The organism is Streptococcus viridans (assembly GCF_900636365.1).
Lineage (GTDB): Bacteria > Bacillota > Bacilli > Lactobacillales > Streptococcaceae > Streptococcus > Streptococcus viridans_A.
Genome location: NZ_LR134266.1, coordinates 137,501 through 195,171, shown reverse-complemented (window position 1 = coordinate 195,171; position 57,671 = coordinate 137,501). Strand labels below are relative to the sequence as shown.

50 protein-coding genes and 1 pseudogene (1 of these 51 cut by a window edge) are annotated in these 57,671 nt (G+C 42.4%); 9 read left to right on the top strand and 42 right to left on the bottom strand.

The genetic code is table 11. The features are described 5' to 3' along the window. Positions 1-80 precede the first annotated feature (80 nt). From folK to pbp1b, 23 genes and pseudogenes are all read right to left on the bottom strand, one after another. The gene (gene folK / locus EL081_RS01130; RefSeq protein WP_164555447.1) at positions 81-896 is read right to left on the bottom strand and encodes a 2-amino-4-hydroxy-6-hydroxymethyldihydropteridine diphosphokinase; all 816 of its coding nucleotides are present in this window, start codon (positions 894-896) and stop codon (positions 81-83) included. 26 nt (positions 897-922) lie between these two features. Beyond that, a complete protein-coding gene (gene folE, locus EL081_RS01125; protein WP_048717524.1) occupies positions 923-1,477 on the bottom strand; it encodes a GTP cyclohydrolase I FolE in 555 nt (184 codons plus the stop codon). Position 1,478: 1 nt separating this feature from the next. Continuing rightward, positions 1,479-2,783, bottom strand: a complete 1,305-nt coding sequence (locus tag EL081_RS01120; RefSeq protein WP_126403671.1) for a bifunctional folylpolyglutamate synthase/dihydrofolate synthase — start codon at positions 2,781-2,783, stop codon at positions 1,479-1,481. Between the two features lie 16 nt (positions 2,784-2,799). Beyond that, entirely contained in the window at positions 2,800-3,756 is a 957-nt protein-coding gene (gene folP / locus EL081_RS01115) for a dihydropteroate synthase (protein ID WP_164555425.1), read from the bottom strand. A 158-nt stretch (positions 3,757-3,914) separates the two neighbouring features. Continuing rightward, positions 3,915-4,589, bottom strand: coding sequence for a CPBP family intramembrane glutamic endopeptidase (locus tag EL081_RS01110; RefSeq protein ID WP_224781595.1), 675 nt, complete (start codon positions 4,587-4,589; stop codon positions 3,915-3,917). A 152-nt stretch (positions 4,590-4,741) separates the two neighbouring features. Then, the gene (locus EL081_RS01105; protein WP_126403669.1) at positions 4,742-5,938 is read right to left on the bottom strand and encodes an acetate kinase; all 1,197 of its coding nucleotides are present in this window, start codon (positions 5,936-5,938) and stop codon (positions 4,742-4,744) included. 48 nt (positions 5,939-5,986) lie between these two features. Beyond that, positions 5,987-6,940, bottom strand: a complete 954-nt coding sequence (locus tag EL081_RS01100; RefSeq protein ID WP_126403668.1) for a class I SAM-dependent methyltransferase — start codon at positions 6,938-6,940, stop codon at positions 5,987-5,989. A 31-nt stretch (positions 6,941-6,971) separates the two neighbouring features. Beyond that, on the bottom strand, positions 6,972-7,418 hold the full coding sequence (gene comGG / locus EL081_RS01095; RefSeq protein WP_126403667.1) for a competence type IV pilus minor pilin ComGG: 447 nt from the start codon (positions 7,416-7,418) through the stop codon (positions 6,972-6,974). Further along, positions 7,384-7,836 (bottom strand): competence type IV pilus minor pilin ComGF, encoded by a 453-nt coding sequence (gene comGF / locus EL081_RS01090; protein ID WP_048717662.1) that lies wholly within the window; start codon positions 7,834-7,836, stop codon positions 7,384-7,386. The genes comGG and comGF overlap by 35 nt, the downstream gene beginning before the upstream one ends. Next, a complete protein-coding gene (gene comGE, locus EL081_RS01085) occupies positions 7,820-8,113 on the bottom strand; it encodes a competence type IV pilus minor pilin ComGE (RefSeq protein ID WP_006595134.1) in 294 nt (97 codons plus the stop codon). Before comGE ends, comGF begins: the two co-directional genes overlap by 17 nt. Next, entirely contained in the window at positions 8,079-8,504 is a 426-nt protein-coding gene (gene comGD, locus EL081_RS01080; protein WP_042507426.1) for a competence type IV pilus minor pilin ComGD, read from the bottom strand. The genes comGE and comGD overlap by 35 nt, the downstream gene beginning before the upstream one ends. After that, complete coding sequence (gene comGC / locus EL081_RS01075) at positions 8,473-8,790, bottom strand: competence type IV pilus major pilin ComGC (protein ID WP_023022076.1); 318 nt, start codon at positions 8,788-8,790, stop codon at positions 8,473-8,475. Before comGC ends, comGD begins: the two co-directional genes overlap by 32 nt. Next, positions 8,787-9,809 carry a competence type IV pilus assembly protein ComGB gene (gene comGB / locus EL081_RS01070; protein WP_126403665.1) on the bottom strand — a complete coding sequence of 341 codons (1,023 nt, stop codon included), beginning with the start codon at positions 9,807-9,809 and terminating at the stop codon, positions 8,787-8,789. The genes comGC and comGB overlap by 4 nt, the downstream gene beginning before the upstream one ends. Further along, complete coding sequence (comGA, locus tag EL081_RS01065) at positions 9,751-10,692, bottom strand: competence type IV pilus ATPase ComGA (protein ID WP_126403664.1); 942 nt, start codon at positions 10,690-10,692, stop codon at positions 9,751-9,753. The genes comGB and comGA overlap by 59 nt, the downstream gene beginning before the upstream one ends. Before the next feature lie 106 nt (positions 10,693-10,798). Continuing rightward, positions 10,799-11,176, bottom strand: coding sequence for a DUF1033 family protein (locus EL081_RS01060; protein WP_048717460.1), 378 nt, complete (start codon positions 11,174-11,176; stop codon positions 10,799-10,801). A gap of 207 nt (positions 11,177-11,383) precedes the next feature. Continuing rightward, positions 11,384-12,487: a glycosyl hydrolase family 8 gene (locus EL081_RS01055; RefSeq protein ID WP_126403663.1), complete on the bottom strand. Its 1,104-nt coding sequence runs from the start codon at positions 12,485-12,487 to the stop codon at positions 11,384-11,386. An 8-nt stretch (positions 12,488-12,495) separates the two neighbouring features. Next, positions 12,496-13,806: pseudogene (locus tag EL081_RS01050) on the bottom strand (glycosyltransferase family 2 protein). Then, positions 13,799-13,939, bottom strand: a complete 141-nt coding sequence (locus tag EL081_RS01045; protein WP_006595142.1) for a hypothetical protein — start codon at positions 13,937-13,939, stop codon at positions 13,799-13,801. The pseudogene EL081_RS01050 and the gene EL081_RS01045 overlap by 8 nt, the downstream one beginning before the upstream one ends. A gap of 9 nt (positions 13,940-13,948) precedes the next feature. Further along, a complete protein-coding gene (locus EL081_RS01040) occupies positions 13,949-14,737 on the bottom strand; it encodes a hypothetical protein (protein WP_126403662.1) in 789 nt (262 codons plus the stop codon). A gap of 2 nt (positions 14,738-14,739) precedes the next feature. Further along, positions 14,740-15,891: a non-hydrolyzing UDP-N-acetylglucosamine 2-epimerase gene (gene wecB / locus EL081_RS01035; protein WP_185946477.1), complete on the bottom strand. Its 1,152-nt coding sequence runs from the start codon at positions 15,889-15,891 to the stop codon at positions 14,740-14,742. 388 nt (positions 15,892-16,279) lie between these two features. Further along, complete coding sequence (rpoC, locus tag EL081_RS01030) at positions 16,280-19,933, bottom strand: DNA-directed RNA polymerase subunit beta' (protein ID WP_126403660.1); 3,654 nt, start codon at positions 19,931-19,933, stop codon at positions 16,280-16,282. Between the two features lie 150 nt (positions 19,934-20,083). Further along, on the bottom strand, positions 20,084-23,653 hold the full coding sequence (rpoB, locus tag EL081_RS01025; RefSeq protein ID WP_126403659.1) for a DNA-directed RNA polymerase subunit beta: 3,570 nt from the start codon (positions 23,651-23,653) through the stop codon (positions 20,084-20,086). Positions 23,654-24,073: 420 nt separating this feature from the next. Further along, positions 24,074-26,470 (bottom strand): penicillin-binding protein PBP1B, encoded by a 2,397-nt coding sequence (pbp1b, locus tag EL081_RS01020; RefSeq protein WP_414485332.1) that lies wholly within the window; start codon positions 26,468-26,470, stop codon positions 24,074-24,076. A gap of 262 nt (positions 26,471-26,732) precedes the next feature. Here pbp1b and tyrS point away from each other — a divergent pair, with 262 nt between their 5' ends. Both tyrS and EL081_RS01010 read left to right on the top strand, forming a co-directional pair. Beyond that, complete coding sequence (tyrS, locus tag EL081_RS01015; RefSeq protein WP_126403657.1) at positions 26,733-27,989, top strand: tyrosine--tRNA ligase; 1,257 nt, start codon at positions 26,733-26,735, stop codon at positions 27,987-27,989. Positions 27,990-28,045: 56 nt separating this feature from the next. Continuing rightward, entirely contained in the window at positions 28,046-28,888 is an 843-nt protein-coding gene (locus EL081_RS01010) for a methyltransferase domain-containing protein (protein ID WP_126403656.1), read from the top strand. A gap of 50 nt (positions 28,889-28,938) precedes the next feature. Here EL081_RS01010 and EL081_RS01005 read toward each other — a convergent pair whose 3' ends face one another. From EL081_RS01005 to EL081_RS00960, 10 genes are all read right to left on the bottom strand, one after another. Continuing rightward, the gene (locus EL081_RS01005; protein ID WP_126403655.1) at positions 28,939-30,237 is read right to left on the bottom strand and encodes a response regulator transcription factor; all 1,299 of its coding nucleotides are present in this window, start codon (positions 30,235-30,237) and stop codon (positions 28,939-28,941) included. A gap of 12 nt (positions 30,238-30,249) precedes the next feature. After that, on the bottom strand, positions 30,250-31,896 hold the full coding sequence (locus EL081_RS01000) for a sensor histidine kinase (RefSeq protein ID WP_126403654.1): 1,647 nt from the start codon (positions 31,894-31,896) through the stop codon (positions 30,250-30,252). Positions 31,897-31,898: 2 nt separating this feature from the next. After that, the gene (locus EL081_RS00995; protein ID WP_126403653.1) at positions 31,899-32,510 is read right to left on the bottom strand and encodes a YesL family protein; all 612 of its coding nucleotides are present in this window, start codon (positions 32,508-32,510) and stop codon (positions 31,899-31,901) included. A gap of 197 nt (positions 32,511-32,707) precedes the next feature. After that, complete coding sequence (locus EL081_RS00990) at positions 32,708-34,189, bottom strand: ABC transporter substrate-binding protein (RefSeq protein WP_126403652.1); 1,482 nt, start codon at positions 34,187-34,189, stop codon at positions 32,708-32,710. A gap of 63 nt (positions 34,190-34,252) precedes the next feature. Continuing rightward, positions 34,253-35,185, bottom strand: coding sequence for a carbohydrate ABC transporter permease (locus EL081_RS00985; RefSeq protein ID WP_006597196.1), 933 nt, complete (start codon positions 35,183-35,185; stop codon positions 34,253-34,255). A gap of 13 nt (positions 35,186-35,198) precedes the next feature. Further along, positions 35,199-36,128, bottom strand: a complete 930-nt coding sequence (locus EL081_RS00980) for an ABC transporter permease (RefSeq protein WP_126403651.1) — start codon at positions 36,126-36,128, stop codon at positions 35,199-35,201. 211 nt (positions 36,129-36,339) lie between these two features. Further along, positions 36,340-38,220, bottom strand: coding sequence for a beta-N-acetylhexosaminidase (locus EL081_RS00975; protein WP_126403650.1), 1,881 nt, complete (start codon positions 38,218-38,220; stop codon positions 36,340-36,342). Next, on the bottom strand, positions 38,214-39,083 hold the full coding sequence (locus tag EL081_RS00970; protein ID WP_126403649.1) for an ROK family protein: 870 nt from the start codon (positions 39,081-39,083) through the stop codon (positions 38,214-38,216). Before EL081_RS00970 ends, EL081_RS00975 begins: the two co-directional genes overlap by 7 nt. Before the next feature lie 84 nt (positions 39,084-39,167). After that, the gene (locus EL081_RS00965; RefSeq protein WP_126403648.1) at positions 39,168-41,813 is read right to left on the bottom strand and encodes an alpha-mannosidase; all 2,646 of its coding nucleotides are present in this window, start codon (positions 41,811-41,813) and stop codon (positions 39,168-39,170) included. A gap of 76 nt (positions 41,814-41,889) precedes the next feature. Then, the gene (locus EL081_RS00960; protein ID WP_126403647.1) at positions 41,890-43,170 is read right to left on the bottom strand and encodes a glycoside hydrolase family 125 protein; all 1,281 of its coding nucleotides are present in this window, start codon (positions 43,168-43,170) and stop codon (positions 41,890-41,892) included. 193 nt (positions 43,171-43,363) lie between these two features. Between EL081_RS00960 and EL081_RS00955 the strand changes: the two genes are divergently transcribed. Beyond that, positions 43,364-45,442 (top strand): GH92 family glycosyl hydrolase, encoded by a 2,079-nt coding sequence (locus EL081_RS00955; protein WP_126403646.1) that lies wholly within the window; start codon positions 43,364-43,366, stop codon positions 45,440-45,442. Positions 45,443-45,495: 53 nt separating this feature from the next. Here the strand turns inward: EL081_RS00955 and EL081_RS00950 are convergent, their stop codons facing one another. The 5 genes from EL081_RS00950 to EL081_RS00930 form a co-directional block, all read right to left on the bottom strand. Continuing rightward, positions 45,496-46,041 (bottom strand): DUF6287 domain-containing protein, encoded by a 546-nt coding sequence (locus tag EL081_RS00950; protein WP_126403645.1) that lies wholly within the window; start codon positions 46,039-46,041, stop codon positions 45,496-45,498. A gap of 113 nt (positions 46,042-46,154) precedes the next feature. Then, positions 46,155-47,654, bottom strand: a complete 1,500-nt coding sequence (locus tag EL081_RS00945; RefSeq protein WP_126403644.1) for a zinc ABC transporter substrate-binding protein AdcA — start codon at positions 47,652-47,654, stop codon at positions 46,155-46,157. An 8-nt stretch (positions 47,655-47,662) separates the two neighbouring features. Next, positions 47,663-48,466, bottom strand: coding sequence for a metal ABC transporter permease (locus tag EL081_RS00940; protein ID WP_125374845.1), 804 nt, complete (start codon positions 48,464-48,466; stop codon positions 47,663-47,665). Then, on the bottom strand, positions 48,459-49,163 hold the full coding sequence (locus tag EL081_RS00935) for a metal ABC transporter ATP-binding protein (RefSeq protein ID WP_126403643.1): 705 nt from the start codon (positions 49,161-49,163) through the stop codon (positions 48,459-48,461). The genes EL081_RS00940 and EL081_RS00935 overlap by 8 nt, the downstream gene beginning before the upstream one ends. Next, positions 49,163-49,600, bottom strand: a complete 438-nt coding sequence (locus EL081_RS00930) for a zinc-dependent MarR family transcriptional regulator (protein WP_006595170.1) — start codon at positions 49,598-49,600, stop codon at positions 49,163-49,165. Before EL081_RS00930 ends, EL081_RS00935 begins: the two co-directional genes overlap by 1 nt. Before the next feature lie 853 nt (positions 49,601-50,453). Between EL081_RS00930 and EL081_RS00920 the strand changes: the two genes are divergently transcribed. Beyond that, positions 50,454-50,927, top strand: a complete 474-nt coding sequence (locus EL081_RS00920; protein WP_049522734.1) for an HXXEE domain-containing protein — start codon at positions 50,454-50,456, stop codon at positions 50,925-50,927. 363 nt (positions 50,928-51,290) lie between these two features. Here the strand turns inward: EL081_RS00920 and merA are convergent, their stop codons facing one another. The 4 genes from merA to EL081_RS00900 all read right to left on the bottom strand — a co-directional run bounded on the left by merA (position 51,291) and on the right by EL081_RS00900 (position 54,975). Further along, positions 51,291-53,186, bottom strand: coding sequence for a mercury(II) reductase (merA, locus tag EL081_RS00915; RefSeq protein ID WP_126403642.1), 1,896 nt, complete (start codon positions 53,184-53,186; stop codon positions 51,291-51,293). 28 nt (positions 53,187-53,214) lie between these two features. Next, positions 53,215-53,607 carry an Hg(II)-responsive transcriptional regulator gene (gene merR / locus EL081_RS00910; RefSeq protein WP_126403641.1) on the bottom strand — a complete coding sequence of 131 codons (393 nt, stop codon included), beginning with the start codon at positions 53,605-53,607 and terminating at the stop codon, positions 53,215-53,217. Positions 53,608-53,804: 197 nt separating this feature from the next. Beyond that, positions 53,805-54,425: a tetratricopeptide repeat protein gene (locus EL081_RS00905; RefSeq protein WP_003009660.1), complete on the bottom strand. Its 621-nt coding sequence runs from the start codon at positions 54,423-54,425 to the stop codon at positions 53,805-53,807. Between the two features lie 97 nt (positions 54,426-54,522). Beyond that, positions 54,523-54,975 carry a helix-turn-helix domain-containing protein gene (locus EL081_RS00900; protein ID WP_126403640.1) on the bottom strand — a complete coding sequence of 151 codons (453 nt, stop codon included), beginning with the start codon at positions 54,973-54,975 and terminating at the stop codon, positions 54,523-54,525. A 320-nt stretch (positions 54,976-55,295) separates the two neighbouring features. Here EL081_RS00900 and EL081_RS00895 point away from each other — a divergent pair, with 320 nt between their 5' ends. The 5 genes in view from EL081_RS00895 to EL081_RS00875 are tightly spaced (at most 59 nt apart) and all read left to right on the top strand, a layout consistent with a single transcriptional unit that may run on beyond the window. Continuing rightward, positions 55,296-55,769: a hypothetical protein gene (locus EL081_RS00895; protein ID WP_126403639.1), complete on the top strand. Its 474-nt coding sequence runs from the start codon at positions 55,296-55,298 to the stop codon at positions 55,767-55,769. Positions 55,770-55,809: 40 nt separating this feature from the next. Then, positions 55,810-57,006 (top strand): replication initiation factor domain-containing protein, encoded by a 1,197-nt coding sequence (locus EL081_RS00890; RefSeq protein ID WP_126403638.1) that lies wholly within the window; start codon positions 55,810-55,812, stop codon positions 57,004-57,006. Positions 57,007-57,008: 2 nt separating this feature from the next. After that, the gene (locus EL081_RS00885) at positions 57,009-57,395 is read left to right on the top strand and encodes a hypothetical protein (protein WP_126403637.1); all 387 of its coding nucleotides are present in this window, start codon (positions 57,009-57,011) and stop codon (positions 57,393-57,395) included. 59 nt (positions 57,396-57,454) lie between these two features. Next, positions 57,455-57,649, top strand: a complete 195-nt coding sequence (locus EL081_RS00880) for a DUF3173 domain-containing protein (protein WP_000598356.1) — start codon at positions 57,455-57,457, stop codon at positions 57,647-57,649. Between the two features lie 3 nt (positions 57,650-57,652). Then, positions 57,653-57,671, top strand: partial view of a tyrosine-type recombinase/integrase gene (locus EL081_RS00875; RefSeq protein ID WP_126403636.1) — the 5' portion only. The gene runs 1,115 nt beyond the window's last position; the window shows 19 of its 1,134 coding nt (coding positions 1-19); its start codon is at positions 57,653-57,655; its stop codon lies off the right edge, out of view.

Here is a 57,671-nt window from a genome sequence, read left to right as displayed (position 1 = left end):
TAATCTATTTATGCATAGTATACTCCTGCTCAATTAACCTGTCAAGGTAAAAAAGGTAGTTGACCTAAGGGTCAACTACCTTATGTTTCTTTCACAGCCTCCCACAGTTGTCGGATCTGTTTTCTTTGGACAGGATCCACAAAGTAAGGAGCAATTTCATTCAAGGATTCTAGGACAAATGCCCGTTCTGCCACATACGGATGAGGGAGAATCAAATCTGGACTATAGAGGATCAAATCCTCCATATAAAGGAGATCCAAATCGATGACCCGTGGTCCCCATTTGATCTCACGAATCCGGCCCATTTCTAGTTCGATTCCTAGCAAGGTCTCAATCAAGTCTTGGGGCGTAAACCAAGTTTCGACCTCTACGACTTGGTTGAGGAAGCTATCCTGCTCGACCCCTCCCCAAGGTGCTGTCTCAATCTGAGAAGAGGTTTGGAGAATCGTAAGCCCCTTTTCTTCTAGTCTAGATACAGCCGTCTCCAACTGTTGTCCCTTATCGCCCATATTGGTTCCCAGACCAATAAAGGCTCGTCTTTTTTCTCGTTCAATCGTGACCGAACAAGTATCCAAAGGTAGAGGAACTGGCGCCCAAGGTTTTTTCAGCTCAAGTCGAACCTTTTTGACAAAGTCATAGGTTGCAAAAATCTTCTCCACAAGCTGAAAAGCTACTGTCTCAATCAAATCAATTTTCTCAGCTTGAACCCAATTTGTCAGTTGCTCTGCTAAGATTCCATAATGGATTGAAGCCGTCAAATCGCCCGTCCGAGCAGACTTTGTCATCTCATAATCGACACAGACATCCAGGACAAAGCGTTGCCCCAATTCCTTTTCAGCGGAAAACACACCATGATAAGCATAAATTTCCAAATCTTTGATCCGTAATTGATCCACCATCGTCACCTCAGTTTATCTAGGGATTAGTGTCCCATCAGTTTATAGGCTTCGTTTTTCAAGTCTTTATCTGTCTCGAACAAGCCACGCGCTGCTGTCGTTACAGTAGCTGTCCCTGGTTTGCGTACCCCACGCATGTTCATGCACATGTGCTCTGCTTCCACCCAGACAAGGGCTCCCTGCGCTCCCAGATACTCCATCAAGGCATCCGCGATTTCCACTGTCAAGCGCTCCTGGATTTGAGGCTTTTTGGCGTACACTTCCACTGTCCGAGCTAGCTTAGAGAGGCCCGCTACGCGCCCATTTGGGATATAGGCAATGTGGACCTTGCCATAGAAGGGCAAGAAATGGTGTTCACACATCGAGTGGAAGAAGATATCCTTTTCTACCACCATATTGTTGTCCACAATCTCAAAAGATTTTGATAGGTGGACTTCCGCAGTTTGGTTGAGACCTGCAAAAATCTCTTGGTACATCTTGGCAATACGTTCTGGTGTTTCTTGCAAGCCCTCACGGCTTCCGTCTTCACCGACTGCGTCGATAATCATCTTCACGGCTTCTTGAATTTTCTTTGTATCCATGTCATCTCCTACTGATTTCTTCGATTAGAAAGGCTCTCACTTGAGCCAAAAAGTACAAGGATCCCGTCACTAAGAGGAGATCAGATTGTTGCGATTTTCTTTCTAGATATTGGGTTAAAAACACCTTCCATTCTTGATAAGGCAGGCCTTTTTGATGGGCTATTTCCTGCATGTCTCTCACGGAATAGGCGCGTGAATCCTCAAAGGTCGTCAAGGTTAATTGACTCTTTTCCAATCCGCTCCATAGTTCTAGCATCTCCTCAATCGCTTTAGTCTGGATACAGGTAAACAAGACTTGTTTGTCCAACTGTCCATACCGTTCTTTTATGGTGGCTACAAGAGGGGCTACTGCATGCGGATTATGGGCGCCATCTAGAATGATGAGGGGCTGGGTCGAAATAACCTCTAGGCGTCCCGGCCACTGGACCCCTTCCCAAGCTTGGAGGATTTCTTCTCGGCTTAAGAAAGAGAGCCCCTTTTCTTGACAGAAGGTATCGCAGAGAGCCAGGGCCAGTCCAGCATTGTCGACTTGATGAAGTCCCAAGAGCCCTGTCTTTAGTTGCATTTCTTCCCGATACTGGCTCTGATAGCCAAAAACTTCCCCGTCTGCCAGTGACTCTTGGTAGCTAACTAAAAAGTCCTGACCTAACAGCTCTACTGGTGCCGATAAGCAGTTCGCCCGCTGCACAATGACTTCTTGGGCTTCCAGTTCCATCCGGCCTAGCAAGACCGGAATCTTTTCCTTGATGATTCCCGCCTTCTCTCGAGCAATGGAGGCCAAATCCGGCCCTAAGAGAGCCACATGGTCCAAGCCAATCGTCGTGATGGCTGTCAAAATAGGCTGACAAACATTGGTACTATCGAGACGACCACCCATGCCCACTTCCAAAATGACCACATCCGGCTTTTCTGCTGCAAAATAATCAAAAGCCAGGACGGTCATCAACTCGAACTCGGTCAAGCCCAGCAAGGTCTGATTAGAACTGTTTTTTGCAAGCAAGTCCTGATAAAGGGACAGATAAGTTTCTAAATCCTGATCTGAGATGGGAAACCCATTAATACTGATTTGCTCATGAAAGGAAACTAGATAGGGAGAGGAGAAAACACCAACTCGCAACCCTTTTGCCTCTAGTAAAGACCGTAAATGGGCTAGGGTCGATCCTTTTCCATTGGTCCCAGCTAGATGGATTACAGGACAGGCTAAGTGTGGGTTCCCCCTCAAGGCCAGCAAGGCTTCCATTCGCTCCAAGCCAAAATGGGGCTCAGAAGAACGATAAGTGGCTAACCAACTGAGATCTACTGTCATATCTCTTCTCTTTTCTTTAGCGATATTGTTTCAAATGAAGGTCCTGCGCTTGATCGGCTTGGTAGACCGCACTACCGATAGCTACCGCCATCTTATGAAGAGGGATATCATGCACACGTACAATTTCCACCCCTTGGCTGGCAGCCACACTCGTCAAATGACTGGAGGCCAAATCCCGATTGTAGAATCCTTCTTTCGTTTCAGGGTCAGTCTCAAATCCCTCTTCTTCCAGAATATTAACCACAAAGCGCTTCCGAGAGACTCCTAAAAAGATTGGATACCCCTTAGCATGAATGGTTTTTAAGTCCTGCAAAAGTTGGAGGTTTTCCCGCTTGGTCAAGCCAAAACCAATCCCAGGATCTAAGAAGAGTTGATCCGGACTCAATCCCGCCTCCTCTGCTCGCTCAAGGCTCTTAGCAAAGAAGGTCCACATGCAGTCTTGAATAGAGAGACCTTCAAACTGCGCCAACTCCTCTGATGAAAAGGCCGGCTCAAAACCAAAGGTCGGAAAAATGACGGAACTCGGATGATGAGGACGAGCCATGACTGGATTAAACATAAGAATGGCTCCAGCATGAGCTTCTGCAATCACCCTCGCCATTTGTGGATCCCCTAACAAGCCTGTAATATCATTGACCAAGTCTGCACCAGCTGCTAGGGCGGCACGAGCAACCTCTGACTTCCAAGTATCAACCGAAATCAAGATATCACTCTCCGCTCGAATCGCTTCAATGACTGGCACGACTCGCTGGATTTCTTCCTGAATTTCCACAAAATGACTCCCTGGACGTGTGGACTCCCCACCAATATCCAGTATCCTTGCTCCTTCTGCTATTAACTTTCGAGCTTGCTCGAGAGCTCCTTCTACCGTTTGGTAACGCCCCCCATCTGAAAAGGAGTCGGGGGTGACATTGAGGATGCCACATAGAAGTGTCCGATCCTTGCCTAGTTGTCTCCATTCACTCTTTGACATATCTTCCTTCATCTTTCTAAGAAAAACCAACCAAGCATAGAAAAGAGGTTAGAATCTTTCCAACCTCCGAGTTTGTCTCTATCTGCGCCTAGATGCTTCTTTGGTAGCTTACCAAAGCTTCTGAATAAAACCCATTGGTCCTATCATTCTACCATATTTTAAGCGGGAAGAAAAGAAACCAGGATAGTTATCAGAAAGGCAAAAGCATTCATGGTAAAGTGCAATAAAATCGAATATTCTACTCGTTTGTAGCGGTAGGCAACCCAAGTCAAGATGAGGGACATGCCCCCATAGATGATCCAGGAACCAAGATTACTTGGTGTATGTAAATAGGCAAAAACAAGAGCCCCAACCAAATAACCAATTTTTTCGTGCCCCTTAAAGATCAAGCGGGGAATCACAGCACGACAGATAATTTCTTCTCCTAAAGGTGCCACTACAACAATGAGCAAACCCATTGCCAGCTGAGGGGCCAAGGAAGCCACCCCTTGGATGGTCTCTTGGTTAGCTGTCGTCGCCTCTCCCAACTGTCGAAGAAGGTTAACCCCAAGAGCATTATTGGCCAGCAACAGGAGAAAATAAAGGAAATTTCGCCCAATATCTCTGCCTTTGATTCGTGAAAAATCTAGTGAATCAAGTGGACTCCATTTCATAAACCACCAAAGCAAATAAACGAGGAGCATGGTAACCCCAAGGACTAGACTATTGATCGTCCAATTTGACCAAGCATTTTCAATCCCCAAGATCAAAGCGATCATGGGTAGTTGAGTCGCTATAAATAACGGTATTCCAATTAGTAACCACAGACCATTTGAAACCCATTTTTTCTCCATCCAATTTTCCATTATTTTACCTCGATTATCAAACTATTTTTCTAGTATAGCATAGATGAGCTACTGGGGCAAGCCCAAGTAGTAGTCACACAATAGAAAAAAGAGGCGCTTCAAGTCAGCCTCTTCTCTCTTGTTTTTTTAGAATAAAAGTCTTATCCCTTGTTTTTAAAGCGTTCAACATCACGGGCAATGACTAATTCTTCGTCCGTTGGGATGACCAAAACTCTCACTTTAGCATCCGCTGTTGAAATATCGCCTTCTGCACCAAAGACATTCTTTTCTGGATCAAGCTCACAACCAAACCAAGTCAAGCCGTCAATGACTTGTCCACGGATCGTCTTAGAATTTTCTCCAATTCCAGCTGTAAAGATGATGGCGTCTGCTCCATTCAAGACAGCAAAGTATTGACCGATGTATTTCTTAATACGATCAACAAAAATGTCGTTGGCCAAAAGTGCCTTGTCATTTCCACTGCGCATGGCTTCGTGAATATCACGCATATCGCTAGAAAGCTCAGACACCCCTAGAAGACCAGATTCACGGTTCAAGATACGACTGATATCTTCTGGACTGTTGAAGTCCTCTGTGTGCTCCATCAAGTAAGGAATAATGGCAGGGTCAATATCCCCTGTACGTGTTCCCATCATGATGCCACCAAGTGGTGTGAAGCCCATAGACGTATCGACAGAAATCCCTTTGTCTACCGCTGTAATAGAGGCTCCATTCCCAATGTGGCAGGTGATTAATTTCAACTCTTCGATTGGTTTTCCAAGAAGCTTCGCTGCTTCGTGGGCTACATACTCATGACTAGTCCCGTGAGCTCCATATTTACGTACCTTGTTTTCTGTATAGTACTTAGTTGGAAGAGGATAACGATAAGCTTTTTCAGGCATTGTTGTATGGAAAGAGGTATCAAATACAACAACGCTGGTAATATCTGGTAACAATTCTTTAAAGGCACGGATCCCAGCAGCGTTGGCAGGGTTGTGCAATGGGGCCAACAAAGAAAGTTCCTCAACCTTTTGAATGACTTCTTCATCTACAAGAGCAGACTCTTTGAAGTACTCACCACCTGCAACGACACGGTGCCCTACTCCAGTGATTTCATCGTAGGAAGCAATAATATTAAAACGAATCAAATCATCGAGAAGGATTTTAACCGCTTGTGTGTGGTTCTCAATATCTAAAACCTGTTTTTCTGCTCGACCATCGAATTTTACTGTCGAAATGGAATCTTTAAGTCCAATTCTCTCGATGAGCCCTTTTGCCAAAACTGTTTCTTCTGGCATTTGGTATAATTGCCATTTCAAACTTGAACTACCTGCATTAATTGCAATTGTTTTCGTCATTTTTTTACCTCTTTAAGCGTTTTCACTCCTATTATAGCAAAATTTTGTTTAAATTTCACTTTCTTTATTCCAGTTTTGAAAACTTTCACGGAATTTCATGAGGTCTTCCTGGTCTTGCAAATCAGTCAAAGGATAGACAAATGGTTGGACCACCGCTTCTTCTTGCTTGCGGAAAACAAAGATGGTTTTTGCTAGATTGGCTGATCGAAAGAGGTTCTCTGGCAAGGTCACCATGGCCAAGACCTGAGCATGATCCTGCATCCATTTTTTCAGCAGAGGACTCTGCTCACTCGTCAAGAGATCATTCGGAGCTAGAAAAATAGCGACGCCACCTGGTTTTAAGTATTTTAGCGATTGTTCAATCAATAAATGATGGGCATAGGTGTGGCCCTGAGGGGAAGCGACCTGGTAACGACTCGCAATGGCATCATCTGGATAATAACCGACAGGTAAATCGCTGATAATCACATCGCTCTCTTTCAAAACTTGTGGACGAATGGCATCACCTTGGGCAAAATTCACATCCGCCTTCATCACTTCTGCCATACTAGCCGCAAGGTCAATCAAGAGATCATCAATTTCCAAGCCCAAATAATCTAAGGAACGCTGACAGTTGTTCATCAAGGTTTGGGCCAAGTTCCCTGTTCCACTCCCCATTTCTAGCACATCCACTTGATCGGAACTAGCCAACTGATCCACTAGGAAGACCAGAAGAAATCCAATCCCATCTGGCGTAAATTGGTGATTGGCCTGTAGGGGCTCTGTTTGGGCAGCCTTCATCAAAAGATACTGGAAGGAACGACGCCACTCTTCCTTGTTTAAGTTCAAGTCCTTCAGGCGCTGGTTGTTTTCCTTCACTAGAGTCAACTCTGTTTGCCCATCCAGATAGATGGCATTCTGCTCCACTAGAGCATCATAAAAGTTGGTCTGTAAATCATTTTGGATAGTTTGGGTATTCTCTAATAGGTAGCCGTAGGCTTTCTCAATTTTTTCGAAATTCATGCTTTCCTCCATCTCTTAATCATATCAAATTTTAAGAGTTTTCGCTATGCTTTTCGAAGGCCTGAGGCTTCTCTTCCTCAGTCGTGGTCGGGTGGTCTGTGGCTGAATCTGGAGCCTGCTTCTCCTTTTCCTTCTTGTCGGTTTTTTTCTTTTCCCGAGGAGGTAGAGCAAAGGTGAAATGGTAGCTTTCCCCATCTTGTAAGTGACTCGTTACGTTGGCAAAGCCCGATTTTTCTTCCAAATCGACTCGACCAGTTGAGAAGGTTATGGTTTTTTCTTCCCGATCCCAAGTATCAATCGCCAATTGAGCTTGCGCATAAGCCTGGATCCGGTGCTGACTAGCAAGGAGGATCCGTCTCTCTGTCACTTGTCTATTCAGATAAAACTGAAGCAAGAGACTAAAAACCGCCGACATAAAAAGGGCATAAAGAAGGATCCCGGCCTCAATCTGCTTCTTTTTTATCCTTTTCCACCACACGGTAGACCACCTCCCTTTCTAACCCTTCTTCAAAGCGCAGTTGAATAGATACCAGATCCCCTCTTTTTTCAATCCAGGCTGATTCAACTCCATCTATCATCGGTTGATAGCCACGGCCAGTCGCATCTGTCTTTCGGATATCTCCTCCCTTAGCCAGTCCAATGGCTATGGGTTTTTGATCCTGAACAAGATAGAGTTTGTTGTCTCTGACCTCTTCAAATTGGCTACGAGACAATTCAATGTCCAGCTGGTCCTGAAAGAGAAGCCATTCCTCTTGCTTGATGTGACTTTGGTACTGGAGTTCTTGACGCAAGAGGCTTGTCAATCCTTGAAACACCAATAAACCACCGCTAATGACGAGCAGGGCAACCAAGGCCTCCAGTAAAGTAAAGGCTGGCAGTTTAGTTCTTTTCAACAGCAATCACAACCTTTCCTTCATGATAGACCTTTAAGGACTTGGCAGACCTCTCCACCTGGACACTGACCTGATTGATGCTCAATTGATCCTGCCTGGTCTGGATCGCCATTTTTGCGACTCGCAAGACTTCTCCTTGTCTCAACTCTTCTAAGCGCTGCTGTCGCGAGTCCCCTAGCTCTCCCAGCACAAGGGTCGTGAGGACACCAAACATCGCTAAGGCAATCAGTCCTTCTAACAAGAGACTAGCGGGGAGCCGTCGATTTTTTAATTTTTCCATTCCCAATTGCCAACTGATAAGTCACCACCTCTTTCTCTGTCTGAAATTGAATCTTGGTCAGGCTTGAATTGCCTCCTGCTGGATCAAAGGTCAGTTGCTTCTCTCTGACCACTTCCACCCCTTTTGGAAGCGGTAATTCTTGATAGGGACTATGAACCCCACCGTGGTCGATGGAAAGGAGAGCTCTCTCCTCTTTTGCAATACTCATCTTTTGTGTCTCCTGATAGACCCGTTCAAATTCCGAGAAAAACAATGTTTCTTCCACCTGCCCAAAGGCTTGATGGACTGACCCAGCTAGCAGCCAACATAGAAGACTGACGATACCTAGAGTTAGTAAGCTCTCTAGAAGGGTGAAAGCTTTAATCTGCAACCGCACGGTGATCACCTGCATTCTTCACATAGTGAGCACGGTAGGCTTCTGCTTGTTTTTGAGTGATTTGTCCTTCTGCGACTAGCTTAGAAAGACTAGCTTTTTCATTCTGATGATTGAGTTCATAGAGCTCAGCCTGGCTCTCCACGACTTTGACGACTGCTCGATTTCCTGTATCTGTTACCGAATCTTTCTGCTTGGTCAAGTTCGGAACAAAGAGCAAGAGAAGAACGCTGATAATGAGCAAAACAACTAACATTTCAATCAGAGTAAAAGCTTTTACCTTGAGTGTGCGCAATGATTTCATAAAGGAACCTCCAAATTTTCATAAATTGGCAGCAACATGGCTGCATAGAGCAAAACAATCATAAGAGCAACAAAGACAAAGACCAGTGGTTGAACGATATTCATGGCCTTGTTCAAACGATGGAAAAAGCCTGCCCAGGTCTTGTCTGCATAGATTTCCAGCTCACTACCGAGCTTGGACTTGGCCTCCCCATATTCAATCATAAGGGCCAGCTCTCGTTTAAAGAAAGGATAAGTCTGAATATGGTCAGAAAAAGACTTGCCACGAGCCAATGCCCGTTCTAAATCCTGTCCAATCTCTCGAAAGAGACGGGAACGTTGCCCCTGCATCACAGGAAAAATTTGATTCAGCTCCAACCCTTGGGCAATCATACTTCCCCATTCTCGAGCATAAAAAGCGGTCAGATAATCCTGTAAGAAGGGGCGAAGAAAAGGAAATCTAGCCAAACATGAAATCAGGGCCAGCCGTTTGGCACGACGGCCTAGGAAAAGGAGCATCAAAACTCCAATCGTCAGCAACACACTCCCTAACAAAACATACTGGGGAAAGATACTAATCAGTCGTGTCGCCCCATTTTGATTCTCCAACTGAGGCAAGAGATAATTTTTCAGCCCCAGCATAATCAAGATCAAAAATCCCAACAAGAGCACGGGATAGGTCGCCACCTCAACTAGTTTCTTTCGAACCTGGGTCAGATTTTCCAAGTAGCTACGGATCTTTTCTAAACTTAAGGTAACATTTCCATGCTGCTCCGCCAATGCCAATTGAGTTGTTACCTGATCGGAGAAACCTAGATCAGAGAGAATGGCTGACAGGGGCTTTCCGTTGGCAAGTCCAGCTTGCATTCTTTCAACAAAATTGGCTTCTACCAATTGACTGCGCCGAAGAAAGTCGATGACCTCTGATAGATGAAAGCCACTACTGTAGAGATTGTGAAAGAGCTCAATGACATGTTCTTGCTTAGCAATCGATAATTTTTTCGGCTTGCGCCTGATCCAGCTCAATATGTCCCGCTTCATAAAGCGCGTCCATTTGCTGGTTCCACTTTTGACTGGAGTGGTTTTGGTAATCTTGGATGGCAAAGTCAGTGACACCTCCTCCCTTTATCAAACGCTGGTAACATATCCCTTGAAGGACAATCCGTAACTCCTCCTCACTCGCCCCCAACTCCAATAGGCGTTCATAAACCCCAGGAATGCTCTTGGCATGGATGGTGGAAAAGACTGTCACACCTGTCAGACTAGCCCGAATAACTGCGCGAGCTGTCTCCGTGTCACGGATTTCTCCGATGAGGAGGAGATCCGGGCGATGACGCAGAGACAGTTTAATCAAGCTATCATAGGTCATGCCAATCGCTTCATTGAGTTGCAGTTGCAGCATCTCTTCTTGCTTAATTTCTACCGGGTCTTCAATCGACATGACTTGTTGCCCCGAAAATTTCTTCTTGGCCAGGGCATGCATCAGTGTCGTCTTCCCCGATCCGACTGGACCCGCAAATAAGTAGAGCCCCCGCTTACTCACCTTCTCTTCTAGCTCTTGAAGTTGGTCGAACCAGAAACGGAGCTCTCGGTCCTCATTATGGAGCAGGCGAATAACCAAACTCTCGTATCCCCTATAGTCTCCCACAGTAGACAAGCGTAAGGACAAGACCTTATCCCCTAGAGAATAGTCACAGGAGCCCAATTGACTCCGGCGCCTTTCCCCCACATTCATCCCTGCCATAAACTTAAAATGGCTGATGACCGCTACCATTTGTTCTTGCGAATAGGTCTCGACAAAGCGTCGCTCATCCCCAACCCTTAGAAAGAGCTGATAGTCTGATGCTCGAGGAACAAAATAAATATCCTGAGCTTCGGCATTCGATGCCATTCGAATTATGGATTGTGCAATTTCTTGAACCATATTTCCTCCTTTCACTATATAATTCGCAATTAATTGGCCAACTAGCGCTGGATTTAGAAAAAAGAGCAAAAAAAAAGAAACTCAACTGCATATTGAATTTCTCTTCCTATAGATTATTGCTCTCGTAGTCTAGCTTACAAGAGCGATGAGCCGTGTGGGCATTCCCTTTTTCGTAACCTGGACGACGCTTGCTTCTCGGAATCTTCTGATCATTTTCTAATAAGGCAACTGAATGATATTGTTGCACGTATTCCGCACACTCTTCACACCAGCGCTGATCCTCGGGATCCCAAAAAATCGTCATTAAATCACTTCTACTTTTAAATAATGGAGATTGCTCTCTTAAAAGTAACCATTGGCGTTTGTAGTATTTTAGGGCTTCATAATAGTCATCAAAACTCTGACTAGTGACAATGTCCTTCTCCCAATCTTCTAAAAACCACCAGGGTTCGTAATCTCCATACATTTCAATTACTTGATACATATTTCTCTCCGTCCTTTGTATCCAATATTATATATAAAATCCTTTGATAACAAAAGAATTCTGCTTATGAAAGAAAAATACAGTAAATTTTCCGAACGTTTCCATAATTTTCTTTCAAAATCTCCCCTTATGGAGGAGAGACAGGCTATTTTTTGACAAGAAAAAACTGAGAAACCTAAAGTTCTCAGTTTTTCAAATGATGATCCATTAGAACAATTGAAGGGCAATCATGGTTGTCATGGTTGCATCGTAATAATTTTCTGTTGATAGATCTTGCATAAAGATAAACTTGTTCTGCTGCACCAATTTGAGATAGCCATCTCCATTTTCAGCCGCATAAGATACCGGAGCAATGAAGCTAGCTGCTTGGTACTGATGAAGGGCATTGCCTTTCAGATCATAGCCTGCATAGATATTTCGTTGCTTCATGAAGAAATCCAGCATCTTCTTGGCCAATTTTTGACTGGTCTTGTCCTGGCTTTGAGCCAAGTTGTATGGCAGACGACAAGCATTGTAAGAGTAGGCACCATCATACTTGGATTCGATGGTATCCGGATCCGCTACACGCGCCCCTTGTTCATCGACCCACATAAAGTCTGGCAAAAGGCCTGTCTTAGTTTGCGAACTGATGGCGTCAAGCTGGGCCAACATCTTCTCTTTAATACTTAACCATTGTTTATTTCCAGTCAACTCATAGAAGGATTGGAAAAAAGATGGAAGGGTATCAGAAGTTCTCATCAAGTGATAGAATTCGGAATCTTGATCGGCCCAATTCCCAACTGTCAAGACACCCGTTGTCTCATTGTAGTTGTACTTGAGAATGTCGTCCAAGATAGCCTTGGCTTGATTTTGATAGCCTTCACCTTTCTCAGGCCACTGTTTTGCAGCCTCCATCAAAGCATAGGCTATATATAGATCACCATCCGTCGCATTTTGATGTTCAGATGAAAGCTCCCCTTTTTTGATGGTTTGTTTCCAAGCCATCAATTGGGTATCATCTAAGCGATTATTTTGATAATACCGATACAGACGGTCAAAATCCTTTTGGTCGGCAAGGTCTTTCTTAGCCGCCTCTACTGTGATCAGCATGCCATAACCTTGCGCTTCTGACAAGACAACCGTTTCTTGGTTGCTATTGGTCGTACGAACATAGGATTGCTTCCCATCCTTCACGAGGTAGTGTTCCGTCCATTGACGATAGAGGCGGTTCCGCATCTCCACCTTACTTCTTGTCCGAGCTAAGAAGAGGGTCAAACAAAAGACTGCCAGGATGACCACAAACCATAAATATTTCATTTTCTTTGTTCTCATAAGTCCTCCTAACCAGCAAACCGTTTCGTTTTCACCCACTTGGTTCCTTCACGGTGAAGCAATTTATCCATGATGATGGATGAAATGGAATCAATCGAAACAATGATGAAGAGTTGGGAATAGCTGAAGTAGGCTGCTAGGGCCAACCAAATCTGTTTCACCGTCGCCTGACCAAACTGAGAAGCCATGGCAATGTTGATTTGCAACAAATACAAACCAATCATCAACACCCAGTTAAAGAGCATCAATTGGGCAATATAGATATTTTCCGAGTCAAAAGCAAAGGGAATCTGTACACCTGGAGCGAAGAGATGGATAAACATGGCAAGGACGTTAGCAAAGAAAATCAAATCAGAAAGAATAATGGCAAAGTTAAACCAAAAGAAGATACAAGAATAGTTGAAGACTTATAATTTTACCCGCCAGTTTCCTTTTCCAAATAAGTGTTTAAAGTTGGAAAGTACAACCTCGTAGTTCCCTTTTGCCCAACGTTTCCGTTGCATATAGTAGGTTTTTAGAGTCTCTGGCTCTTGTTGGAAGGCTTCAGAGTTGTAGGCTAAAGCGATCAGTTTCCCGCTTTGCATGATCTTGAAGGAAATATCCGTGTCTTCCGTCAAGGCACCATTCTTCCACCCACCGATACTTTTGACAAATTCTGTTTGGATAATAAAGTTGGTTCCTGGAATCCGTCCAATTTTGAAGAGATTCCACATCCCGACGTGATGAACCCGTTGGGTCACGACGATTTCTTGGTTGATACAACGCGTCAAGAAATTTTGGTTGGCATTTCTCGTCTTGTTGCGTCCAAATGAAGCCACATGACGTTCTGGATCTTTAAGAACTTCCTTGACCAAGAAATAAAGAGCATTTTTCTCAGGCATTGCATCCGCATCATAGACACAGATATAATCTCCTGTCGCCATCTTCAAGGCATCATTCAAGACCCCAGCTTTCCCACCTGTACCAGTACGGTCAATAATGGTCACATCCCGTCCAGCGTATTCAGGAAGGGCTTTGACAGCCAGACACTCCTCATAGGTACGATCTGAGCAGTTATCAGCAAAGAGAAGCAATTCCACACGATCATGAGGGTAATTCATGTCCAAAATGGCCTTAGCAGTTTGTGCAATCACAACATCTTCGTTATGAGCAGGTACCACGATGGTTACTTTTGGATAATAGAGAAGCGGGCTCGTATCCACACGGAAATCACTGTGTTTCAACCAGAATTGAACCGCTGAAATCAGGATCACCAAGCCCCAGGCTAGAGATAACCAGATAGAAATCAAGGTGAAAATCATTAAAATTTGACTAATCATGGTCCACCGCCTTAAAGTTTTTGTTTACCCGATGGTAGATGACCAAATAGGCAATAAATAATGCACAAAAGCATACAGCAAAGAATAGACTAATCCCTAGGGCCAGCCCAAAAAATAGATTTGTAAGAGTCATCGGTCCCTCCTAATATTCCACAATAATATCCGTTTCAAGTTGACGTTTCAAGTTACTAATGGCTTCCTGGTAGCTATGAAATTTCGTCCGATTGGTCGAATCCACCACCAGGTATCCTTTTTGGAATTGAATAGCTTGATCGCCATCTTCTCCCTTAAAGACCAGAGATTCTAATTGATTTTTTAAATACAGCTGATAATATTCTTGCAAATTTCGTTGCTGACTATTCGTAAGTACTAGGAAATTGCCGTCTGAAACATAATAAAGTCTCTCATCCTGTATCAGATGGTGACCAATCAGATAATGAATTTGGTTTAGCGTCCGATTGTATTCACGAGGATGAATTTGATAGAAGAGTTCCTCATGAGACCAATGGATCAATAGGGCTTGTAATTTCTGTTCCTGTTGAACATCTGAGTGTTCCAGTAAGCCACGGTAGGTAACTTCAGCGTCTTCTTCTTGATTTTGAACCTTTGCAACTTCTTTAAATAAGTAGTAGCGGATTTTTGATAGCATTCCAACCAGAATAGGGAAAGAGAAAAGTAATAATAGTCCTTGGTTTGCAGGGATATACACGACCCCTGCTACCAGAAAGACAATTCCTAAACCGACTGAAATTAAAATCGTCCAAGTAAGTAACAAATTGGATAGGACCAAAGAAGCAAACAAGGCTAGCACGAGGAAGAGAGCTTCCTCTATGATAATTTCACGTGCAAAGAATAGACAGTAGAGCAGGATGGCCAATTCAAAACCGACCAAAATAAGCATCCAGTCTCCTAAATGATTCCTTCTTTTCATTCCTAAACCTCTCCCTCTCTAAGTTCAGACACCAAGGCAACGAGGCCATAATAGTGTTGAATGGCTTGAACAATCCGCTCAGATGCCTTCCCATCTCCATATGGATTTCGGGCCGAAGCCATTTTTTGATACAGATCTGGGTCCGTCAACAGAGCAGTCATTTCTTCCTTCACGCGCTCAGGATCGGTTCCGACCAATTTTAAGGTTCCAGCTTTGACGCCTTCTGGACGTTCGGTCGTATCCCGAAGGACTAAGACAGGCTTGCCTAAGGAAGGGGCCTCCTCCTGAACTCCTCCCGAATCAGACATAATAAAGTAACTTCTCGATGCGAGGTTATGAAAGTCAAAGACGTCCAAAGGCGCAATCAAATGAATGCGATCGTGGTCTCCTAAGATGTCCTTTGCCGCCTCTTGAACAGCTGGACTGAGATGGACTGGATAAACAACTTCCAACTCCGGATGAGCATCCACCATTTCTCTCAAGGCACCAAACACTGCTCGCATCGGTTGGCCTTGGTTTTCCCGACGGTGCATGGTCACTAAGACCAGTTTCTTCTCCGGATCTAACTGATCAAGCACCTGGTGGTGATAATCCTCTTGTACTGTCAATCGCAGGGCATCAATCGCCGTATTCCCCGTAATGAAAATGGCCGACTCTGGATGATGTTCCATAAGAAGATTGGCCTTGCTTTCACTGGTTGGGGCAAAATAGAGATCTGCCAGGTTATCCGTCATTTGACGGTTCATTTCCTCAGGGAAAGGCGAATACTTATCGAAAGTCCTGAGACCCGCCTCTACATGACCGATACGGACTTGGTTATAAAAGGCAACAAGACTGGCCGCAAAAGTCGTCGTTGTGTCCCCATGAACCAAAATCATATCCGGATGCACTTCTTTCACCACTGGGTCAAATTTTTCAAGGATTTTAGCCGTAATATCTAGAAGAGATTGGTTTTTCCCCATAATATCTAGATCGTAATCCGGTTGAATATGGAAGGTCTCTAGCACTTGATCCAGCATTTGACGATGCTGAGCAGTTACCACTGTTATCGTTTCAATGGTCTCACTTTGCTTTTGGAGCTCTAAAACCAGGGGAGCCATTTTAATAGCTTCTGGACGCGTCCCAAAAACAACCATCACTTTAATCTTTTTCATCATCTCACCTTTTTCATCTTGTGATTTTTTTAACAAAATCAATAACATTTTTCCCATCCATTCTACCTCCAATAGCTTCAAAAGTCAAACTATCTCAATACTTTCGTAATACATTTAATCGAATCTTAATAATCTGTAATTTATGTGTAATATTCATAAGTTTAAAATCCGGAAATTCCTTGAAATAACTGGATTTTATACCATATTTATTTTAACAATCAAATGATTCTGAAAGCACTTTTTGAAGTTTGTTTTATGCATTTTTATCAATATATATTTATTTTTTGCATTTTAATAGATCGGTATTATAGGAAAAACTTGAAGTACCGCTCCCATTTTCAGGCAGAAAAAAAGAAGCCTACTGTCATTCAGTAAACTTCTTTTATGATTAATTTTCTTCCACTACAGTTGATTCAACCATTTCAGTTACTGCTTCAGTAACAGGAACTTCTTCGATAATTTCGACTTCATTGACTGCTTGTGGTTCCAAGTTACGGTAACGAGCCATACCTGTACCAGCAGGAATAATCTTACCAATGATAACATTTTCCTTAAGTCCAAGGAGATGGTCTTTCTTACCACGAATGGCTGCGTCAGTGAGGACACGGGTTGTTTCCTGGAAGGAAGCTGCTGACAAGAAACTATTGGTTTCAAGAGAGGCCTTGGTGATTCCCATAAGGACTGGACGAGCCGTTGCAGGAACCCCACCAGAAATGACTACATCACGGTTAGCATCTGTAAAGTCTGTGATATCCATGAGGGTACCCATGAGAAGGTCTGTATCTCCTGGATCCATAACACGAACCTTACGGATCATTTGACGCACCATTACCTCGATGTGTTTGTCACCGATTTCCACCCCTTGGCTACGGTATACTTTTTGTACTTCCGCAAGGAGGTAAGTTTCAACAGACAAGACATCACGAACGGCAAGGAGACGTTTTGGTTGGATAGATCCTTCTGTCAATGCCGCACCACGAGAGACTTGATCTCCCACTTCGACTTTCATGCGGGCTGTATAAGGGACAACGTATTCTCCCTCACCTGTCGCACCACGAACAAAGACTTTCTTGGTCCGTGTAGAAGCATCTTCTTCAATGGCTGTGACTTCCCCTTTGACCTCAGTGATGACCGCTTCCCCTTTCGGATTGCGGGCTTCAAAGATTTCTTGGACACGAGGAAGACCTTGCGTGATATCGGTATTTGAGGCAACCCCACCCGTGTGGAAGGTACGCATGGTCAACTGTGTACCAGGTTCCCCGATAGATTGGGCAGCGATGGTTCCGACTGCTTCACCAACTTCAACCGCATCACCAGTCGCCAAGTTGATACCGTAACAGTGACGGCAGACACCATGACGGGTGTTACATGTAAAGACAGAGCGGATAGTCACTTCTTCAACACCAGCATTGACAATTTCACGTGCTAGGTCTTCTGAAATCAAAGTATCTGGACCAACGATGACTGCACCTGTTTCAGGATGTTTAACCGATTTCTTGGTATAACGACCTGTCAAACGTTCTTCGAGGGGCTCGATCATTTCCTTGCCATCAGTAATGGCACGGATCACAAGTCCACGGTCAGTTCCACAGTCATCCTCACGGATAATAACGTCTTGGGCAACGTCAACCAAACGACGTGTCAAGTAACCTGAGTCGGCTGTCTTGAGAGCCGTATCGGTCATTCCTTTACGAGCACCGTGAGTAGAGAAGAACATTTCGAGTACTGACAAACCTTCGCGGAAGTTTGACAGGATCGGCAATTCCATAATCCGTCCGTTTGGAGCAGCCATCAGACCACGCATACCGGCAAGCTGTGAGAAGTTGGAGATGTTACCACGGGCTCCAGAGTCCATCATCATAACGATTGGGTTCTTCGGATCTTGGTTATCTACCAAGCGTTTTTCCAGTTTCTCACGGGCTGCACGCCATTCGGCTGTAACGGCATTGTAGCGCTCATCATCTGTAATCATCCCTTTACGGAACTGTTTCGTGATTTGTTCTACACGTTTGTGAGATTCTTCAATGATTTCAGCCTTATCTTCAACAACTGGAATATCGGCAATCCCCACTGTCAAACCAGCAAGGGTTGAGTGGTGGTAACCTAAGTCTTTCAAACGGTCCAAGAAAGCAGATGTTTCTGTTGTACGGAAGCGTTTGAAGATTTCTGCGATGATATTTCCAAGATTTTTCTTCTTGAATGGAACGTTTAATTCCAATTGCTCAATCGCTACTTTGACATCTTGACCAGGCTCCAAGAAGTACTTAGATGGAACGCCTTCTGTCAAGTTGGCATTGTTTGGCTCTTGAAGATATGGAAGCTCTGTAGGCATGATATCGTTAAAGAGAATCTTCCCAACAGTTGTCAAGAGAATCTTGTGTTGTTGAGCTTCTGTCCATGGCTTGTTCAAGCTATCGGTCGCAATTCCGACGCGGGTATGCAAGTGAACATAGCCATTGCGAAGGGCCATAACCGCTTCATCACGGTCTTTGAAGACCATTCCTTCGCCTTCACGACCAGCTTCTTCCATGGTCAAGTAGTAGTTCCCCAATACCATATCCTGAGATGGGGTAACAACTGGCTTCCCGTCTTTCGGGTTCAAGATGTGCTCAGCAGCCAGCATCAAGATACGAGCTTCTGCTTGGGCTTCTTCTGAAAGCGGTACGTGGATGGCCATTTGGTCCCCGTCGAAGTCGGCATTGTAGGCTTCACAGACAAGTGGGTGCAAGCGAAGGGCTTTCCCATCAATCAAGACAGGTTCAAAGGCTTGGATTCCCAAACGGTGAAGGGTCGGTGCGCGGTTCAAGAGAACTGGGTGTTCTTTGATGACTTCTTCTAGGATATCCCAGATACGCTCATCTCCACGTTCTACCAAGCGTTTAGCCGCTTTAACGTTTTGTACGATATCACGCGCAACGATTTCACGCATGACAAATGGTTTGAAGAGCTCGATGGCCATTTCACGTGGCACACCACATTGGTACATCTTAAGAGTTGGACCAACGGCGATAACGGAACGTCCTGAGAAGTCCACCCGTTTACCGAGCAAGTTTTGACGGAAGCGTCCTTGTTTCCCTTTGAGCATGTGGCTCAATGATTTCAGTGGGCGACTACCTGGTCCTGTGATTGGACGACCACGACGACCATTGTCAATCAAAGCGTCAACCGCTTCTTGGAGCATCCGTTTTTCGTTTTGCACGATAATCCCAGGAGCATTCAACTCAAGCAAACGAGCCAAACGGTTGTTCCGGTTGATCACACGACGGTAAAGGTCGTTCAAGTCAGAGGCAGCAAAACGCCCACCATCCAATTGGACCATCGGACGAAGATCTGGTGGAATAACAGGAAGGATATTGAGGACCATCCATTCTGGTTTATTCCCAGATTTGTAGAAGGCATCTAAGACATCCAAACGGCGAACAGCCTTCACACGTTTTTGACCAGTTGCAGTCTTCAATTCTTCTTTCAAGACAGCAATTTCAGCTTCCAAATCCACTTGTTTCAAGAGGTCTTGGATCGCTTCTGCCCCCATCTTGGCAACAAAGGAACCTGGTCCGTATTCACGCAAGCGTTCACGGTATTCACGTTCGGTCATGATAGACTTGTGCTCAAGCGGTGTATCTTTTGGATCGATGACCACATAAGCTGCGAAGTAGATGACTTCCTCAAGGGCACGAGGACTCATATCCAAGGTCAATCCCATACGAGAAGGGATCCCTTTGAAGTACCAGATGTGTGATACAGGTGCTTTCAACTCAATGTGCCCCATGCGTTCACGACGAACCTTGGCACGTGTCACTTCCACACCACAGCGGTCACAAACGATTCCTTTGTAACGGATCCGTTTGTATTTTCCACACGCACATTCCCAGTCTTTTGTAGGTCCAAAGATGACTTCATCAAAGAGACCTTCGCGTTCTGGTTTCAATGTACGGTAGTTGATTGTTTCAGGTTTCTTGACCTCTCCATAAGACCATGAACGGACCTTGCTTGGAGAAGCTAGGGTGATTTGCATACTTTTAAAACGATTTACATCAACCACTATTTCTTACCTTTCTTTATGTTCATTCTCAATTGTATGTTCTTCTGCTTTTGGTGAAGGAGAGAAGGAACTTCCTTCACACCTTCAACCCTAAAGCTTGGGGATAGAGAACCTTCTCAGGTCTTCTCCCCTCTTGAACTACATATTTTATTAATCTTCTTTCCCTTCAGCTTCGAAAGCTGCGCGAGCTTCCTTAGCTGCTTTTTCACGTGCTTTTTCTAGATCATCTACGTGGATGACATCGTCGTCTTCCCCTTCGTCAAGATCGCGAAGTTCGACTTCCTTGTCATCCTCATCCAAGACACGCATATCCAATCCAAGTGATTGCAATTCTTTTACGAGTACTCGGAAGGACTCTGGCACACCTGGTTTTGGAATTGGTTTTCCTTTGGTAATCGCTTCATAAGCTTTCAAACGTCCGTTGACATCGTCTGACTTGTAGGTCAAGATTTCTTGAAGGACATTAGACGCACCATAAGCCTCAAGGGCCCAAACTTCCATTTCCCCGAAACGTTGTCCACCAAACTGAGCTTTACCTCCGAGTGGTTGTTGGGTAACCATTGAGTATGGTCCGACAGAACGAGCGTGCAATTTATCATCAACCATGTGGTGAAGCTTGATCATGTACATGACACCGACAGAAACACGGTTGTCAAATGGCTCACCTGTACGGCCATCGTAAAGAATGGTCTTGGCATCGCTATCCATACCTGCTTCACGAACAGTATCCCAGAGGTCTTCTGAGCTTGCTCCGTCAAAGACTGGTGTTGCGATGTGGATGCCCAAGTTACGAGCCGCCATACCAAGGTGAAGTTCCATAACCTGACCGATATTCATACGTGATGGCACCCCAAGTGGGTTCAACATGATATCAACCGGTGTACCATCTGGAAGATATGGCATGTCTTCAACAGGAACAATACGAGAAACAACCCCTTTGTTTCCGTGACGACCGGCCATCTTATCTCCGACGCGGATCTTACGTTTTTGTGCGATGTAAACACGAACCAACATATTGACACCCGATTGCAATTCATCTCCGTTTGCCCGCGTAAAGATCTTGACATCGCGAACGACACCATCTCCACCATGAGGTACACGAAGAGAAGTATCCCGCACTTCACGAGATTTATCTCCAAAGATAGCGTGGAGGAGACGTTCTTCAGCAGAAAGGTCTTTTTCACCCTTCGGTGTCACCTTACCAACTAAGATATCGCCTTCTTTCACTTCCGCACCAATACGGATAATTCCCATTTCATCAAGGTTTCTGAGAGCATCTTCCCCAACGTTTGGAATTTCACGAGTGATTTCTTCAGGGCCTAACTTAGTATCGCGCGTTTCTGATTCGAATTCTTCCAAGTGAACAGATGTATAGACATCTTCTTTCACCAAGCGTTCGCTCATGATAACGGCATCTTCGAAGTTGTAACCTTCCCAAGTCATGTAGGCAACGATTGGGTTTTGACCAAGGGCCATTTCCCCTTTTTCCATCGATGGACCGTCTGCGATAAAGTCGCCTTTTTCAACGACATCGCCAACTTTTACAAGGGTACGTTGGTTGTAGGCAGTTCCTGAGTTTGAACGACGGAATTTTTGGATATGGTAAACATCAAGGGATCCATCTTCCCGGCGAACTTCTACCTTGTCTGCATCCGCATAAATAACCTTACCATCATGTTGAGCAATGACTGCAGCTCCTGAGTCATGGGCTGCTTGGTATTCCATACCTGTACCCACGTAAGGCGCTTTTGGATCGATCAATGGCACAGCCTGACGTTGCATGTTGGCACCCATGAGGGCACGGTTGGAGTCATCGTTTTCCAAGAACGGAATACATGCTGTTGCAACGGCAACTACCTGTTTTGGAGATACGTCCATGTAGTCGACTTGATCAGATGGGAACTCTTGGTTGTTACCACGGTGACGTCCCATAACGATTGGCTCAGAAAAACCACCTTTTTCGTTCAACTTAGAGTTGGACTGGGCCACAATGTACTCATCTTCTTCATCAGCCGTCAACCAAACGATTTCGTTAGTGACCACACCTTTTTCACGGTCTACTTTACGATATGGTGTTTGGATGAAACCATATTTGTTCAAGTGTCCGTAGGATGACAAGTTATTGATCAAACCGATGTTTGGTCCTTCAGGTGTTTCAATTGGACACATCCGACCATAGTGAGTGTAGTGCACGTCACGGACTTCATATCCAGCACGGTCACGTGTCAAACCACCAGGCCCTAAGGCAGACAAACGTCGTTTGTGGGACAACTCAGAAAGCGGGTTGTGTTGGTCCATGAACTGAGACAATTGTGAAGAACCAAAGAATTCTTTGATTGCTGCAGTTACTGGACGAATGTTAATGATTTGTTGAGGTGTTAACACTTCATTATCTTGAACAGACATGCGTTCACGAACGTTACGTTCCATCCGTGAAAGTCCAAGACGCACTTGGTTGGCAAGCAATTCACCAACGGCGCGGATACGACGGTTTCCAAGGTGGTCGATATCATCCACGCGGCCAAGACCTTCAGCCAAGTTCAGGAAGTAGCTCATTTCAGCAAGGATATCGGCTGGAGTGATGGTACGAACCTTATCATCTGGATTCGCATTGCCGATGATGGTGACAACGCGGTCTGGATCAGTTGGAGCCACAACCTTGAATTTTTGAAGAACGACTGGTTCTGTCAATACTGCTGAATCATTTGGAGTGTAGACAATCTTGTTCAAGTCACCGTCCAAATGTTCTGAGATGCTTTCGATGACATCGCGGGTCATCACTGTACCAGCTTCTACAAGGATTTCTCCTGTTTCTGCATCTACCAATGGTTCTGCAAGAGTTTGGTTCAACAAACGGTTCTTGATATTAAGTTTCTTGTTGATCTTGTAGCGACCAACTGGGGCCAAGTCATAACGACGTGGGTCAAAGAAACGGGCTACCAACAAGCTACGTGAGCTTTCCGCTGTTTTTGGCTCACCTGGACGAAGACGCTCATAAATTTCTTTGAGGGCTTCATCTGTGCGAGAATCCATTGGGTTTTTGTGGATATCTTTTTCAACAGTGTTGCGAACCAATTCGCTATCCCCAAAGATATCAAAAATCTCGTCGTCTCCAGAGAAACCAAGGGCACGAACCAAGGTCGTAAATGGAATCTTACGCGTACGGTCGATACGAGTGTAAGCAATATCTTTTGAGTCTGTTTCAAGTTCTAGCCAAGCTCCACGGTTTGGAATAACCGTTGATCCATAGCCAACCTTACCGTTCTTGTCCACCTTATCATTGAAGTAGACACCTGGTGAACGGACGAGCTGAGATACGATAATCCGCTCTCCACCGTTGATGATAAAGGTTCCCATTTCGGTCATGATTGGGAAATCACCAAAGAAGACTTCTTGAGTTTTGATTTCGCCAGTTTCCTTGTTGACCAAACGGAAGGTTACAAAGATTGGGGCAGAATAGCTCGCATCATGGATACGTGCTTCTTCCAAAGTATACTTTGGTTCTCTGATTTCATAGCCGACGAATTCCAACTCCATTGTGTCTGTGAAGTTCGAAATTGGCAATACATCTTCGAAAACTTCTTTCAAACCATGATCCAGAAAATCTTTAAATGAATCCGTTTGGATTTCAATCAAATTTGGTAAATCAAGAACTTCTTTGATTCTTGAAAAACTACGACGGGTCCGATGTTTCCCGTATTGAACGTCATGTCCTGCCAAAGTTTTAACTCCTTTTCTATACTAGGATACCAGCTAGGGGAAACCCCTCTCTGAAGATCCGGTTTCTAGATCGCTTCTGACTACATCAGAATAGTTCTCATCCAGTCGAAACGATGTTATGAAGGGGTGTGATCTACATCACGTGAGAAGAAATCTCCTCCGTATCATTCATCCTTTTTGGAATTTTTAGAAAGATTAAGTTTGTGTGACAAGCCCGGTTTTTTCTAAAAATAGGCACAAAAAGAGCAGCTAAATCGACTTTTATAAAGTTTGATTTAACTGCTGTAAGCTTCTATTTGGACAATATTTCAAATAAAGCGCACGACAAATTACTTATTCTTATTATATCGTACTTTCACAAAAAACACAAGGTTTTCTCTAGACATGAAAACGATTTTATGGTATTGCACCTCATTATTTTTATCTGTTTTGTCCACTAGATGATGAACTAGTTGTCGTGTTCGAACTGCTTGGCGTACTAGAATTGTTTGTCCGGTTGCTATTGCGATTTCCATTGGAAGGATTTGCTGAACCGCCTAGAATTCCAGCCCAGGCACTAGCATAATCACTATCCGATCCACCAATTGCGAAGCGGTAGGTCGTTTGTGGAGCGCCATTTTTAGCCCAATAGCTGGTAACCGTCGCACCCGACACATCGATATCACGACCATTGACATTGACACGATCAGGTCGTTGTCCTGTAGATTTCAGAACAGTCGATGAAATAACACTGCTATCTAGGGTAAAGCGATCTTGCACCCCCCAAGCAGCTGGATCCGCCTGGTAGATGGCATTGGCTAAATAGGCCATGTAACTTGCGTTATTATTGTAGCCTGTCAACGGAGCCATGGAAGCATTGTTGTCATGTCCAATCCAGCCACCTAAGGTAAGATTTGGAGTAGACAGCATGAGCCACATATCTCCATTCTCATTGGTAGTTCCGGTTTTCCCAATCCAATCGGCATTTGCAAGAGTTGGATTGACCTGACTGATTCGGCTCTTAAAGGTCGTTGTCGCACCAGAGCTGATGACACCTCTTAACAGGTCTTGCATGATAGTCGCAGTTGCTGCTGAGTAGACGCGGGTTGGTTTGCTCTCATGTTGGTAGACCACTTCCCCATTGCGATCCATGATTTTTTCAATCATGTAGCGTTTTTGGTAATTTCCATTATTTGCAATGGTTTGATAACCGTTTGTATGTTGGGCGACACTTACTTCGATCCCGCCTCCCATTGGCAGACTTTCAATGCCGTACTCAGCGATATCGTAGCCCATTTTTTCCATATAGCCTGGGACATCGACACCCTTTTCACGGAGAGTACGATAGGTCCAATAAGCTGGGATATTCCATGAGGTATTGAGGGCCTCTCGAAGGTCCATCATCCCAGTCCCCCGGTTATCCACGTGCATAATTGGCTCTCCACTAGAGAAGTTAGTTGGGTAATTGGAGACGATGCTATTGCTTCCCATCAAGCCTTGGTCAATGGCGATTCCATAAGCTAGCAAGGGTTTAATAGTAGAACCTGGAGAACGCTCTGTGTCAAAAGCGTGGTTATTCTGATTCCCGTCAAAATTCCGTCCCCCAACAAAGCCAAGAATCGCTCCTGTTCGGTTGTCCATAAGGACATTCCCGACTTCTACCGTACCCGTTCCATCGTCCAAGATGCCTCCATAATTGGCAACTGCTTCTTGCATGGCATTGTAGATAGCTTTGTTGATAGTGGTTTGGACCGTATAGCCACCCTCTCTCAATTCTTTCTTCGCCAACTCTTGATAAGATTTAACTGTCGAATTGTTTTTTAGGTCATGACTCGAAACATTGTCCCTCTTGATTAAATAGTCATACATGGCCTCTTCCGCTTCACTTACGGCTTGGAAATACAAGTAGTCGTGTGGCGTCTTCTCGATGCCATTTGACGGAAGGAAATCCTTACTTAAATCATATTGACTATATTGGTCGTACTCTTCCTTAGTGATAGCCCCTGTTCGATACATGTTGTACAAGACATCCTTGGCGCGATCCAAGCCTAAAGCTTGATTTTCTGGAGTTTTGAGACTTCCATCAGAGGCATAAGGCGAGTAGACAATTGGGCTCTGTGGCAGACCAGCAATAAAGGCCGCTTGTGGAATGGTTAAGTCTTTGGCAGAAACTCCAAAAATCCCTTGAGCTGCCGCTTCCACTCCAGCAATATTTTGTCCACGGTTGTTTCGTCCAAATGGAGACACATTGAGGTAGGTCGTTAAAATTTCGTCCTTATCCATTACCCGCTCAAGAGCAAGGGCATCGATAATCTCAGCAGCCTTCCGTGAGAAAGTCGGTGCATCTCCCACAACTTGTTGTTTAATCAACTGTTGGGTCAAAGTCGAACCCCCACTAGAGGAACCGACTCCAGCAACTGAACCCAAGGTGGCCCGGATTACGGCTTTCGGAACAACCCCATTGTGGCTATTGAAATTTTCATCCTCTGTGGCAATAACAGCCTTTTTGACATTGTCCGAAATTGCATCCTTTTGCACAGGGATCCGAATCAAGTCACTGTCAATATCAGAAATAATGCTCCCATCTGAGTAGGAAATCTTTGAAACGCTCGAAATATTTTGTACTTGTTGAACCAATTGGGTTGGATCCGGTGTTTCTGTCGCATTAAATAGACTGGCCGCATACCCAATCGCAATCCCTGCTCCAAACAAGAGGCCACCTAAAGCAAACACCAATAACACATCCCAAAGGAGCTTCATGGTTCGGAGAACTGTCGCTACGAAATCTCCTAGTGACCAGCCCTCCTTGTCTTCTTTCTCATTGACTTCAACAGTCATCTTGGCAAAGAAGCCTTTTATTTTCTTCCCGCACTTTGTAAAAAATTCTCTTATTTGACTCACTCTATTTCTCCTTGTCCTTCCTATTATACCAAATGGACCACTTTCTTTTCAATTCCTAAAGTTGAGAACACTGTTTCCAATCGGATTTTTTTCGTCCTTTCATTGCTATTTCAAGTCATTATGGTAAAATAGAGAGAAACCATACAGATACTGGACTGTTTTCATCGATCCGGCCAGTAGCTTAGAAAAGGAGAGAACGATGCACATTTTTGATGAGCTAAAAGAACGTGGTTTGATTTTCCAAACGACTGACGAAGATGCTTTGCGTAAAGCCCTAGAAGAAGGACAAGTATCGTATTATACTGGCTACGATCCAACTGCTGATAGTTTGCACCTTGGGCACCTTGTTGCAATCCTGACCAGTCGTCGCTTACAATTGGCAGGCCACAAACCTTATGCGCTTGTCGGTGGTGCGACCGGACTCATTGGAGACCCTTCTTTCAAAGATGCCGAGCGCAGTTTACAAACTAAGGAGACTGTAGATGGTTGGGTCACTTCTATCCAAGGGCAATTGTCTCGTTTCTTAGATTTTGAAAATGGGGAAAACAAGGCTGTCATGGTCAATAACTACGACTGGTTTGGCAGCATCAGCTTCATTGACTTCCTTCGTGACATCGGAAAATACTTTACTGTCAACTACATGATGAGCAAGGAATCTGTGAAGAAACGGATTGAAACAGGGATTTCTTACACTGAATTTGCCTACCAAATCATGCAAGGCTACGACTTCTTTGTCCTTAACCAAGAGCACAATGTCACTCTGCAAATCGGTGGTTCTGACCAGTGGGGAAATATGACAGCTGGTACAGAGTTGATGCGCCGTAAGGCAGACAAAACTGGTCACGTGATCACTGTCCCCCTCATCACAGACGCAACCGGTAAGAAATTTGGTAAATCAGAAGGAAATGCGGTCTGGCTCAATGCAGACAAAACTTCTCCATATGAAATGTACCAGTTCTGGATGAATGTCATGGACGCTGACGCTGTTCGCTTCTTGAAAATCTTTACCTTCTTGTCACTGGATGAGATTGAGGAGATTCGTAAACAGTTTGAGGCTGCTCCACACGAACGCTTGGCTCAAAAGATCTTGGCGCGTGAAGTGGTCACCCTCGTTCACGGTGAAGAAGCTTACAAGGAAGCCCTCAACATTACGGAGCAACTCTTTGCAGGAAATATCAAAAACCTTTCTGTCAAAGAACTCAAACAAGGACTTCGTGGTGTACCAAACTACCAGGTCCAAGCAGACGAGAACCTCAACATCGTAGAATTGCTTGTAACTTCTGGCGTAGTCAATTCCAAACGTCAAGCTCGTGAAGATGTCCAAAATGGTGCCATCTACATCAATGGCGACCGCATCCAAGACCTTGACTATGTCTTGAGCGATAGCGATAAATTGGAAAACGAATTGACCGTTATCCGTCGCGGTAAGAAAAAATACTTTGTTTTGACTTATTAAAAAGAAGACCTCTGAAGCTATGACTTTCAGAGGTTTTTTGGTACACTAGAAGTATCATGACGATCAAACCAAAATTACAACGATTTCAGACTGCAACGGCTTTTGCCTGTCCCATCTGTCAAGAAGCCCTTGACCTGGTCCAACAAAGCTTGGCTTGTCCCAACCGCCACTCCTTTGACCTTGCTAAGTTTGGCTATGTGAACTTGGCGCCACAAGTGAAGGCCTCCAAGGACTATGACAAAGAAAATTTCCAAAACCGGCAACTCGTTCTAGAGAATGGTTTCTACGACCATATCCTTAATGCCCTGTCAGAATGCTTGTCTCCACTGGCCCATCCAGTCAACATTTTAGATATTGGTTGCGGGGAAGGCTACTATTCGCGCAGCTTACAAGAGCGGCATCCAGACCATTCCTTTTACGCCTTTGATTTGTCGAAGGAATCGATCCAACTGGCTGCCAAAAGCGACCAGGAATGGAAGGTCAAGTGGTTTGTCGGAGACCTGGCTCATCTCCCTCTTTTAGACCAGAGCATGGACCTCCTCCTAGACATCTTTTCGCCAGCAAATTATCAGGAATTTAAACGGGTCCTGGCCCCAGATGGTCGCCTCATCAAGGTCATCCCAACTGCCACCCATCTGCAAGAGATTCGTCAAAAGGTGAAGGACCACCTAGACCAGGTAGATTACTCCAATGAGCAGATTATTCAACATTTTTCTGATCATTTTACGATTGAAAATACCATCCATTGCCAGGAAAGGTTCGAACTGACTCCAGCATTGCGGGAGGCTCTTCTGAGCATGACGCCTCTCCTCTTTCATGTCGATCCAGCTCAAATTGACTGGACCGATCTGACTCAAGTCACGATTTCTGCTACGATTTTGATCGGAAGAAGCAACTAAAAAATACCCTCCATTTTTAATCAATGGAGGGTATTTTTCATGTTTACAGATTAATCACTTTCCTCTACGCCGATTTGTTGACGGTAGGCTTTAGGAGACTTGCCACACAACTTGCGGAATACCTTGTAAAAGTAACCGACATTGCTGTAGCCGACCTCATAGCAAATATCTTCAATACTTTCCGTTGTGGATAAAAGCAACTGTTGGGCAGCTTTGATCCGTTGTTTATTCAAGAGTTCTGCAAAGGTGGAATTGGTCTCACGTTTGATCAATTGCCCTAAATAAACGGGATTGATATAGAGATCTTTGCTGATATCCTTGAGCGACAGTTCCTTCCGATAGTCGCGTCCAATTACTTCTAGGACGGTCGCCACATTATTGTTCATCCGATATTGAGAGAAGAAACTCTCCAATTGGTTCCGAACGCAGGTAACAAGATCCTCGAAAGTCGGTGTATCATGAACGGCTTTCACAATTTCTGTCAGGTCATCACCGTGCAGGTGTTCAAATAAATGAAAGACATCCATAATGAACTGAATAAAGAGTTGCTTGGCTATCGCCACTTTTGGAGTATGGCTTTTCACAGTTTCTTCTAACCAGTTTAACTCCTCCAAAATTTGCTGGATATTCCCCTGAATGATGACACGGTAGATGGGTTCATAGTAATTAAAGACACCATCTTCTTCCTCCAATGGGAGATCCCCATAAAACAGACTTCGTTCAACAAGCTCTTTAAATTGTTGAAAATGTTCCTTATAAGGTGCTTGGAAACGGCGCTGTAGGAAAGCTCCTTCATCCTCATCGGAAAGATAGAGTTGAAGATTTTTCCCTAAGACCTGATAAGACGAACTGGCAAAGCCTTTCCTTTCCTTATCCACTCCAATCCAGAGTTGTTTTCTTCCTCGGATGGCTTGTTCGAACTCTTCTTCTGACCAATCTTCATGAAGGAGCCGATTGGCCGTCGCTTGATCTGGTTTTTTCAGAGTTTGGGATAATTTTTCTAGGATATTCCCCAGCTCCACCTTATTGACAGGCTTTAACAGATAGTCTGCTACCCGGAGGTTTAAGGCTTTTTTTACATAAGCAAAATCTTGGTAACCTGACATAATGATATAAGCTGCATGGGGAAGCATGGACTGCATTTGATCAATCATTTCCAGACCTGTTTTTCCTGGCATATTGACATCTGTAATCACGATATCCACTGGATAATCCGCAACATAGGCCAAGGCTTGATCTGCATCCTCTGCTGTGTAAACAACCTCCATGTCCCATTTTTCAAAGGGAATCAGTTTTTTCAACCCCTCAGTAATCATATATTCATCGTCAACCAATAAGACTTTATACACGATTCTTTCCTCTTAAGTGTCCTCGATGGTAATCGTATAGAGAACACCTTTTCCTTTTTCTGATGTAATTTGAATGTGGTAACGATCCCCAAAGTAGAGAAGGAAACGCTCGTGGACATTGACAATCCCAATGGATTGCCGTCCCTTACTCTCTTCTACTTCCTCTCGAGGATCCCTATGACTCAATATTTGTTGGATCCGTTGCAATTGGCTCGATTCCATTCCTCTCCCATTGTCTTGAACACGAATTTCCACCGCTTCTCCAACACGACGGACTTTGATACTAATGACATTGTCCTTGCGCTTGTGATCAATCCCATGGACGAAGTAATTTTCCACTAATGGCTGAAGAGTAAACTTCGGAATGACCATCTCTTCTAGACCGGGTTCAATTTTAAAGCCATAAGCAATCGATTTTGGATAACGTACCATACAGAGATAGCTGTATTTTCTACAAAATTCCAACTCATTTTCGATGGTCGTCTCCTTCTCCTCTGAAATATTGTTTCGAAGAAGACTACTAAATTCGTAAATAATATCGGCTAATTCTTCTTGATCCTGCATGACTGCATACATGCGAATAAACTCCATGGTATTATACATGAAATGCGGATTAATCTGCGCTTGCAAGGCTTTCATATTGGCATCTTTTTGACTCAGTTGTAGCTGATAGATATCCCGGATAGACTTGTCCATATTGTCTAACATGGCATTGGTCGTTTCTGCAACTAAAAGGAGCTCCTGCTCTTTGGTATCCACATTGATCCGTCGCTCAGAATCCCCCTGGCTGATAGCTTCCATGGTATCTACCAAATCCAAAACTTGTTTTTGGTAATTACGGAAAATTCGTTGCAGCAAGAGATACAAGACCAAGAACAGGATTAAGGCGACCGAAATCATCCAGGTAAAACTAAACAAGGCTGTTCGAACCGTGTAAGAGGTCGGAATCCCAACCCAGATTTGATAGCCGTAAGCAGTATCTCGCACAATCCACTGACTATGATCTTCTGGATTGATGTCTCCCCTCTGGTAAAAAATCTTTCCCAAGGGATTATAAATCTGGACGGCAACTGGAATGGTGTCTTGAATATTGTCGACAACAGAATCCAAAAGCGCTGGATTGACTTTAATGTAGGCTAGTCCAATATCTTCGCCAGTCGTCACATCCGTCAAGGAGACTGGGATTGCTTGTGAACTAGCTATGTATTGATCCGCTGGAACTTGTTGCCCTCCTTTTTTATTTTTACTGGAGACAAACACAGTCGTATAGTCATTTAACACCAAATCAATTTGATCAATAACATCGTGTTCCAAATACAGAGTTTCAACATTACGGTGCAGCGAAACTTGAATATAATTGGAGAAAAAATTATCCAATCGCCAGCTTTCGTATTCAGAAGGCGTCATTGAAAAATACTTGTAGACTCCTTCGAGCTTGGCAGGATTCTCTACAAGACTCTTCCCCCATTGAGAAGATCTCCTATAAATATCCTCTACCTCAGCAGTCAAGCGCGAGGAAATCAACTGAGCGATTCGATCTGTCTCTGCTTTCTGATTATGCCAATAGACCAAAGATACCGTCACACCTAAAGTCGTGATGATCCCCACCATGATATAGGCATAGAATTTCAAAAGTGTTGCTAACCATATTTTTTTCATAATTAAGAAACCACTTTAGAGCGAATTGTTTCATAGACGGGTTGAAAAATATCATTGACAAAGAAATGCCACAAGCCCAGTAAAACAAAGAAAAATAAAGCCGGAACGAAATGGGTGACAACCCCTAGGAGGAAGGTCCCCAAGAGAAACTTGGTCACTGCACGAATATCCAGAAAAGCACCAATAAAGCTCAGCTTCAAGCTGTTGAGGTAGGACAAGTCAAAATGGACTTGAAGCTTGAGATAGACTGCAAAAGTCAGGGGAGCCACCAACAAGAAAATCAAATTGACCAATAGGATAAAAATCTGAAATAGGGACAAGTGGGGCAATTGAACCATCAGATACATACCATAAATAAGAATGGCTTCGATCAAAAAAAATGTATAGAAAACCTGATTGGCCCGACGGAAATTTTCTTTATAGAGCGACCAAGCTTCAGACCAAGCATATTGTTTGTGATCAGATCCATGTTCGGCATATAGACTCATAATCGTTGCACTAGCGGGCCCAAATCCAAATAGAATGCCTCCACAAAAGGTTAGCGCCCAAAAGATTCCTGTTGCCAGCATGGCTAAATAGACCCTTGTAAAAATAAATTCAATCATTCTTCCCATATTTCGTCTCCATGTTCATTTGCTGTAGACGGGAACTTCAATCAAGTTAGTATAGTTTCCCTAGTACAAATGATGATTATACCCTATATTATAGCATATTTTCCCTGATGGTTTCGATTTCGAAATCATCAACAGAAAAGACTTTGAAGTGCGAAGACCTCAAAGTCTTTTGATAGACTTAAGCAAGTAATGCTAGCTTATTTCTTAGCAGCAAGGTACTCATCGTATTGTTTTTGGATTTCATCCAAGACTTTTTGGTAGGCACCTTCTGATTTCAATTTTTCAAGCATCTTAGGAATTTCAACTTCAGGATCTACTGTACCTGTATTGATGGCACTTGTGAATTGGTTCAAAGTGTTTGTAAGGGCAGTGATTTCTGATTTCACGTTTTCAGTGTTGAAGATGAATCCAAGTGCTGGAGATTCTTTTGCAGTTTCTAAGTCTTTCTTAGATTGTGCAATTTGCTCATCCGTTACGTTTTCGTTGATGTAAAGAATCCAGTTGTTACCTGTGTTCCATCCAGACATGTGAGTGTTTCCGTTGTAGCCATCCAAGACTTTCACACGGTTTTCTTTACCTTCAACTTTTTCCCAGTTCTTGCCTTCTGGTCCGTAAACAAGACCGTTCAAGAGTTCTGGGTTTGTATTCAAGAGGTTCAATACTTCCATTGCTTTTTCTTTGTTCTTAGAGTTGTTTGAGATGACAAAGTTTGCAACTTGAGTAGTGTTGTTCTTCTTGTAAAGTTGAGTGAATGGTTTGATTTCGATCTTACGGTTTGCTACACGAGTAAGCAAGCTGTTACCGTAGTCAGCAGGTCCTACTGTTTCTTCACGTACCAACCAAGTATCTTGAGAAAGGTCATATCCAGTGTCGCTTGTAGCTACGTCTTTTGGAATGTAACCAGCTTCATAGTATTTATGAAGAGTCTTCAAGTTTTCAACATAACGTGGAATCGTGTAACGGTCAACGATCTTAGTTGTGTCACCTTGCAAATCGACAACGAATGGAAGTCCATCTACTGCAATGTAATCGAAGTCATCAGAAGGTCCACCGTAGCTCTTGTTCATTGCGAATGGAACAACGTTTGGATCTTTTTCTTTGATCGCTTTCAAGACTGGTTCAAGAGAAGCATAGTCTGTGACGTTTGAAACATCAATACCATATTTTTCAAGAAGTGGTCCGTTGAAGGCAAAGTTTTGTGAAGATGCAACGTTGGCTGCAACTGGAACAGCATAGATCTTGCCATTTACAGTATTCCCTTTGATGTAAGCTGGGTCAAGTGCTTCATAAAGCTCTTTTCCTTCTTTCTTGTACAAGTCTGTCAAGTCAGCATAAGCACCTTTTTGAGCGTTGATGACATAGTTGTTTGCGAAAGCAATATCGTAGCTTTCACCAGATGAAATGATAACGTTCATCTTCTTGTCGTAGTCACCCCAACCAAGGTATTGGATGTCTAATTTAACGCCAGCTTTTTCTTCGATGATCTTGTTAGCATTTTCTAACAAGGTATCCAAGTTATCAGGTTTGTCACCGATTTGGTACATTTTGATAACTGTTTTGCCATCTTCACTCTTAGATGATTTTTGGTTATCACCTGTCAAGTTACCACAAGCAGCAAGAGTTGCTCCAAGTGCGAGAACGCTAGCAGAAGCTAAAGCATATTTTTTCCAATTTTTCATGAGAAAAACTCCTTTTTTATTTTTCTTTATTAACATTATGAAGGGTGGGTGAGAAAGGTTTGCTTACTCTTTCACACCACCGATGGTCAATCCTTTTACAAAGTAACGTTGGAAGAATGGATAGAGGATAGCGATTGGAACTGTTGCCACCACCACCATGGCCATCCGTCCAGTTTCCTTAGGAAGGGATTGGACCGCACCAGCAATTTGGCTAGATGCACCAACTGATTTAGAAATGTAATCCATATTATTTTGGATTTGCATCAGCAAGTATTGAAGGGGATAGAGATTTTCGCTCTTGATATAGAGGAGGGCGTTGAACCAGTCATTCCAGAAGCCGAGCGCTGTAAAGAGACTGATGGTCGCAATCCCTGGGAGAGAAAGTGGCAAACAGATCTGGAAGAAGATCCGTGTTTCACTGGCTCCGTCTATCCGAGCAGACTCAAGAATAGCTTCTGGGATCGTCCGTTTGAAGAAGGTCCGCATCAAGATAATATTGAAAGGACTCAATAACATCGGAATGATGAGGGCTCCAACCGTATCTCCTAAATGAAGCAACTGAGTGGTAACGATGTAACCTGGTACCATCCCTGCACTAAAGAGCATGCTCAAGAGGGCAAAGACAGTAAAGAAGTTTCTGTACTTAAAGGTTCTACGAGAGATTGCGTAGGCGTAGGTCGTTGTAATGAAGACATTACATGCTGTCCCTACAATCGTCACAAACAAGGTAATAAAGAGGGCTTGAAGAATCTTATCCTTAAATTGAACAAGGAAAAGATAGCCATCTGCACCAAACTTAGCAGGCCAAAATTGAAAGCCGTGAATCGCCAAACTTTGTTCATCTGTCAAGGAAATCATGACAACGAAGATGAAGGGCAAGATACAGGATAGAGCAACCAAGCCGACGATGCTACTAAAGAAGAGGTCTGCTTTCTTACTGAAGGAGTGGATCCCAACATTATCAACTTTTTCTTTTTTAATTTTTGATTTTGCCATGGTATCCTCCTTTCTAGAAGAGTGCTGCATTCTTATCAATCCGACGTGCTACAATATTAGAAAGTAAAACGAGAATCAATCCGACAACTGATTGGTAAAGACCAGCCGCTGCGGCCATCGCAATATCTCCTGATTTAGCAAGTCCGTTGTAGACATAGACATCAATTACGTTTGTCACACTATAAAGGGCACCTGAGTTATGTGGGATTTGGTAGAACAATCCAAAGTCAGCACGGAAGATATTTCCGATGGCAAGGATAGTCAAGACCGTAATCAAGGAAGACAACTGAGGAATGGTAATGTGGCGGATTCGCTGCCACTTAGATGCTCCATCCACTGTTGCTGCTTCGTAGAAGGTTGGATCAATTCCCATGATGGTTGCATAGTACATAACACTGCTATAACCAAAGCCTTTCCAGATTCCTAAGAAGAGGAGAAGCGCTGGCCAAATGGCAACCTCTGTATAGAAGTTGATTCCTTTCATCCCAAGTGATGTTAAGATGTGGTTAATCAAGCCTTTATCGACGTTTAAGAAGGCATCTGTAAAGAAGCTGATGATAACCCATGACAAGAAATAGGGGAACAACATTGATGTTTGAAACACTTTAACCAACCGTTTGGAACGCATCTCACTAAAGATGATGGCAATCCCAACAGAAACAATCAAGCCCAAGAAAATAAAGGCTAGGTTGTAAAGGACGGTATTTCTTGTAATGATATAAGCATCTTTAGAACTAAAGAGGAATTTGAAGTTATCAAATCCTACCCACTTACTCTTCATTACACTATCAATAAATCCCTCTCCGGTGATATGATAGTCTTTAAATGCGACAACGTTTCCCAAAACAGGTATGTAGAAGAATAAAATCAACCACGCTGCACCTGGTAAAACCATTAAGAAGAAAATGAGATTTTCTCTCAAGGTCTTAACAAACTTTTTCATCTGACTCCCCCCTTTGTCATTTTATTTTTTGGTAACGTTTACATTTTTTATTATAAAACTCTATGAAAACTTTTTCAAACTCCTAATTATAGAAAAAATTCTACAAATTTATGACATAGCCTTAAAAATGGAGAAAAAAGGAGAAGAAATGTCTCCATCGGACATCTTTCTCCTCCTTCAACATCATTTTCTTTAAAGACAGCCTTTTGGATTAGGTCGTATAAATGGTCGAAGCTGTTGCAATGGTATGCCATTGGTTGGCAGTCGTTGCTGCGAAGTCCTTATCTGCATAGAAATCATTAAATGGCAAGATGTCTACTTCTAGTTCATCAATACGAGAAATGTCACCTGCTAGGTAGTTTTCAATACGATTTTCTGCTCGCTTAATCCGTTGTAAGAGTCCACCCATGCGGATATCCACGGTATCCAAACCAAAGACCTTGTTTTCTTTCAACCATTGCTGGCTAAAGAGCTTGTGGAAGGTTTCTATCTTACTTCTTAATTTTGGTAATTCTTCTCTGGCAATTTGTTGCAAGCTTTCTTTATCATCTGCTTGATAGGCTTGACGAATGCGTCGTCCCACATCAACCTTGCCACTTAAAATAGCATTCAACTGGGCCTGAGTTTCGAAAAGATAAGTATAGATGCCTGCTCTTTCTTTAATATCAGACAAAATCTCAGCTGCTTTGGCAAAGTGTGGTTTGTCCTGTTCAGGTGTCATGTGCTTGTCAAGAATTGGGCAGAGAACATCCTGATAAAAAACATAGCGGTTAGGATTGATACCACTTAGATTTCCTGGTAGATCTGGTAAGAGGTTGGCCAAATCCAGCTGCATAAAGTCCTCAACTGATAGACCTGTATTGATCTTGAAATGAGCAGACAAACGCTCTAAATCATTTCGATAGCTGAGTTCGGCCCAGATCTGCAAACTAGGTAGAATAGAGAACTGAGCTGTTTCACCACCATTATCTCCCCAACCCGTCACGATGACTTCCTTGATCTGATTGGCACGGCAGGCTTTATTGGCTTCTACTGCAATGAGACGACTGAAATGGTTGTGTGGTGTAAAACCAATCCATTTCCAAGCACCACCTGCAAAGGCGATATCCTGACTAATCTTGTGGTGATTACGGAAGTTTCGGTTGTATTTTTCCTCGCTATCTTGGTAATAATCCCAGTAAACCAAGGTGACACGGTCCTTAAGACGGTCAAGATAAACGCGCGTTTCCTCTGGAATTTCTACCTCACGATCGTACTGGCCATCTGCTGACATGAGCTTGAAGAACATATCGCTCCACATCTGGCAGTGGAAACCATACTTGTCCGCAATATCCAGCACGCGCTCCAAGTGTTGGCACATAAGAAGACTACGATCCACCACACCGTTTAGGATAAGGTAACGTCCCAAACCAACCAAGTGGGCTTCGTCCATTCCGATATTGACCTTGCGAGTTTGTAGTTTAGACAACGTCGCAAACATGCCATCAATCAGGTCATAGACTTTTTCTTCGCCAATGAGGAGAATGTCTTCTACATCACGGAGTTCTTGTACTTCTTTGACGCCCCATTTGACAAAGGCTGATAAGTGAGCCAAAGTTTGGATACATGGGACAAAGGTCATGTCAAACTGCTGGGCGTAGGCTTCGATTTCCTGTAACTCTTCAGCAGCATAAGCTCCACGGAAATAACCAAAGTAAGGGTGCCCCTCGATTTGATAAGTGTCTTCCATGTAGAGCTCAAAGCTTGAGTAGCCCATGAGAGCCAAGACTTTAATCATCTGCTTGGCAGATGTGACATTGAGCACGGCATTGCGTGAACAGTCTGCCATATAGGCTAAATCTTCATAGGCCGCCTGCTCTTCAATCTCTACCTTGTCCCCTTCTGCTAAAGCTGTTGCCAGTACAGACAAGGCACGGTAGAGTTGATGAGGTTTGCGGTAGGTCAGTTGATACTGCCCATTCTCACCCTCGATAGAGATAGAAGCTTTGTCAGACTGAGCGACCGCCACTTCTACATCTGGTAGAGAAATGTGATTGTTTAATGCTTCGATAGATTGGGCTTGTTTGGGACTAAGTCCTGTAAAACTTACCATTGGTTTTCCTCCTGTAACCAGTTGACAAGGGCACCGTAGAGATTGGCATCTGCCTGGTAGGTGCAGGCTTGAATAACTGGAGCGATGGTATATTCTTCATATCTTTCCACAAAGGCGTCTACCGCTTTTTGCACCCCTTTGATAAAATCTGGGTTCTGACTGATAGAACCACCTAGGCTAATCACATCTGGATCAATCAGGTACCGGATATTGAGCAATCCTTGAGCAAGATTACGATTCATACGCTCAATGGCTTCTTGGCAGAGGGTGTTTCCTGCTGCAGCCTCATGGTAAATCTTTCGTCCGTCCCAATCAGACTGACCAGACTTTTCAATGACGTAGCGAACCATGTTTCCTGTAGAAGCAAGTTGTGACCAGTTATTGAGCTTTTCTGCTGGTTCGATGGTTGTCATATAGCCAAACTCTCCACCCAAACCATGACGACCGCGGTGAAGCTTACCATTGATAATCAGAGCGCCACCGATTCCTGTACCAATCACGACACAGGCTGCATTTTCAATTTCAGGATGAGCTAACAGTTCACTCAGTCCAACACAGTTGGCATCATTTTCTAGATGGACAGGAAGCTTATGATGAGCAAGGACCTCATACCAAGAAAAACCATGAATGTAAGGGATGGCACTAATTCCTTCAATCACTCCTGTTTCTTGATTAACGGCTCCTGGCACACTCATAGCAATCCCACGATAGTCACGTTCTGACAAGCGTTGCTCTAACCAAGCTAGCAACTCTTCCAGAGTCTCTGGAGTTGGGGTGCTGGTCTTATCTAAAATCTTTCCATCAGGAGTTAGACTGGCAAACTTAATCCCAGTTCCTCCAATATCAATGGTTGCAAGGGTCATGGCTTTCACCTGTAAAAAGGAGCGAGTCAGTAGTTTGTTCTTACTTTTTCGCTCCTCCTTTCTGTTTATGGTTTCTTTTTGAAATTAAATTTCTTCTTTTTTGATCAATTCTGTACGAATTTCTTGTGGTGCCAATAGTCCTGAATGAACTGGATATGGGCGTTCCAGCAAGTCAAGAATGGTTTGTTGTTTTTCAGATACCCGAACGTTTTCTTGGCTCATGTTGTAGTAACGAAGAACGTAACCTTCTTCATTTTCAGCAACTTTAAAGGCTGTTGGGCATACTTGTGGCAAGTTCAGTACCGGATGGTTAAAAAGACTTCCCGTTGCTGCAACGCTACCCTCTTGTTTTGCAACTTGAAGAGCTGTAAATGGCACCTGGAAGGCTTTGGCACGACGGAAAGCTGAAAAACGATCCTGAGCTTGGTGGCACTCTACTGCAAACTCAACTTCGATAGCTCGCAAGCACTGAGCTTCCGGTGTTGGGAAGTAGCCCCAGTCACCGAGTTCACCTGAAGCACGGAGAAGGGTTACAGCCATGGTGTCGTCTCCAAGAATTTCATACTCGTGCAATCCTTTATTGGATACTGTCACTCCTTTAACATCATCATACAAGCTGACAAAGGCTTGTTGGTGTTGTGGATTTTCAGGATTTTCCCAAGAAGCTGCTGGTTTATTTGGCCGTGTCACAACTTCATAGATGCTTTCAGAATCGTTACTTGGTCGAGTGTTATGAGTTTTGACCAAGAGCCGGATACGGTGGTCTTTAGCTGTATTGGTGAAGCGCGTCTTGAAGCGAATCTGCGGGTCATCCACAAAGACGGTCATCACTGTTTCAAGAGGGATGGTTGTCACCTCTTCTGAACGACCTGCCTCTCGGTTCATAAACTCAATAATGCCTCTTTGCTCCGCATCCAATTTTTCATCTGCACTGACTGGGATGGTTAAGTCATGCTTGAGCAAGATTTTGGCATAACGAGCATTGTTTTCCAAGATCTCATGGCTTTTCAGCTCCGCATAGATTGGCTCGGTTCCTTTTGGTTGGAAGTAAATATACTCATTTCCAATATCCCCACGATCCTCGAATTGGATGAAGTCTTCGTAAGCTTCGTTAGTCGTCTTATCGTAAAGGGTCAAGCCATCATCAATACTGAGAGTTACGAATGGTGTATCGAGAACCCCATTTTGGTAAATCCCATCATGATGGGAAGCTTTTCCTTCCAGAAGCTGGAAGGTGGTCCAAGAAAGAGGTGATAGGTGAACTGGAACCGTCACGCGCACTTGACGCGCAATATAGGGTTGGCGGAATTTATCCTTAGGTAAGGTATAGCCAAAGCTTGCCCCCAAGTCTTCAATCTCAGCTTCTACAAGATGCCCATCTAAATCCTCTACATGATAGTCTGGCAAGGTCAGAGCGGCCATTTTCTTGAAGCCTTCTGTCGGGTGCAATTCCTTAAATGGACAAACAGCTACATCGACAATCGTACTGACGGTATCCACCTTGCCATGCAAGCCAGTGTTCATAACCGTAAAGAGATGCTCACTCTGGGCTTTCTGAGTCGCAAGTTTCTCTTTCCATTCGTTCAAAAGGTTGGTTTTGACGAAGTTTCCAACTTGATTGACCTTGGCAAAACGAACTTCCATTTCACGGTGAACTTCGTCAATACTGCAGCCACAGATACTATCATGCGGTGCATTTTGTAAGAGCGTCTTCCAGGCATAGGTCAATTGATCCTTGTGGTTATGTCCACCAGTGATGATGGTCAAAGGTTCCACCACTTGCTCTAGCAAATTGCTGTTCTCTTGAAAGGCTTGTTTGAGGTAAACGCGTGAAGAGGAGGTATTCGCCAGAGTATACCAACCATCCGTTTCCTGACTGGTCAACTCACCTGTGACGGTTGATAATTGTTCAGGAAGGGCACTTTCTACTGCTTGCACGTAGTCATCAAAGGAACTGTGAATAAAGGTCACGTCAGGGAAGAGTTCATTAGCGACGCGAATGGCTTCACTCAAGTTTCGTTGAACGGGTTGGTGGTCACAGCCGTTCATCATCAACCATTGGTTGGTCGATGCATAGTCACGGACATCCGCCAATTTTTGTTTCCAGAAAGTCAAGGCTTCGTCTTTATCCACTGGAATTTCATTCCCGTTACTGTACCAGTTGGCAAAGAGAATGCCCAGCACACGACTACCATCTGCCCCTTGCCAGTACATCTCAGAAAATTGAGAGGTAAATTGCTCATCTTCGAGGACTTGGTTATCAAATCCGATTGGTTTGACACCGCGACCAAAGGCTGCGACGTGAATGCCTGACTTTTGAAGGATTTGAGGAGCTTGTCCCATATTTCCAAAGGTATCTGGGAAATAACCGATCTGCGTAGATTTGCCCCATTTGGCACATTCCGCTTGTCCAATCAAGGTATTGCGGACGTTAGCTTCACTGGAAATCAAGTAATCATCCTGCAAGATATAGAAGGGTCCAATCTTGAGTTTGCCTTCGTCGATATAACGCTGCACCTTGTCACGGTTTTCAGGACGAATTTCTAAATAGTCATCAAGGACGATCGTTTGGCCATCCAAGTGGAAGCTCTTGAATTCAGGATCATTTTCAAAAAGATCAAACAGATTGTCAAACAGTTCCACCAATTGCATGCGGTGGCTTTCAAAAGGTAGATACCACTCACGATCCCAGTGGCTGTGAGAGATGATATGTACAACAACATTTTCCATGAGTAAAACCTCATTCTAACTTAAATTTAAAAATAGATTTGTGATTCTTTAGAAGAATCTGTTGAGCGACAGCTCATTAACGAATATCCAAGTAATCCAAGACTAATTCGCAGAACATCATGTTGGCCCAAGAGAACCATTCGCGCGAGTATTTAGTCGGATCATCTACGTGGAAGCTTTCGTGCATGACACCCGTACCACCATCACAAGCAACCAACTGATCAAGCAAGAATTTCTTCTCAGCTTTATCTGTAGCTGTTAAACCTTGGATCGACAGGGCAATCGGCCAGATATAGCGGTAGAAAGTATGAGAGCTTCCGAGACCGCTAGCGTATTCTCCTTGGTAGAAGTAGGGATTTTCAGGGCTGAGAATGGTGCGACGAGTGGCTTGATAGACCTCATCGTTCACATCACAGTAACCAAGATAGGGAGCAGCTAACAAACTTGGTACGTTAGGGTCGTCCATGATGCTAGCATTTCCTAAACCGTCTACTTCAAAGGCATAGATCTTCTCGCCCTTGCTGTTAGTCGTGTAGGCGTAATTTTCGATCCCTTCTTGAATCTCAGCCTGCAGACGTTTAGCGTCAGCAATGATGCTTTCACTATCAGCTAGATTCAATGTAGCAAAGATTTCTTGGACATAACCTAAGACAACGACTGCAAACATATTGGACGGAATCAAGTAGCTATATTGACAACAATCATCACTCGGACGAAAGGCTGACCAGGTCATGCCTGTCACAGCAAAGTCAGGGCCAAAACCATCATTTACCAAGGTATCTTCCTTACGATCGGTATCACGGACGAAACGGTATGGTGAGTTATTGTGGTCTTGCTCCACCGTCCAGAGATGAAGGATCTCCTTGGTCGCCGTAACAAAAGTTTCATCAAATTGGCTAGTCTCACCAGTTTCTCTCCAAAGGAGATAAGCTAATTGCAAGGGATAGCAAAGCGAATCCACTTCATACTTGCGTTCCCAAATCCAGCCATTGAGGTCTGTATGATCTGTTTCGTGGTGACCCTTCCAGTTCTCTTCAATATTGAAGGAATTAGCATAGGGATCCTTGAGGATCAATGTCACCTGACGTTTGACCAGACCTGCAATGGTCTGACGCAAGAGAGGATCTCTTTTAGCCACATGAAGATAAGGTCTCAATTGAGCCGTTGAGTCACGCAACCACATAGCTGGGATATCTCCCGTCAGTACAAAAGTTGAGCCATCTTCTAAGATTTCAACGGTATTGTCTAAAGTGTCTGTATAGCAACGCTCAAAGACATCTACCCATTCAGGGTAATCCTTAGCACGTTCTGCTACTTGATCCAACCATTCTCTAACGATTTCTTTTGAATAGGTCATTTGTTTTCCTCACACTCGTCGATTCTTTCCTATTCAGTATAAAAGATTTCAAAGGGGAAATACATACGCAAATTATAGCCCTTTTTCTACAAACTTTTCTAGTTTTGAAAAAGACTTTCCGATTTGAGTAGCTTCTGCTAAAATAAAGAAAGAAAAGGGCTTGAAGACTCTAGTATGAAATAGGAGGTCCCGCATGAAGACCGATATTACTCGCATTGATACCCGCTTAGGAACAGACAATCACTCAGCTTATTCCAACGGCAACACCCTCCCTTACACAGGAGTTCCTTTTGGGATGAATTATTTTCTCCCACAGACGACACATGAACAGGGTGCTTGGTTTTTCAACCCCAACCTTCCAATCTTTCAAGGCATCCGCTTGACCCATCAGCCTAGCCCTTGGATTGGGGATTTTTCTTGGTGTCTCCTTACCCCACTAACAGATATTCCGAGTCAAGAAGACCTCTATTTTAGACAGAGCAGTTACCGGATCCAAGAAGCTATCTTTCAGCCCCATTATTTAGCCCTCACCTCAGAGCGCTATCAAATCCACTCAGAGGTGACGCCAAGCCTTTATGGAGCCTTCCTTCGCTTTAAAGGGCCGTCTACACTAGCGCTTGCCTTGCACTGTCCCAATGGACTAACTGAGGTGAAATTCGGAGAAACGGATCTTCACTTCCACATCCTAGACCAAAATCATACAGACCAACAAGACTTTCCTTTCTATCTTCATTTCAAATTCGACCAAGCTATCACCCGAACTCACTGGCTGGGTCAAGATTTGATCCTAGAGTTTGACAGCCCCACGCTGGAAGCTCGATTAGGCACTTCCTTTATTAACTCTGAGTTGGCCAAATCTCACCTCCCTAAAGCTAGCTTTGAAGAGATAAAAGAAGAAGTCAGCCACCAGTGGCAAGAGCTAATGGACCGATTTGAAATTTTAGATACAGGTGGAGAGGATCGAACCTTTTTCGATCACTGTCTCTACCGTAGTCTGCTCTTTCCTCAGACTTGTTATGAAGTGACCCCTGAGGGGAAAGCAGTCCATCGCGACTTCGCTCACAACCGCATTCAAGAAGGAAAATACTTCACTAGTTTGGGCTTCTGGGACCTCTTCCGGACCACCTTCCCTCTCTATAGCCTAGTCTATCCCGAGCTCTATCAGGAATTTCTCGAAGGCTTCCTCAGCCATTACCGGGATACCGGTTTCCTCCCTAAATGGCTAGCGCCGGACGAAAGAGGCATGATGCCTGGAACCCTCATTGACGGGGTCATTGCAGATGCTATTCAGAAAAGCCTAGCCCCCGACCTCCACACGGAGCTTTTTGAAGCCATGTTGGATACAGCTAGGAAAGAGGATCCAGATGGTCATTATGGTCGACGAGGAGCTAAAGAATATCAGGAGTTAGGCTATCTATCCACCGACTATCACGAAAGCGTGAGTCACACCATTGACTTCTCCTATAGCGACTTTTGTATTGCCCAAACTGCCCAGCTACTTGGCAAGGAAGAGTTGGCCAAAGAATATGCCCAGTCTAGTCTTTCCTATCGAACCCTCTTTGATCCAGAAACAGGTTATATTCGGGCCAAAGATAAGAAAGGTCATTTTAGACCAGACTTCTCGCCCATCAGTTGGGGACGCGACTATGCAGAGTGCTCTGCCATTCAGGCAACCTTAGGCGCCCTTCACGACATCGAGGGCCTCAAGCAACTTTTTGGTGGAGAAGAAGGCTTCACCCACTATTTAACTCGACTAGCCACTCAAGCACCGCATTATGAGGTGACGGGCTATGGCTACGAAATTCATGAAATGAGTGAGATGGCCCAAGCTCCTTTTGGGCAAATTGCCATTTCAAACCAACCGAGCTTTCACATCCCCTATCTCTTTCGCTATAGCCAACACCCGGAATACACTAGCGTCCTGATCCAAGCCCTTCGCAAAGAAGCCTTCCAGCCAAGCTTCCAAGCCTATCCAGGAGATGAAGATAATGGCAGTCTATCTTCTTGGTATATCTGGTCGGTTTTGGGACTCTATCCGACTTGTCCAGGCAAGCCAGTCTATGACCTAGGAATCCCCCTCTTCAAACACCTGCGCCTCTATCTCCCTCAAGAGAAAAAATGGCTGCATATCCATAGCACAGCCCACACAGCCCAGGCACACTTTCTTCAAGATGTTTCCCTTGATGGAAAAAGAATCGACAGAGTGAGGCACCAAGACCTCTTAAAAGCAGAGAAGTTAGACTTCCACCTTTCTTGGCTCCCTAAAATCTAAAAAAGAATGAAGAGTAGGACACTCTTCATTCTTTTTCATTACACATATACTAGCTAGTCGCCGACCTTATAGAGGAAAGAACCTTGTTCCGTAAAACTGTACATTCCAGTTCCGGTCCAGAGACGGTCCTTGCTAGCATCAGAATCATCATGGAAGACGACCTCTCCATTTTCGTCCGTTTGATCATCAATCGTAAGCCCAGCAGGGATGAATTCCATCAGAAATCCACCTGTGATTCCTCCGTAGACTCCTCCTGAAACAGTTCCATAGTCTGTCAAAGAGAGGCCATAAGACTCATATTCGTTAGAGACCAAACCATTTTGATCAAAGACGAGTTTATTCCCCTTATCATCTTGCCAGACACCAGCTACACTACTATAATCCCCTTGAGCGATTGCTTCAATATCCATCTTTGTTTTTTCTTTCTTATCACTAGAGCTCTCAACTTTCTTTGTTTCACTAGTAGCTGCGCTATCCTTCGATTGACGAACTGTACTTTCTTTACTTTCAGATCCTGTCTCCTGCTTTTTATCACCACAGGATCCAAGGAAAAACAGTAGAGCAGAAAGCAACAATAGCAAACGATACTTTTTCATCATGAATCTCCCCACATTCAATCTATTCTATAAGCCTTATTTTATCCTTTTTCTAGCAAATTGACAAGTTTCTGTTACTATCAAAAAAGGAACCAGCTGGTTCCTTCTCTATTTGATTAATGGGCTAACATTTCCTGTGCAATTTCAAATCCTGTCAAGTCACTTGGGTAGTAAGTAGGCCAATTTTCTAATTCCTTATAAAGAGCCTCTTGACTTTCCCCACCGAAGAAAATGTGGAAGCGAGCTGCCTTATTAGGAGAAATTTGGTGGTCACTGAATTGAACATACTTGAATTCACCCGCATTTGGATCAGTTGCTTCAAAGAGATAACGCACTCCACGATTCCCTTTTGTATAGGTTAGTGTATGCTTCCCAGCATAGCGGTATTCGAACTTCTTCTCTTCCCCATTCTTATAGAAGGTCATGGTTTTGTCTGTAATGACAATCCGTTCGACATCTGTTTTATAACCTGTGGTGTAGTAGGCTTTATACTCCTCAGCTGTTTTGGACTTAGTTAATTTGGCTTTGTAGTCAAAGACTTGATCCAAGGTTCCATCTTTTAGATAAGGATACACAGACTGCCAGTCTCCCGCATAGTCTGAAAGAGTTCGGTCCTTAATATCACTGTCCTCAAAGTAGCCATTGGCTACTGTTTTGGTGTCTTCTTCCTCTTCTGGAGCGATTTCTTTTCCGGCTTGAGTCGTTGTTAACTCCAAAGATTTGAGGTTGGCTCCCATGATAGAGATGTAGTCTTCACCATCTTTCATCTGCTCATCTGTCAAGCTCTCTAATGGATTCAAAACAGCTAGATCCACACCGGTTTCAGCAGATAAGGTTTTCGATAAGGATTTAGAAGCATTTTCTTCAAAGTAGATGACCTTGATGTCGTTCTTCTTGATATACTCTGTCAATTCACTCAAACGAGTCGCAGACGGTTCACTATCTGGTGACAAACCTGAAATAGAGACTTGATTCAAGCCATAATCCAAGGCCAAATAACGGAAAGCTGCGTGTTGAGTGACAAAGTTTTTCTGTTTCGCTTCAGATAAGCTCTTCGTATAACTGTCATCCAATTTTTTCAACTTGGCAATATAGGCATCCGCATTTGCTGTAAAGCTAGCCTTTTTATCTGGGTACTGTTTCACCAGTTGATCACGAATCGTTTCTACCATTTTAATGGCTCTCTGTGGAGAAAGCCAGACATGGGGATCGTACTCATGATGGTGTTCTTCCCCTCCCTCATGGTCATGCTCTTCTTCACCACCTGGTAAAAGAAGCATATTCTCCGTCGCTTTGACAACCTTTGTTTTCTTGCCATCCATTGATTTCAACAACTGAGGCACCCAAGTTTCCATGTTCTCGTTCTCATAGACAAAGACATCTGACTCTTGGATTTTTGCGCGACCCTTGGCAGACAATTCAAAATCATGGGGTTCCGAACCAGAGCCAATCAAGAGCTCCACATCTCCCTCGTCTCCAACGACTTGCTTAGTAAATTCATATACAGGATAGAAAGTCGTCATGACTTTCAATTTCCCTGACTGATTTTGACCACCACTACAAGCTACTAAAAGAAGACTACAAAAGGCTAACACGAGCCATACAAGTTTTTTCATAAGATCACCTATTTTCTAAATTTAACAAAAAGATTTGAGAGCAAAAAGAAGGATACAAATAAGAGGGTAATGGTCGCACTAACCGGTGTATCCGGGTAATAAGAAAGAATGAGACCACTGACCATCCCCACAAAACCAATGACCACTGCCAGAAGCATAACCGAACGGAAGGTCTTTCCTAGCTTTAAAGCAATACTAGCTGGTAAGACCATAATAGTAGATACCAACAAGGAACCTGCAGCCGGAATCATCAAGGCAATAGCCACCCCTGTCACAATATTAAACAAGATAGACATGAGACGCACAGGTAAACCATCTACATAAGCTGTATCCTCATCAAATGTAAGGATATACATGGGACGAATAAAGAGAATCGTTAAAACTAAAACAATGGCTGCAATGATAAACAAAGCAAGCACTTGCTCATCCGTAATGGTCAAGGTAGAGCCAAATAGGTACTGGTCCAAACTCATGGAACTTTTACCGCCACCCTTCATGATCACCAAAGCCAAGGCTAAGCCGGTCGACATGAGAATCGCTGTCCCAATTTCCATAAAATCTTTATAGACTGTTCGTAAGTACTCTAGAAATACAGCAGCTATGATGACCACAATGACTGTAGAAATAGTTGGAGAGAAACCAAGGAAGAGGCCAAAAGCAACCCCTGATAGAGAGACGTGGCTCAGTGTATCACTCATTAAACTCTGACGACGCAAAATCAAAAATACACCTAAGATAGGGGAGAAGAGACTCATGGCAACCATCGCCAACAAGGCCCGTTGCATAAAGTCATATTGAAATAAACTAAGCATGCTCCTCACCTCCATCTTTCTCATGGACATTAAAGCAACGCCATGGAGAATTTTGTTTTCTCACCAAATGGATATTGCGATCGGCAAAATGACTCACTTCTTCAGGATCATGCGTGATCATTAAAACAGCCTTTCCGTGGTGATGGGCACTGTGGTGCATTAATTCATAAAACTCATCCTTGCTACCAGCATCCATCCCTGTAGTTGGTTCATCCAACACAAAAATATCTGGATCTGACGCAAACATTCTTGCAATGACAGCCCGTTGCTTCTGACCACCTGATAGAGCTCCTAAAGGTTTATCTCGATGCTCTAACATTCCAACAGCCGTTAAACTAGCTAAAATATGTTCCTCATCATGATGATTCAAGCGACGAAACCATCCTTTGCGAGGATAACGACCTGATTTAACAAACTCATAAACAGAACTGGGAAAACCTGCATTGAAGCTAGCAATCTGTTGCGGAAGATAGGCAATACGTAATTTCTTTCCAGCTACATTATCCTTGGAAATTTCAACAGTACCCATCTTAGGTTTCAAAATACCAAGACTTGCCTTAATCAAAGTAGATTTGGCTGCACCATTCTCACCAGTCAGCGTCACAAACTCACCACTGTCCAAGTAGTAATTAACTCCTTCAAGAACAGGCTCATGATCATAATAAAAAGAAAGATCTTTAACAGTAATATAACGCATTAACGAAGATCCTCCAATAAGCGCGATAGAAATTTAGAAATAACCATTTGTTCTTCTTGAGAAAATTCACTCAAAACTTGATTATAAACAGCCAATGTATGATCATGATGATGAGAATGTTCTTCAGCAACCGGACGACCTAAATCTGTTAACCGATACAAAACAATACGAGCATCATTCTCATCTTTCAAAGCTTCCAGCATACCAAAAGAAAGTAATTGTTTAACTGCTTTGGTCACAGCAGCTTGACTGACATTTAGTAATTTAGCTAGCTCAGAATTTGAATAATTGTCCTTTGAAAGTAACATTAAAATATGCTCTTGCGTATTGGTTAAAGAAAAACCACTCGTACAGGAACCAATCAAAACTTCATGCTGATTCTCAGAAATAAGTAAAATAGAATTTAAAAACTCATCAATCTGATTAGCCACTTTCATACGTTTATCCTCTCTATTAATCGAAAAAAAAATACTTTACCGGTTAATTATAACACAGTAAAGGAAAATAGTCAAAGTGTTTTCAGAAAACAATGACAAAAATATTAGTAATAAATTAGTAACTGAACGTTAACAATTTAACGAATAAAAGAAAAAGACAAGGTCCGAAAACCTTGTCTTTAATACTATACCGGCGGCCGGGGTCGAACCGGCACGTCCTTGCGGACACTGGATTTTGAGTTCCATAACTACATTTTTTAAATCTTATAACCTTGATTTAATAGGGTTTTAAGAATTTTGAATCTTGCAAAATAGACTGATTTTTCAAATTTTAGTAACTTTTTGGTAACACTTCATACCTTATCGTCCTAAGAGCATCATCAGAGAATAGAGGATATGTCCCAACCGGTCATATTCATACAAAGGTATTCAGAACAAAAGATAACGATCAATTAAACCATCACATAAAACTTGATTGAGAACCTGTGAAATAATCTCAGAAATGAGCTCTTTATCTTGAAAACGACGGCTGTAATTCTTTCCGTATGTAGTAAAATGAGGAACCTTGTCTTTCTAAATCCTCTTTTAATACACGTATTGAAGTCGCAACTCCACTCACTTGTGGAAAGTACGTATCTGTAAATATACCGATTCGCATACTTACCTCCTTAAATTTGAAATAAACAAAATTATTTCTATCATCCTCTCCATTATAAACGATACACGCTGTAGTGTCACTAATAGCTGATAAATTAACTGCTTTTGTAATCTTTAGTGTCAATATTACATAGCAACTTTCATTTCGTGATATAATATCAAACATAAAGATATTTTTAATAAAGAAGGTTATTATATGGATCAAATGGCATTCTACTTACTTTTTCCTAGCTTATTTATGATTCACGAAATGGAAGAGATTCTTCTTATGCCCAAATTTATGTCCTCTATGATTGATAATACGAAATTTAAAAATTTAAAAGAACTCTATACTCCTTATAGGTTTAACTTAATTGTGTTCGAGGAATTTTTAATCCTTCTATGTTTGCTTGCCTATAGTTTCTATTTGGGTAATTTTACAATTTATCAAACTATCATCATCGCATATAACTATCACATTATAATCCATATTATCCAGACTCTTTATCTAAGAAAGTATGTGCCTGGTCTTTTAAGTGGAATTGTAACAGGAGTATACTGTTCATTATTGATTCATCAACTTTTACAAATTAATTTACAACTCTACATATCTTCCATTCTAACATTAATCATTATTATGTTAAATCTAATCTTCTGCTTTAAAGTATTAAATTTCTTTTCTGAAAGATAGTACTGGTACAAAAAAATTTTTACTAATTTTTTTAACTAATAGATACAAAAATAAGGACTTAGCCCTGCACAATACAGAGCTAAGTCCTTTAGACAAATTATAACGTTTTTGGACAGTATAGAACTTAGTTTTTACTTTCAAGTCATTAATTTTTCAATTTCGGGTATTCGGATTTTATGGTGGAAAAGGGCTTATAAATCACCCTTCTCCAAATTCTTAATAAGTGTGGAAAAATCGACACCTAAGTTGTCTGTAATGTCGAAATCATCAGTGTTAAATTATTTTTGTGACCACAAATGCACTTAGAAAATCCCTTAAAGCATTAGCTGGTTCACTTGAATAGGGAGTTGTAAAAAAGTTCCCTTAGCCTGCACAGCAAGATAATTTCGAAACATCTTTATCAAAAGTTAGGACAGCCAGCTTCAATCCTTCTGCCATTGTTAGATATGGAGCCATCGTTTCTCTCAGATCTCCAACAGTTAAACCGAATTTCACAGCTAATGTTGCTGCATAAATTACGTCTCCTGCGTTTTCTGCCACTACATGCGCCCCTAACACTTTCAATGTTTTCGCGTCTGCCACTAATTTGAAAACACCTGTTGTTTCCCGATTAACGAGCGCTCTTGGAACAGCATCCAACGGCAATACCGATGTTTTCACTTCATATCCTTTTTCTTTTGCCTGTTGCTCCGTTAAACCAACCGTTGCAATCGATGGAGAAGTAAACGTAACGCCTGGAACCACTTCTAAATTGACCTTTTGATTTAGTCCTCCGATTGCATTACGAGCAGCAAGTCCACCTTCATAAGCAGCTACATAAACAAATTGGGGACCGAGAGTGACATCTCCAGCTGAATAAATTCGGGAATTGGTCGTTTTAAGATAATCATCAATGACAATTTCACCACGGGAACCAACTTCAACGCCTGCTGCATGTAAGTTTAATGATTCTGTATTTGGTTTTCTTCCAGTGGCAATTAGCAATTGTTCTGCTTCAATAATTCGCTTTTTACCATTTATCTCAACATGAACTTTTTTAATGTCTCCATCTTGCTCAACTCGTTCATAGGTTGCACCTGTTACTAAATTAATTCCCTGTTCTGTTAAGGCCTTAGTAATGGCTTCTGAAATTTCAGGATCGTATTCTTTTAATAGACGCTCGCTTCTTTGAATCAAAGTGACTTCTGACCCGAGGTTATGAAATAGTTGTCCTAATTCCATGCCGATATATCCTGAACCAATTACGGTAAGACGATTTGGAACCTTCTTTAATTCCAATAAGCTAGTGCTTGTTAAATAATCTACTTCATCTAATCCGGGAATATTAGGTGCAGTTGAAGAAGCACCTGTAGCTATTAAAAATCTTTTGGCTGTGATTTGATTGCCATTTACTTCAACTGTATTTTCATTTACGAATTTTGCTTCACCTTTTATTAATTCAAAACCATAATCATCAATTAAATTCACATATTTTTCATTTCGCATCTCGGTTACTAAATCATTCTTTTGTTTTACTAATGGCGCTAAATCAACATTTGAAGCCGAAGTGTGTAATCCCACAAATGGATTATTTTTTGCTAGATGATTGATTTCCCCTGCTCTTAATAAGGTCTTAGAAGGAACGCATCCGACATTAACGCAAGTTCCACCCACCGTTCCACGCTCAATCATAGCCACTTTTGCGTTCAAAGTAACGGCTTCAATGGCAGATGAAAAGGCAGCTCCACCAGAACCGATGATGATGTAATCATAATCATAGTTACCTTCATCATTTAAACTTACATCTGTCCTTTTTTCCGATTGCACTTGTATTTCTTCTGCTTCGCCCGGTTGATATTGTGCGTCAGTAATCGCTGTTTTCGCGATATCAATGTCTACATCATACGGTAGTTCAAACAGTGCTTCTCCGCGATGAAAGTCTACTTCAATCCCTTTTGCACCTGCATTTTCAAGAGCAACCGCAATATGTTCTTCACAACCAGTGCAGGTCATTCCTTCAACGTTTAGCCGATATTTTTTCAATAAATTCGTCTTTTGTTCCGATTGAAATTCTTCTGCTTCGCCCGGGTGATAATTTGCGTCAGCAATCGCCTTTATTGCACTTTCAACCTCAATATCATCGGACAGTTCAAATACTGCTTCACCACGACGATAACTAGACTCAATATTTTTAGCACCTATCTTTTCAAGTGCTGATTCTACGTGTTTTTCACAACCCGTACAAGTCATTCCTGAAATGTTTACCTTAAATTTATTCATAAAAAAGCTCCTTTCGTTAATTAATCTCTCATGTTAATGTTTCTATTATTGGACACGAATGTAATTGCTTGTCATCTGGACATCGTTGTTTTAAGTCGTCTAACATAGTTTCAATTCGTTTTAAATCCTCTATTTGTTTTTGCACTTCCTTTTGTTTTTTAGAAACAAATTCGAACATATCTTGACAACGAACTTCATCTTTATCTACAACACCAAGTAATTTATAAATCTCGCTTAAAGAGAAACCAAGTTCCTGTATTCGTTTAATAAACCCAACACGCTTAACGTCATCATATGAATATATCCGATAACCAGCTTCCGTTCGGTGAGGTTCTTGTAATAAATTTTTTCGCTCGTAATATCTGATCGTTTCTTTATTAACTCCACATTTATCTGCAAACTCACTAATGCGATAAATCATCTTATTTCACCCCCTGAATATTATAAACCATGTACCATAGTACACGGTCAAGTAAATTGGACTATTTTATTTTTTTCCCAAAGTATCACTCGTATGTGATTGATACTTTTATATAATACCATTGATTATCCTAACATCCCACCAGAAAATCCGATTTAAACACCAGTTGTTTTTAAACTATTAAGAAAGTAATTCCACTATATATTCCGAAGACCCTCAATTTCTTTTATTCCTTCAGACTCATCAACGCTTTCGAAAAGTTCTATAGCTCGTTTGAAATGTGTGTTGGCTAATCCTTTATCTTCCAAGGCTAAATAGATCTCACCTAACCCTCTGTAGCTACAAGCCTGAGAAATCACATCATCAGTCTCTAAAGATTGTTCCAGTGACAGATTCATGAATGTAAGAGCTTCATCAAGATTGTTTAATTTCAATCTCACATAGCCTTGTTCGTAGTTATTTATAGCTTTCTTTAGATTATCATTGGGAAAATGCTCTTCAATTATCTTCTCTTCATCTTCAATGAGCTTTAAAGCCTTATGAAAATCACCCTGATCTCTGTAGATCATCGCTAATTGATGTAAGCCAATATGTTCATGTTCTTTATCTTCATTTTGTTGAGCTAATAAAATGTATTTCTCAAAGATATGGGTACACGAGGCATAGTCTTTTTCTGCTAACAATAAATATCCCATCAGATTTAAAAGACTAAAATCTGTACAGGTATCAATGGAAAAATCTTGTTCAACCAACTTTTTAGCTTCTGATGTTTTTCCCTCCAGAAATAAGTCCCAAGCTGTATCAATTTTAGAGACCATCTATTTCCCCTTTCAACTATAAACAACCTTCATTAAATAAAATTATCCAACAAGAATATACTAATCTCTACCTATTGAAACTTAATCAAATAAACCATCAATCTGCATTAAAATAATCATAAACCTCTTTAAAGAGAGTTTGCAAGATTTCTTGCTCTTCTTCATCTAAATTATATTCAGAGACTAGCTCGTCCATATAGTCAAATGCAGTAAAATGATTTTTTATCCCATGCATGACAATAGCAAACTTCAGATCATTTAGTTCTGTTTTATTAAACTCTTTTAATTTTTTCAAATCAATTTTAGTGATTGGATGCGGGACAACATCTAGAGTACTGTAAGTCGTTTTTCCTAATAAATAGTCGGTCGTGGTATCAAATAATTTTGCTAATTTGACAACCGCTTCTAAATTAGGCTCTAAAGTTCCGTTTTCCCAACGAGAATAAGTACCTTGTTGTACATCAATCATCTCAGAAACTTGTACCTGAGTTAATTTCTTACTCTTTCTCAGTTCCTTAAGACGATCTCCAAAAGAATTATTATTAAACATTGTTTCCTCTTCAATATTCGATTCTGTATATTTTGTCTTGACAAAATATTCTAAACGGTATAAAATAGAATTATTCCATAAGGAATATTTATTTTGAGATTAAATATTCCATTGAGAATATTATAGCATAAAAGGAGGTAAAAGCGTATGTAACTAGTAGTCGATTTAAAAAATTTTAATAAAGGAGGTAGGATTCGACAAAATAAAAAAATCTTGAAACAAATGTGCCGTTCGTTCCAAGATCAAAACATATTATGTAACAATTATACCACAGAAAACTCTTCAGTTGCACAAGAAAATTTCGGAGGTTTCACAAAAAGATGACCAATAAAGAGTTAGTCAATCAAATTTCTGGCCTAAACTCTACCTCTACTCTTAAAAATTGGATTCAACTGATTAAAGAGATAAGTGGCAAGGAATTTAAGAAAATTAAAGTTCCTATCAGTAGAAATCCCAGAACTCATCAATTAAGTTATACAGTTGCCTATGACTTTACAGACGAAGACCTTAGACAATTTCAAAAGTTAGCTAACCTAAAACTTGAAATAGGTCTCAAAGAGGCTATACAAGCCGTATTTGGGAGTCTAGCAGACAATGAGCATGAATCCCTAAACCAAGTGATAGATGAGCTCTACGATGAACTGAGCGCCTTAAAACAGGAATTTAAGCGAGAAATGCGACTGATAAAAATTGAGAATTCCAACCTAAAAAAGAAAATCCAAGATATTGAAGAGTCGATGCAAACCGGCTTACTAGGGTTTGTTAACAAGAGGTCAAAAAATAGGTTCGGCTAATAGCGAGTTTTCGGCTGAGCCATGAGGCAGAAAGCCGAAAATGAGCGTAGATGCGGACGGACCATTTTTGACCGATAGGGTGTGTAGTAACACCACCCTCTGCAAGTTAGGTGTACCATCGAAAGAATTCAGTATTTCCAAGGGTTTCGGAGATTTTAAGAGTGGCAAAATTAGGCAAAAAGTTGAATCAAAATCTATGGCAAAAAATGAACATTTACGTTCTGTATTTGACTGGATTCAAATTCAGTTTGATAAGACTGAATTTTCGCCAAGAGAAATAATCGAAGACATTCTATTTCTTGATTATGACCTATTTATTGAGAATAAAGGGAGCCTTAAATACTATAACTATGATAGCCAGCTTCATCATGGGAATATCCGTATCTACTATGGAGCGAAAGAGTCGTCCTACATGCTTGTCATGTCAGGACAGGCACTCGAGTTCTTTAGAGATATGGTATTAGATCCAAATAGTCTGTCCGAAAGACAGTTTCTGAACAACCTCTACTACAATTACAATCAGTTTTCAGTAAGACGAATTGATATTGCAATAGATGATTTTAATGAAACACCCTATTTCACTCCTAATCAGCTTCTAAAGATTTGTCAGAAGAAACGCTTTATATATGGAAAAAGCACTTACTACAATACCTACGGAGATGAAACAATCGGTCAAACCTTATATTTGAGAAAACCCAATGATGATGAAAGACTTAGAATTTACGATAAACGCTTAGAACGAGCTGAGAAGCTCGGCATCAGCAAGCGATTTATAGAAAATTGGATAAGAACTGAGTTAGAACTTAGGAAAGAAAAAGCTCACTACTTCATTCAAGAATGGTTGCATTCAGAAATAGACCTTCTCAACTTTACCAAGGGATATCTCAAGGAAAAAGTGAGGTTCTATAGTGATAGTCACTTCTCAAAACCTTTGAGATCTTGGGAAAAGTTTTTAGGTCACTCAAAACCTGTCTCTATCATTATTTCAAAATCAAAAACAGAACTAGAACAAAAATTAGAATGGTTTACTTATAAAGGTTCAGGGGCTATTCTAAAAGCGTATAAATTTCTATACGACAATAATTTACTGCATGAGTATGAGAAATCTAACTATCTTGCACTCAATAATATGGAATATCCACCAGATTTAGCAAGTGGATTAATAGAAAGGGCAATACTCTTTAAAAGAGAGGATTTGATCCCCACAATCAAAGAAAATATCAAAAGGAGAAATTAACTATGGCAAAAATGCTTTCACAAAATGACTGGAATTTTAATAACATTGGAACAAAATTTGAATTGGATGAAGTCATTCCAAAATTTGAAACGGAAGTCCGAGCTGATGCAAACGGAGAAATTATCAAAAACCGAGATGGTAGCGAAAGACGTTTTAATACCGATAAAATCATTGGTTGGAAATACAATGTAACAATCAAGGATGGACAATTCAAAAAGAAATCAACCCAAGTCTCAGTAGACAAGCCTGATGCCTTGGTTGATAATGACTATATCCAAGCAATGGATGAAGTACCAGTTACATTTGACAATTTACAAGCTACTATGATTAGCACGACAATGTATTACAAGGCGGATGCTATCCATTTAGTAGATGTAAAACAAAAATAAGTAAAATACAAGGGGAGTTAATCCTCCCCTTACTTAATCTAATTAGAAAAGGAGATCACATGATTAAAACTGTAACAAAAGATGACCTTATCGAACTTGGATTTGCTCCAGGAACTGCAAGAAAGATTATCCATACTGGCAAATTACTATTAGTGAATCGTGGTTTTAATATCTACGATAACAAACGGATTGGTACAATTCCAGCCAGTGTCGCTGAAGAACTACTAGGAATTGAACTCCAGAAAGAAGCATAATGAATGACTATTCGTAAAACTA

What these genes read in the sequence shown, in the direction of transcription:
- EL081_RS00965 (WP_126403648.1), bottom strand. Translation starts at nt 41,813, where the DNA reads ATGGAAAATGTTGTTGTACATATCATCTCTCACAGCCACTGGGATCGT.
- pbp1b (WP_414485332.1), bottom strand. Translation starts at nt 26,470, where the DNA reads ATGACTGTTGAAGTCAATGAGAAAGAAGACAAGGAGGGCTGGTCACTA.
- merR (WP_126403641.1), bottom strand. Translation starts at nt 53,607, where the DNA reads ATGATTTATCGCATTAGTGAGTTTGCAGATAAATGTGGAGTTAATAAA.
- EL081_RS00990 (WP_126403652.1), bottom strand. Translation starts at nt 34,189, where the DNA reads ATGAAAAATTGGAAAAAATATGCTTTAGCTTCTGCTAGCGTTCTCGCA.
- EL081_RS01120 (WP_126403671.1), bottom strand. Translation starts at nt 2,783, where the DNA reads ATGACAGTAGATCTCAGTTGGTTAGCCACTTATCGTTCTTCTGAGCCC.
- EL081_RS00955 (WP_126403646.1), top strand. Translation starts at nt 43,364, where the DNA reads ATGAAGACCGATATTACTCGCATTGATACCCGCTTAGGAACAGACAAT.
- EL081_RS01100 (WP_126403668.1), bottom strand. Translation starts at nt 6,940, where the DNA reads ATGAATTTCGAAAAAATTGAGAAAGCCTACGGCTACCTATTAGAGAAT.
- EL081_RS01055 (WP_126403663.1), bottom strand. Translation starts at nt 12,487, where the DNA reads ATGAGAACAAAGAAAATGAAATATTTATGGTTTGTGGTCATCCTGGCA.
- EL081_RS01040 (WP_126403662.1), bottom strand. Translation starts at nt 14,737, where the DNA reads ATGAAAAGAAGGAATCATTTAGGAGACTGGATGCTTATTTTGGTCGGT.
- EL081_RS00880 (WP_000598356.1), top strand. Translation starts at nt 57,455, where the DNA reads ATGATTAAAACTGTAACAAAAGATGACCTTATCGAACTTGGATTTGCT.
- EL081_RS00895 (WP_126403639.1), top strand. Translation starts at nt 55,296, where the DNA reads ATGACCAATAAAGAGTTAGTCAATCAAATTTCTGGCCTAAACTCTACC.
- EL081_RS00970 (WP_126403649.1), bottom strand. Translation starts at nt 39,083, where the DNA reads ATGACCCTTGCAACCATTGATATTGGAGGAACTGGGATTAAGTTTGCC.
- wecB (WP_185946477.1), bottom strand. Translation starts at nt 15,891, where the DNA reads ATGAAAAAGATTAAAGTGATGGTTGTTTTTGGGACGCGTCCAGAAGCT.
- EL081_RS01010 (WP_126403656.1), top strand. Translation starts at nt 28,046, where the DNA reads ATGACGATCAAACCAAAATTACAACGATTTCAGACTGCAACGGCTTTT.
- tyrS (WP_126403657.1), top strand. Translation starts at nt 26,733, where the DNA reads ATGCACATTTTTGATGAGCTAAAAGAACGTGGTTTGATTTTCCAAACG.
- EL081_RS01000 (WP_126403654.1), bottom strand. Translation starts at nt 31,896, where the DNA reads ATGAAAAAAATATGGTTAGCAACACTTTTGAAATTCTATGCCTATATC.
- EL081_RS00885 (WP_126403637.1), top strand. Translation starts at nt 57,009, where the DNA reads ATGGCAAAAATGCTTTCACAAAATGACTGGAATTTTAATAACATTGGA.
- comGB (WP_126403665.1), bottom strand. Translation starts at nt 9,809, where the DNA reads ATGAAGCGGGACATATTGAGCTGGATCAGGCGCAAGCCGAAAAAATTA.
- EL081_RS01110 (WP_224781595.1), bottom strand. Translation starts at nt 4,589, where the DNA reads ATGGAGAAAAAATGGGTTTCAAATGGTCTGTGGTTACTAATTGGAATA.
- EL081_RS00900 (WP_126403640.1), bottom strand. Translation starts at nt 54,975, where the DNA reads ATGTTTAATAATAATTCTTTTGGAGATCGTCTTAAGGAACTGAGAAAG.
- EL081_RS00890 (WP_126403638.1), top strand. Translation starts at nt 55,810, where the DNA reads ATGAGCGTAGATGCGGACGGACCATTTTTGACCGATAGGGTGTGTAGT.
- EL081_RS00980 (WP_126403651.1), bottom strand. Translation starts at nt 36,128, where the DNA reads ATGAAAAAGTTTGTTAAGACCTTGAGAGAAAATCTCATTTTCTTCTTA.
- EL081_RS00950 (WP_126403645.1), bottom strand. Translation starts at nt 46,041, where the DNA reads ATGATGAAAAAGTATCGTTTGCTATTGTTGCTTTCTGCTCTACTGTTT.
- EL081_RS01060 (WP_048717460.1), bottom strand. Translation starts at nt 11,176, where the DNA reads ATGTATCAAGTAATTGAAATGTATGGAGATTACGAACCCTGGTGGTTT.
- EL081_RS00920 (WP_049522734.1), top strand. Translation starts at nt 50,454, where the DNA reads ATGGATCAAATGGCATTCTACTTACTTTTTCCTAGCTTATTTATGATT.
- comGD (WP_042507426.1), bottom strand. Translation starts at nt 8,504, where the DNA reads ATGCAGGTGATCACCGTGCGGTTGCAGATTAAAGCTTTCACCCTTCTA.
- EL081_RS00905 (WP_003009660.1), bottom strand. Translation starts at nt 54,425, where the DNA reads ATGGTCTCTAAAATTGATACAGCTTGGGACTTATTTCTGGAGGGAAAA.
- EL081_RS00930 (WP_006595170.1), bottom strand. Translation starts at nt 49,600, where the DNA reads ATGAAAGTGGCTAATCAGATTGATGAGTTTTTAAATTCTATTTTACTT.
- EL081_RS00940 (WP_125374845.1), bottom strand. Translation starts at nt 48,466, where the DNA reads ATGCTTAGTTTATTTCAATATGACTTTATGCAACGGGCCTTGTTGGCG.
- EL081_RS00995 (WP_126403653.1), bottom strand. Translation starts at nt 32,510, where the DNA reads ATGGGAAGAATGATTGAATTTATTTTTACAAGGGTCTATTTAGCCATG.
- merA (WP_126403642.1), bottom strand. Translation starts at nt 53,186, where the DNA reads ATGAATAAATTTAAGGTAAACATTTCAGGAATGACTTGTACGGGTTGT.
- folE (WP_048717524.1), bottom strand. Translation starts at nt 1,477, where the DNA reads ATGGATACAAAGAAAATTCAAGAAGCCGTGAAGATGATTATCGACGCA.
- folP (WP_164555425.1), bottom strand. Translation starts at nt 3,756, where the DNA reads ATGTCAAAGAGTGAATGGAGACAACTAGGCAAGGATCGGACACTTCTA.
- comGE (WP_006595134.1), bottom strand. Translation starts at nt 8,113, where the DNA reads ATGGAAAAATTAAAAAATCGACGGCTCCCCGCTAGTCTCTTGTTAGAA.
- EL081_RS00985 (WP_006597196.1), bottom strand. Translation starts at nt 35,185, where the DNA reads ATGGCAAAATCAAAAATTAAAAAAGAAAAAGTTGATAATGTTGGGATC.
- EL081_RS00935 (WP_126403643.1), bottom strand. Translation starts at nt 49,163, where the DNA reads ATGCGTTATATTACTGTTAAAGATCTTTCTTTTTATTATGATCATGAG.
- EL081_RS00945 (WP_126403644.1), bottom strand. Translation starts at nt 47,654, where the DNA reads ATGAAAAAACTTGTATGGCTCGTGTTAGCCTTTTGTAGTCTTCTTTTA.
- EL081_RS00975 (WP_126403650.1), bottom strand. Translation starts at nt 38,220, where the DNA reads ATGGTAAGTTTTACAGGACTTAGTCCCAAACAAGCCCAATCTATCGAA.
- EL081_RS01045 (WP_006595142.1), bottom strand. Translation starts at nt 13,939, where the DNA reads ATGACTCTTACAAATCTATTTTTTGGGCTGGCCCTAGGGATTAGTCTA.
- EL081_RS01105 (WP_126403669.1), bottom strand. Translation starts at nt 5,938, where the DNA reads ATGACGAAAACAATTGCAATTAATGCAGGTAGTTCAAGTTTGAAATGG.
- comGC (WP_023022076.1), bottom strand. Translation starts at nt 8,790, where the DNA reads ATGAAATCATTGCGCACACTCAAGGTAAAAGCTTTTACTCTGATTGAA.
- comGA (WP_126403664.1), bottom strand. Translation starts at nt 10,692, where the DNA reads ATGGTTCAAGAAATTGCACAATCCATAATTCGAATGGCATCGAATGCC.
- EL081_RS00960 (WP_126403647.1), bottom strand. Translation starts at nt 43,170, where the DNA reads ATGACCTATTCAAAAGAAATCGTTAGAGAATGGTTGGATCAAGTAGCA.